At 67.4% G+C, this 57033-nt stretch carries 46 protein-coding genes (2 of these 46 only partly in view); 19 read left to right on the top strand and 27 right to left on the bottom strand.

Annotated elements, in window-relative coordinates; translation table 11 throughout:
* On the top strand, positions 1-2252 hold the 3' portion of the coding sequence (locus tag ASD87_RS07650; RefSeq protein WP_056319461.1) for an autotransporter outer membrane beta-barrel domain-containing protein. It extends 727 nt beyond the left edge of the window; the window shows 2252 of its 2979 coding nt (coding positions 728-2979); the start codon falls outside the window, past its left edge; the stop codon is at positions 2250-2252.
* Positions 2253-2352: 100 nt separating this feature from the next.
* On the opposite strand, the gene ASD87_RS07645 is transcribed toward ASD87_RS07650, so the two are convergent.
* Entirely contained in the window at positions 2353-3333 is a 981-nt protein-coding gene (locus tag ASD87_RS07645; protein ID WP_056319459.1) for a MerR family transcriptional regulator, read from the bottom strand.
* A gap of 172 nt (positions 3334-3505) precedes the next feature.
* On the opposite strand from ASD87_RS07645, the gene ASD87_RS07640 reads away from it, so the two are divergent.
* Entirely contained in the window at positions 3506-3961 is a 456-nt protein-coding gene (locus ASD87_RS07640) for a fasciclin domain-containing protein (protein ID WP_056319456.1), read from the top strand.
* Positions 3962-4119: 158 nt separating this feature from the next.
* Here ASD87_RS07640 and ASD87_RS07635 read toward each other — a convergent pair whose 3' ends face one another.
* Together ASD87_RS07635 and ASD87_RS07630 are read right to left on the bottom strand one after the other, a co-directional pair.
* Positions 4120-4944, bottom strand: coding sequence for an alkaline phytoceramidase (locus ASD87_RS07635; RefSeq protein WP_155721849.1), 825 nt, complete (start codon positions 4942-4944; stop codon positions 4120-4122).
* Between the two features lie 136 nt (positions 4945-5080).
* Complete coding sequence (locus ASD87_RS07630) at positions 5081-5878, bottom strand: alpha/beta fold hydrolase (RefSeq protein WP_056319451.1); 798 nt, start codon at positions 5876-5878, stop codon at positions 5081-5083.
* A gap of 286 nt (positions 5879-6164) precedes the next feature.
* Here ASD87_RS07630 and ASD87_RS07625 point away from each other — a divergent pair, with 286 nt between their 5' ends.
* Positions 6165-6665: a DUF2501 domain-containing protein gene (locus ASD87_RS07625; RefSeq protein ID WP_056319449.1), complete on the top strand. Its 501-nt coding sequence runs from the start codon at positions 6165-6167 to the stop codon at positions 6663-6665.
* Between the two features lie 13 nt (positions 6666-6678).
* On the opposite strand, the gene nhaR is transcribed toward ASD87_RS07625, so the two are convergent.
* Positions 6679-7587 carry a transcriptional activator NhaR gene (gene nhaR / locus ASD87_RS07620; RefSeq protein WP_056319446.1) on the bottom strand — a complete coding sequence of 303 codons (909 nt, stop codon included), beginning with the start codon at positions 7585-7587 and terminating at the stop codon, positions 6679-6681.
* Positions 7588-7735: 148 nt separating this feature from the next.
* Here nhaR and ASD87_RS07615 point away from each other — a divergent pair, with 148 nt between their 5' ends.
* The 3 genes from ASD87_RS07615 (at position 7736) to ASD87_RS07605 (ending at position 10018) form a co-directional block, all read left to right on the top strand.
* The gene (locus ASD87_RS07615; RefSeq protein ID WP_056319444.1) at positions 7736-8728 is read left to right on the top strand and encodes a TerC family protein; all 993 of its coding nucleotides are present in this window, start codon (positions 7736-7738) and stop codon (positions 8726-8728) included.
* Positions 8729-8742: 14 nt separating this feature from the next.
* A complete protein-coding gene (locus tag ASD87_RS07610) occupies positions 8743-9162 on the top strand; it encodes a universal stress protein (protein WP_056319443.1) in 420 nt (139 codons plus the stop codon).
* A gap of 79 nt (positions 9163-9241) precedes the next feature.
* Entirely contained in the window at positions 9242-10018 is a 777-nt protein-coding gene (locus ASD87_RS07605; RefSeq protein ID WP_056319492.1) for a fused MFS/spermidine synthase, read from the top strand.
* 12 nt (positions 10019-10030) lie between these two features.
* Here the strand turns inward: ASD87_RS07605 and ASD87_RS07600 are convergent, their stop codons facing one another.
* The 7 genes from ASD87_RS07600 to ASD87_RS07570 form a co-directional block, all read right to left on the bottom strand.
* Entirely contained in the window at positions 10031-11362 is a 1332-nt protein-coding gene (locus ASD87_RS07600; protein ID WP_056319440.1) for a hypothetical protein, read from the bottom strand.
* 40 nt (positions 11363-11402) lie between these two features.
* Positions 11403-13067 carry a CHAT domain-containing protein gene (locus ASD87_RS07595; RefSeq protein WP_056319436.1) on the bottom strand — a complete coding sequence of 555 codons (1665 nt, stop codon included), beginning with the start codon at positions 13065-13067 and terminating at the stop codon, positions 11403-11405.
* Between the two features lie 26 nt (positions 13068-13093).
* Entirely contained in the window at positions 13094-15928 is a 2835-nt protein-coding gene (locus ASD87_RS07590; protein WP_056319434.1) for a PAS domain-containing protein, read from the bottom strand.
* Positions 15929-15950: 22 nt separating this feature from the next.
* Entirely contained in the window at positions 15951-17975 is a 2025-nt protein-coding gene (locus ASD87_RS07585) for a C1 family peptidase (RefSeq protein WP_056319432.1), read from the bottom strand.
* Positions 17976-18001: 26 nt separating this feature from the next.
* Positions 18002-19453, bottom strand: a complete 1452-nt coding sequence (locus tag ASD87_RS27190; protein WP_056319430.1) for a peptidoglycan recognition family protein — start codon at positions 19451-19453, stop codon at positions 18002-18004.
* Between the two features lie 198 nt (positions 19454-19651).
* Positions 19652-21919: an FdhF/YdeP family oxidoreductase gene (locus tag ASD87_RS07575; protein WP_056319428.1), complete on the bottom strand. Its 2268-nt coding sequence runs from the start codon at positions 21917-21919 to the stop codon at positions 19652-19654.
* Between the two features lie 15 nt (positions 21920-21934).
* Positions 21935-23242, bottom strand: coding sequence for a chloride channel protein (locus ASD87_RS07570; protein ID WP_056319425.1), 1308 nt, complete (start codon positions 23240-23242; stop codon positions 21935-21937).
* A 368-nt stretch (positions 23243-23610) separates the two neighbouring features.
* On the opposite strand from ASD87_RS07570, the gene ASD87_RS07565 reads away from it, so the two are divergent.
* The 3 genes from ASD87_RS07565 to ASD87_RS07555 are packed head-to-tail and all read left to right on the top strand — an operon-like array spanning position 23611 to position 25492.
* Positions 23611-24288 carry a CsgG/HfaB family protein gene (locus ASD87_RS07565; RefSeq protein WP_056319423.1) on the top strand — a complete coding sequence of 226 codons (678 nt, stop codon included), beginning with the start codon at positions 23611-23613 and terminating at the stop codon, positions 24286-24288.
* Between the two features lie 11 nt (positions 24289-24299).
* Positions 24300-24836 carry a DUF4810 domain-containing protein gene (locus ASD87_RS07560; RefSeq protein WP_056319421.1) on the top strand — a complete coding sequence of 179 codons (537 nt, stop codon included), beginning with the start codon at positions 24300-24302 and terminating at the stop codon, positions 24834-24836.
* Complete coding sequence (locus ASD87_RS07555) at positions 24836-25492, top strand: DUF799 domain-containing protein (protein ID WP_056319418.1); 657 nt, start codon at positions 24836-24838, stop codon at positions 25490-25492. Before ASD87_RS07560 ends, ASD87_RS07555 begins: the two co-directional genes overlap by 1 nt.
* A gap of 73 nt (positions 25493-25565) precedes the next feature.
* On the opposite strand, the gene ASD87_RS07550 is transcribed toward ASD87_RS07555, so the two are convergent.
* Positions 25566-26762: an amidase gene (locus ASD87_RS07550; RefSeq protein WP_235512648.1), complete on the bottom strand. Its 1197-nt coding sequence runs from the start codon at positions 26760-26762 to the stop codon at positions 25566-25568.
* Complete coding sequence (locus ASD87_RS07545; protein ID WP_056319416.1) at positions 26759-27751, bottom strand: tripartite tricarboxylate transporter substrate binding protein; 993 nt, start codon at positions 27749-27751, stop codon at positions 26759-26761. The genes ASD87_RS07550 and ASD87_RS07545 overlap by 4 nt, the downstream gene beginning before the upstream one ends.
* A 120-nt stretch (positions 27752-27871) precedes the next feature.
* On the opposite strand from ASD87_RS07545, the gene ASD87_RS07540 reads away from it, so the two are divergent.
* Positions 27872-28780 (top strand): LysR family transcriptional regulator, encoded by a 909-nt coding sequence (locus tag ASD87_RS07540; protein ID WP_056319414.1) that lies wholly within the window; start codon positions 27872-27874, stop codon positions 28778-28780.
* Between the two features lie 51 nt (positions 28781-28831).
* Here ASD87_RS07540 and dkgB read toward each other — a convergent pair whose 3' ends face one another.
* Positions 28832-29635, bottom strand: coding sequence for a 2,5-didehydrogluconate reductase DkgB (gene dkgB / locus ASD87_RS07535; RefSeq protein ID WP_056319412.1), 804 nt, complete (start codon positions 29633-29635; stop codon positions 28832-28834).
* Between the two features lie 124 nt (positions 29636-29759).
* On the opposite strand from dkgB, the gene ASD87_RS07530 reads away from it, so the two are divergent.
* On the top strand, positions 29760-30662 hold the full coding sequence (locus ASD87_RS07530) for a LysR substrate-binding domain-containing protein (protein ID WP_056319409.1): 903 nt from the start codon (positions 29760-29762) through the stop codon (positions 30660-30662).
* A 96-nt stretch (positions 30663-30758) separates the two neighbouring features.
* Entirely contained in the window at positions 30759-31652 is an 894-nt protein-coding gene (locus ASD87_RS07525; RefSeq protein ID WP_056319407.1) for a DUF4261 domain-containing protein, read from the top strand.
* Between the two features lie 30 nt (positions 31653-31682).
* Here ASD87_RS07525 and ASD87_RS07520 read toward each other — a convergent pair whose 3' ends face one another.
* Positions 31683-32903, bottom strand: a complete 1221-nt coding sequence (locus ASD87_RS07520; protein ID WP_056319488.1) for an MFS transporter — start codon at positions 32901-32903, stop codon at positions 31683-31685.
* A 96-nt stretch (positions 32904-32999) separates the two neighbouring features.
* Here ASD87_RS07520 and ASD87_RS07515 point away from each other — a divergent pair, with 96 nt between their 5' ends.
* Positions 33000-33935, top strand: coding sequence for a LysR family transcriptional regulator (locus ASD87_RS07515; protein WP_056319404.1), 936 nt, complete (start codon positions 33000-33002; stop codon positions 33933-33935).
* 20 nt (positions 33936-33955) lie between these two features.
* Here the strand turns inward: ASD87_RS07515 and ASD87_RS07510 are convergent, their stop codons facing one another.
* The 3 genes from ASD87_RS07510 to ASD87_RS07500 form a co-directional block, all read right to left on the bottom strand.
* Positions 33956-34936 carry a quinone oxidoreductase gene (locus tag ASD87_RS07510; RefSeq protein ID WP_056319402.1) on the bottom strand — a complete coding sequence of 327 codons (981 nt, stop codon included), beginning with the start codon at positions 34934-34936 and terminating at the stop codon, positions 33956-33958.
* Between the two features lie 47 nt (positions 34937-34983).
* A complete protein-coding gene (locus tag ASD87_RS07505) occupies positions 34984-35919 on the bottom strand; it encodes an ornithine cyclodeaminase family protein (protein ID WP_056319400.1) in 936 nt (311 codons plus the stop codon).
* Positions 35920-36050: 131 nt separating this feature from the next.
* Positions 36051-36983, bottom strand: a complete 933-nt coding sequence (locus ASD87_RS07500; RefSeq protein ID WP_056319397.1) for an N-carbamoyl-D-amino-acid hydrolase — start codon at positions 36981-36983, stop codon at positions 36051-36053.
* 436 nt (positions 36984-37419) lie between these two features.
* On the opposite strand from ASD87_RS07500, the gene ASD87_RS07495 reads away from it, so the two are divergent.
* Together ASD87_RS07495 and ASD87_RS07490 are read left to right on the top strand one after the other, a co-directional pair.
* The gene (locus ASD87_RS07495; protein ID WP_235512646.1) at positions 37420-38946 is read left to right on the top strand and encodes an EAL domain-containing protein; all 1527 of its coding nucleotides are present in this window, start codon (positions 37420-37422) and stop codon (positions 38944-38946) included.
* Positions 38947-39119: 173 nt separating this feature from the next.
* Positions 39120-40172, top strand: a complete 1053-nt coding sequence (locus ASD87_RS07490; RefSeq protein ID WP_056319395.1) for a YafY family protein — start codon at positions 39120-39122, stop codon at positions 40170-40172.
* An 11-nt stretch (positions 40173-40183) separates the two neighbouring features.
* Here ASD87_RS07490 and ASD87_RS07485 read toward each other — a convergent pair whose 3' ends face one another.
* The gene (locus ASD87_RS07485) at positions 40184-40960 is read right to left on the bottom strand and encodes a Sir2 family NAD-dependent protein deacetylase (protein ID WP_056319393.1); all 777 of its coding nucleotides are present in this window, start codon (positions 40958-40960) and stop codon (positions 40184-40186) included.
* 261 nt (positions 40961-41221) lie between these two features.
* Here ASD87_RS07485 and ASD87_RS07480 point away from each other — a divergent pair, with 261 nt between their 5' ends.
* Entirely contained in the window at positions 41222-44623 is a 3402-nt protein-coding gene (locus ASD87_RS07480; protein ID WP_235512645.1) for a TM0106 family RecB-like putative nuclease, read from the top strand.
* A 93-nt stretch (positions 44624-44716) separates the two neighbouring features.
* Here the strand turns inward: ASD87_RS07480 and ASD87_RS07475 are convergent, their stop codons facing one another.
* The 3 genes from ASD87_RS07475 to ASD87_RS07465 form a co-directional block, all read right to left on the bottom strand.
* Positions 44717-44929, bottom strand: coding sequence for a DUF1059 domain-containing protein (locus ASD87_RS07475; RefSeq protein WP_056319388.1), 213 nt, complete (start codon positions 44927-44929; stop codon positions 44717-44719).
* 105 nt (positions 44930-45034) lie between these two features.
* Positions 45035-47131, bottom strand: coding sequence for a bifunctional diguanylate cyclase/phosphodiesterase (locus ASD87_RS07470; RefSeq protein ID WP_056319386.1), 2097 nt, complete (start codon positions 47129-47131; stop codon positions 45035-45037).
* Between the two features lie 187 nt (positions 47132-47318).
* Positions 47319-48428 (bottom strand): YcjF family protein, encoded by a 1110-nt coding sequence (locus ASD87_RS07465; RefSeq protein ID WP_056319383.1) that lies wholly within the window; start codon positions 48426-48428, stop codon positions 47319-47321.
* A 338-nt stretch (positions 48429-48766) separates the two neighbouring features.
* On the opposite strand from ASD87_RS07465, the gene ASD87_RS07460 reads away from it, so the two are divergent.
* Both ASD87_RS07460 and ASD87_RS07455 read left to right on the top strand, forming a co-directional pair.
* Positions 48767-49765 (top strand): hypothetical protein, encoded by a 999-nt coding sequence (locus ASD87_RS07460; protein WP_056319380.1) that lies wholly within the window; start codon positions 48767-48769, stop codon positions 49763-49765.
* Positions 49762-50937, top strand: coding sequence for a glycosyltransferase family 4 protein (locus ASD87_RS07455; RefSeq protein WP_082586225.1), 1176 nt, complete (start codon positions 49762-49764; stop codon positions 50935-50937). The genes ASD87_RS07460 and ASD87_RS07455 overlap by 4 nt, the downstream gene beginning before the upstream one ends.
* Here the strand turns inward: ASD87_RS07455 and ASD87_RS07450 are convergent.
* Both ASD87_RS07450 and ASD87_RS07445 read right to left on the bottom strand, forming a co-directional pair.
* On the bottom strand, positions 50876-51985 hold the full coding sequence (locus ASD87_RS07450) for an S-(hydroxymethyl)glutathione dehydrogenase/class III alcohol dehydrogenase (RefSeq protein ID WP_056319378.1): 1110 nt from the start codon (positions 51983-51985) through the stop codon (positions 50876-50878). The two genes, ASD87_RS07455 and ASD87_RS07450, sit on opposite strands and share 62 nt — an antisense overlap.
* Before the next feature lie 23 nt (positions 51986-52008).
* Positions 52009-52299, bottom strand: a complete 291-nt coding sequence (locus ASD87_RS07445) for a metal-sensing transcriptional repressor (protein WP_056319375.1) — start codon at positions 52297-52299, stop codon at positions 52009-52011.
* A gap of 162 nt (positions 52300-52461) precedes the next feature.
* Between ASD87_RS07445 and ASD87_RS07440 the strand changes: the two genes are divergently transcribed.
* Entirely contained in the window at positions 52462-53070 is a 609-nt protein-coding gene (locus ASD87_RS07440) for a HutD family protein (RefSeq protein ID WP_056319373.1), read from the top strand.
* Positions 53071-53165: 95 nt separating this feature from the next.
* Here ASD87_RS07440 and ASD87_RS07435 read toward each other — a convergent pair whose 3' ends face one another.
* The 3 genes from ASD87_RS07435 to ASD87_RS07425 form a co-directional block, all read right to left on the bottom strand.
* On the bottom strand, positions 53166-54788 hold the full coding sequence (locus ASD87_RS07435; RefSeq protein ID WP_056319370.1) for a methyl-accepting chemotaxis protein: 1623 nt from the start codon (positions 54786-54788) through the stop codon (positions 53166-53168).
* 181 nt (positions 54789-54969) lie between these two features.
* Positions 54970-56379 (bottom strand): MFS transporter, encoded by a 1410-nt coding sequence (locus tag ASD87_RS07430; RefSeq protein ID WP_056319365.1) that lies wholly within the window; start codon positions 56377-56379, stop codon positions 54970-54972.
* Positions 56380-56485: 106 nt separating this feature from the next.
* Positions 56486-57033: the 3' end of a site-specific recombinase gene (locus ASD87_RS07425; RefSeq protein ID WP_056319363.1), read on the bottom strand. 1531 nt of this gene lie beyond the right edge of the window; the window shows 548 of its 2079 coding nt (coding positions 1532-2079); the start codon falls outside the window, past its right edge; the stop codon is at positions 56486-56488.

The raw sequence follows: 57033 nt of genomic DNA, 5'->3' as shown, positions 1-57033 counted from the left end.
GGAGCGCCGCAAGCACGAACTGGAACAGCCCGACCAACGCCACCGGCGCGCTGCCCAGCGGCGGCTATGCGATCTTCACGGGCGCGGCGGGCACGGTCACCGTCGATGGCGGCGCGGGCCCGGTGCGCGTGTCGGGACTGCAATTCGCGACGGACCGGTATCGCCTGCAGGGCGCGCCGATCACGCTGGCCGGCACCGGCGGCAACCCGCCCGTCATCGTCGTCGGCGACGGCACGTATGCGGCGGGCAGGTTCGTGGACATCATCGACAACCCGCTGCAAGGCACCGAAGGCTTTGTGAAAACCGGCGTCGGCTCGATCATCCTGAACGGCGACAGCAGCAACCTGACCGGTCCGATCTTCATCGCCGACGGCGCGCTGGAGATCAACGGCAAGCTGAATGGCCCCATGGACATCGGCCGCGAAGTGGTGCTGGCCGGTGTCGGCCAAGTGGGCAGCACGACGCTGTACCCCACGGCCGTCATCTCGCCGGGCAACGACGGCACGCCGATGGGCACGCTGACGGTCAACGGCAACCTGAATTTCGGCCAGGACACGGTTTACCGCGTGCATGCCGATCCGGCCAGCACCCTGAGCGACCGCATCCATGTGACTGGCGTCGCCACGCTGGACGGCACCGTGGCGCATGTGGGCCCGAACGGCAACTACGCGCCGCGCGCGACGTACAACATCCTGACGGCCGACGGCGGCATTCAGGGCCGCTTCACGGGCGTGTCTAGCGCATACGCGTTCCTTACGCCGTCGCTCAGCTATGACGCGAAGAATGCGTTCATGACGCTCGCGCGCAACGACGTGCCGATCGGCAGCGTCGGCGGTTCGGAAAACGAAACCAACGTGGGCGGTGCGCTGGACCAGCAGGCGCCGCCTTCGAGCGGCAATGGCTCGGCGCCGGCAGGCAACGGCGCCGCGCCGTCGGGTAGCGGTTCCAGCCAGGCTGGCAGCGGCTCGGCCTCGGCGGAAAATGGCGCGCCTTCGACCGGCAATGGTTCTGCGCCCACGGGCAATGGGTCCGCGCCGACGGGCACCGGCTCGGCCACCACCGGCACGGGTACGGCCTCGGCCGGCGGCGACGCTGCACCGGTCGTCACTCAACCCGTTGCGCCCGGCGCCGATTCGTCGCTGATTGCCAGCGCCAATGGCGCGGGCAAGGCGACGGGCGCCAGCCAGGTCACGGATGCCGTGCTGGCCATGACGCCGGGGCAGGCGCGCGCGGCGTTGAAGCAGTTGTCCGGCGAAGCGTACGCGAGCACGGGCAGCGTGCTGCAAACCCAGGGCGACGCGGTCACCACCTTGCCGCTGTCGCATCTGCGCGGCAATCTGGACGCGCCGATGCGCGCCGGCCGGCCGACGGCGCAGTTGGGCGCGGCGTCCTCCGACGCCCTGCCGCAAAGCGGCGCATCGCCGATCTGGGCGCAGGCGTTCGGCAACTGGAGCACCTTCAACGGCGACGGCAATGCATCCACCGTGCGTCAGTCCTCGGGCGGCCTGTTCGTGGGCGGCGATGGCGACGTGGGCGGCGGCTGGCGTCTGGGTGGCGCGGTCGGTTATACCGGCAGCCACAACTCGATCTCCGACGTGTCCTCGCGCATGAGCGTGGACAGCTACACGGCGACGGTCTTCGGCGGCAAGAACTTCGAAGCCGGTCCGGGACATGTGCGCTTCATGGCGGGCGCGGCCTACACCTGGCACGAGATCGACGCCAAGCGCAACGTCGCGGCCGGCAGCCTGAACCAGCGTCTGGAAACGTCCTACAACGCGTCGTCGACGCAACTGTTCACGGAGCTTGGCTACAAGCTGCCGCTTTCGGACGCCTATGCGATCGAGCCCTTCGCCGGCGTGGCCTGGAACCAGATCCGCACGCGCGGCTTCCAGGAGACAGGCGGCTCTGCGGCCCTGCGCGGCCAGAGCAACACGGACGATGTGACGAGCACCACGCTGGGCCTGCGCGGCGCCATGCTGATCGGCACGGACAGCGCGCCTGGCCGCTTGACGGCGACGTTGGGCTGGCGCCACGCGATGGGCGATGTGAAGCCCACGCAGAAACTGGCGTTTGAAGGCGGCAGCACCTTCACGGTGTCGGGTGTGCCCATCGCGAAGAACGCGGCGGTGCTGGGCCTGGGCGCCGAAGTGGCGATCACGCGCAGCACGACCGCGGGCGTGGCCTACGACGCGCAGTTCGGCAGCGGCAACCGCCAGCAGTCGGGCATGTTCAAGCTGATGACGCGCTTCTGAGGCGCATGGGTGTGGCCGCATGACTGCCCGTGACGGCAGGATTGCGCGCCGGCCCTGCACGCCTGCAACGCGCTGAGTGCGGGGCCCACGGGCCCGGCCCTCAGCGCGTTTTATTTTCGGGGTCTGCTTTGGAAATGGGAGGCGGCAGGGGCAGGCCCTCTGCCCGGGCCAGTCTTTCCATCGCGACTTCCAGAATGGCGCGCGCCTGCCCCGCGGCGCGGCCCAGGTCGCTGTGCAGCTGCGCGTCGTCATCGTTGCGGGACGCGCACTGCACGCTGTAGCGTTCGAAGCTGCCCACCATCAGTAGCAGGTCAGCCAGGTGCTTCGGGCATTCGCAGGCCAGGCCGCTGCCGGACGCCATGATGGTCAATAGCGCATGCTCGTCAAAGCGCAGATCCAGCGTGGGCTGGGCAGGCGCGGTCGGCAGCCGTTCGCCGGCTAGCGCAGAGCGGCACAGCAGCAGCAATTCGCCGATGTCCGCCGGAACGCGGGCCGCCAGAAAACCGTGGGCGCGCAAGGCGCGGATGGTCGCGCTGGCGCAGAACCGGTAAAGCACCAGCACGGCGACGTCGCCGCACGCTTTTGCGGCCGCCACGATCAGCGGCAGCGCGCTTTCATGCAGCTCGGACAGTTCGATCACCAGAACTTCGAGGTCTGCCTCTTGCGGCGTGAGGGCGACCTGCTCAAGGTGCGGCCAGCTCTGTTGAACGATCACGTCCAGGCCGTCGCGTCCGCTGCCGGCGATGCGCCGTGCCAGGTTGGCGCCGGCCACGCCCAAGCGCAGCGGCCCCTGCGCCGCGGGTTGGCGCGCGGCGGCGCCAGCCAGTTCATGCAGCTGTTCGATGGACATGGGCGCAAGCACGCCGATGGCATGCCCCTGATCGACCAGTTGCTTGAGCAGGCTGAGACGGCGCACCTGTTCGGCGGAATACAAGCGCTGGCCGCGCGCCGAGCGTTCGACATCGGACAGGTTGTAGCGGCGCTCCCAGACGCGCAGCGTCTCGGGCGAGAGCCCCGCCAGGCGCGCCGCCACGCCGCTGCGGTACGTGATGCGGCCGTCGTCGGATTGCTTGGGTTCCATTGTTTTCCTTGACCCGGTATTGAACCGATATGTTTGCATAATAGCGGTTCAAAGCGTGGACGAGAAGACGGCAGACGCGTAAATTCCTTCTTCAAGCGGTTCAACTTCCCCCCTATTCGAGGCCGCTTTCGGAACCCGCGCTCGCGGGAGGTCACTGGACAAGGAGTCAATCATGAAACGTCTTTTGGCAGGAATTTCGCTCACCCTGGCGCTGGGCACCGCGCACGCCGCCGACATCGTGGACACCGCCAAGTCGGCCGGTTCGTTCAATACGCTGGTCACCGCCGTGCAAGCGGCTGGTCTGGTCGACACGCTGAAGGGTCCGGGCCCGTACACCGTGTTCGCGCCGACCGATGAAGCCTTCGCCAAGGTGCCGAAGGACAAGCTGGACGCGCTGCTCAAAGACAAGGCCGCGCTGACCAAGGTGCTCACCTATCACGTCGTGCCGGGCAAGGTCATGGCCAAGGACGTCAAGCCGGGCAAGGTGAAGACGGTTGAAGGCAGCTCGTTGACCATCGCGGTGGATGGCGGCAACGTCACCGTGGACAACGCCAAGGTCGTGAAGACCGATGTCGCGGCCGACAACGGCGTCATCCACGTCATCGACACGGTGCTGATGCCGAAGTAGGGATTTGTGCAGGTAGCAGGCCGTACCGATGTCCGGCCTTGATAGGCCACCGTGACGGTGCGTGGCCTATCTTTTTTGTTCCATGACCGGCGAGCCGCCTCACCGGCTTGCCGGTCCCGGCCGCGCTCAATCCGAGGTGATATTCGGTGCCGCCGCGCCTATGCTGCCCGTCTAGCGGAAACGCGCGGGCCAGGCGATGCTTCCGCCTCGCGCTTGCGATGCGCGAAGTTCAGCGTCACCATCAGCCCCGCCGCCATCGAGAACAGGTGCTTAAGCGTGTGGCCGCTCATGAACGCGAACGTCTGGTAGATCTGATAGTCCAGCAGTTCGGCGGCCTTGGCCAGCACGTAGAACCCGATGGCCGCGCCGAAGTACAGCCGTTCGCGCAGCGGGGTGCCGTTTCTCCATTGCAGCAGCGGCACCAGCACCAGCGGCATGAACTGCACGAAGAGGTAGGGACGCAGATCGCCCGTGGACGTGTGGTCGGTGTACCACCACCACGCCACGCTGCCCACGGCCAGCGCGGTCCACAGCACATCGACCCAGCGGCCGTCGCCGACGGTTTCGCGCCAGACGGCCGACAGGATGCCGGCGCACAGCAGCGCGATGGGCAGGCGGTCCCAGATCAGGCGCGCGTTGTCGGGCAAGAGGTGATACCACCCGGAGCCGAATGCGGTCAGCATGAGCGCAAGAAAGAACACCGTGTAGCCGGGCCGGATGGCGTCCAGCGCACGCAGGCGGCGCGAGTGCATGACCAGCGCCAAGCCATACCACCCGACCACCGCGAAGCCCAGGTTGGAGAGCACATCGCCCGCGTTGGGAATGCCCAGCCACGCGCGCTTGTCGGCAAAGTCGTGATAGTGCTCGAGCTGGGCGATCGGCCCGTGCAGCGCGAGGCCCACGGCGACCAGGATCACCACTGTCCACGGAAGCAAGCGGCGCGTATTCAGGCCGGGGGGCGTTGCAGCAGGTAGTGTGCTCATGCGGTTCTTCCCCGGCAGGCGGGTGTGCCGGCTAATGCTGATAGTAAAGGCGGCGCCCGCCCGTCTCCAGCCCCGGCGCTGCGGGTTTCGCAGGATTTTTATGTCGTTGTGTATCGGCGCGCCGGCAGCGCCGGGATCAGCCGGCGCGCGGCAGCCAATCCGAGACGGCCGCAAGGACCTGCTCGGGCATCTCGCGGTGCGGCACGTGGCCGCAGTTCTCGAAGATGACGGGCTGCGCGCCTGCCAGTTGCGCAATGCGCTCGGCGTGCACCGTGGAGCCGTATTCGTCGTTGTCGCCGTGCAGCGCCAGCGCGGGGCATTTCACCTGCGCCAGCTGCGGGTCCAGCGTCCAGTCCGCAAAGTCCGGCGACAGCCAGGTGTCGATCCAGGCGCTCAGCACCCAGGCCGCCTTGTCGCCGTGATACTTCTTCAGGCGGTCAAGCTGTCCGGGCTGCGCGAAAGACTCGCGCGCCTGGCGGATGCCTTCCAGGGTGCGTTCCTCTGCGTAGACCTGCGCGGATTCGGTGATGAGCGCGCGGCACGACTGCGGATATGCCGCGGCGCTGGCAATGGCCATGCCGCCGCCGACGCTGTGGCCAAACGCCGCGAACTGGTCCAGCTCCAGCGCTTCGCGCACGGCGCGAAATCCCTCGATGGCTTCGCGCACCACGAAGTCCACACCCAGCGCGCCCTTGTACGGGTCGGACCGGCCAAATCCCAGGCGGTCGTAGGCGATGACCTCGCGCCTCGTCGCGCCGGCCAGCCGTTCCGGAAAGTCTCGCCACAGCTCCACGCAGCCCAGCGAATCGTGCATTAGCACGATGGGCGCGCCGCTGCCGGCAGAGGTGGCGGATGCGGCGGGCGTCCAGCGCCGCACGAAAAGCTGGCCGCTGGCGGCGGGGACGAATACATCTTGGAATTCGACGGACGACATCACGGGTTCTCACGGATCAGATGGCAAGGGACGCCTCTGGGGCGCGGCAGCACGCCAGCCGGCTCCCGGGGACAGTTCGAAATAGTAGCGTAGGCGCGCGCAGGCGCTTGCTGGCGTGGCGCGCCGGTATCAAAGGCGTGACGTTACGAATGCAATTGCTACTGCACCACGGCGGACCGTGTCAGCACGCACATCATTTGTCGCATTACATGCCCTGCCCGCGCGCCTAATTTCCCCAGCGCGCCACTACGATGGCCGCAGTTATTTACCGCACCAGGAGCAAGTCATGAAGATCCCTTTCCGCCACCTCGCCGGCGCCGCCGCGCTCATCGCGGCGCAGTGCTACGCAGGCACCGCCAGTGCGCAGTGGCTCGATGCCGTAAAGGGACAGATGGAAGGCGCGGGCCAAGGCAGTGCAACCCAAGGCGGCGGCGCCCCAAGCAATGCCGGGCAAGGCGGCATCCTGCAGGGCCTGGGCAATAGCCTGCCGCTGTCTTCGCTTACCCCGGCCTCGGCCGGCAACGCGGCCGGCGTGCTGGAGTTCTGCATGAAGAACAACTACCTGGCCGGTGGCGATGCGCAGGCCTTGAAAGACAAGCTGATGGGCAAGATCGGTGGCGGCTCGACGCAGAAGGCCAAAACGGATTCCGGCTATCTCGCCGGACTGCAGGGCCTGCTCAACGGCAGCGACGGCAAATCGGTGGACCTGAGCGGCGGCGGGCTGAAAGAGGAACTGACCCGCAAGGCGTGCGATCAGGTCCTCAAGCACGCGAAGTCTTTCCTGTAGCGGCACGTCACCGCTACTTCGCCGCCCCGAAAATATCCTCCCGCGCCGCGCGGCTCAGCGCCACCACCGCCGGGTGCTCCAGCCGCTGGTCGGTGGTGATGGCGTAGAACTGTTCCTTCACCGCCGGCGCGTGTCCGATGGCGCGCACACGGTACTGCTTGCACAGGTACGCGGCAGTCGCTGTGGGCGCGACGAAGAGGCCTGTCCCGGTCTGCCCAAAGGAGTTCATCAGCGCGCTGTCGTCGAACTCGCCCACGATGCGTGGGCGGATATCCCGTTCGTCGAACCAGCGCAGCAGCCGCGGCCGGATGGCGGCGTCTTCACCCGGCAGCAGGAACGGCGCCTGGTCCAGCAGCGCCGGAAACGTGCCCGGCAGGGTGTCCAGCAGTTGCGGCGATCCAAAGAAGGTCAGTCCGCACTCGCCCAGCAGATGGCTGAAGCCGCGCACGTTCAGGTTGCCGGGCATCGGGCGGTCGGCGATCACCATGTCGAAGCGATGCACCGCCAGATCAGCTAGAAGGAAGGGAAGACGCCCTTCGCGGCAGATAAGCCGCACGTCCTCGGCCAGCTGCAATGCGGGTTCGATCATCCGGTACACCATCGCCTTGGGCATGCCTTCGGCCACCCCCACCTTGAACTCCAGCGCGCGCCGTGCGGGACGCTCACGCAGGTCATCCAGCAATTCGTCGCCTAAGGTGAAGATGCGGTCCGCGTAAAGCAGCGCATGGCGCCCCACGTCGGTCAGTTCAAGGCCGCGGCCGGCGCGCCGGAAAAGCTCGGTGCCCAGCGCGGATTCCAGATCCTGGATCTGGCCGCTGATGGATTGGGGCGTGCGCTGCAATTGCTGCGCCGCGCGGGCGATGCTGCCCGCCTTGGCCACCGTCCAGAAATAGCGCAGATGCTTGTAGTTGAGCGTGACCATGGCTGATCGCTCCAAAAAATCTGACTATCGGGTCATCTTAATGCGAATTGTTGGAGCAATCGCGCCGCACTAGACTGGCCTCGTGCGAATGCAGTCCCTGTGCGCCCCTTGCGCGGCTCGCGTGGCGCGAGGGAAGGAGGCGCCTTTCATGAACCGGGTCGAAACCTTTGCGACGCTGCCGATGTGGGCGGGATTCGTGGGTTTTGTGCTGCTCGTGTTGGCGCTGGACCTGTATGCGTTCGGCGGGCGCCGCGCGCACCGAGTGTCCTCGCGCGAAGCGCTGTGCTGGGTGCTGGCGTGGATGACGCTTGCCACGCTGTTTGGCGGCCTGATGTGGTGGTATCTGGACGTTGCGCTGGGGCGGGCGGTGGCACATCAGAAGACGCTGGAGTTCTTTACCGGCTACCTCATTGAACTGTCCCTGTCCGTGGACAACATGTTCGTCTTCTCGCTGATCTTCACGTACTTCGCGGTGCCGCTGGAGCTGCAGCGGCGAGTGCTGCTGTACGGAGTGCTGGGCGCCATCGTCATGCGGGTCAGCATGATCCTGGCCGGCGTGTGGCTGCTGTCGCAATTTACGTGGCTGTTTTACGTGCTGGGCGCGTTCCTGGTCTTCACGGGGCTCAAGATGCTGTTTACCGCAGGTCGACAGCCGGATATCTCGCGCAATCCGCTGGTGCGCTTCCTGCGATCGGCGATGCGGATCACCAAGGACTATCACGGGCAGTCATTCTTTGTGCGCATCGACGGGTTGCGCTATGCGACGCCGATGTTCGTGGTGCTGGTGATGATCGAGGCGACCGACGTCGTGTTTGCCGTGGATAGCATCCCCGCCATCTTTGCCGTGACGACCGATCCGTTCATCGTCTTCACGTCCAACATTTTCGCCATCATGGGGCTGCGGGCGCTGTACTTCCTGCTGGCGGACATGGTGGCGCGGTTTCACTATCTCAAGTATGGCCTGGCAACGGTGCTGGTCATCATCGGCGGCAAGATGCTTGCCGAACAATGGGTCCACGTGCCGGTGCACTGGTCGCTTGGGGTGGTTGGCGTGATCCTGCTGGCGTCGGTGGGCGCAAGCTGGGTGATGCCGCGAAGGGACGCGCAAAAGCCCGCGCGCTCCGAAACCAGGAAGTCATGACCCGGAGGTCTGCAATGAACACGATCATTCTTGCTACCGATGGGTCGCTGCACAGCGACGCGGCGGCCCGATTTCTGGTGGATAGTCCCTTGCTGAACCGGGATTTCGTCGTGCATGTGGTGCACTGCGAACCCGACGTGGGCGGGGACGTGAAGTCCTTCATCGGCAAGGCGGACATCGAAGCCTGGCACCACGAGGAAAGCGGCAAGGCGATGCAATCGGTGGTTGGCATTCTGACCGCCGCCAATGTCAGCCACGAATGCCACGAGCTCGTGGGTTTCACGCCAGAGAAGATCGTCGAGTATGCGAAGCAGGTCGACGCGGCGGCCATCGTGCTGGGGTCGCACCATCACAGCCCGCTGCTCAACGCCATTCGCGGCTCGGTGTGCGGGCGGATTCTGGCGCATTCGCCCTGTCCGGTGATGCTCGTCTGACGTGGCGGCGGCGCCGTTCGGGCCGCGTGGGCGCGGGCAGTGGTATCTTCTGCGGATCTTTCGCCCCAAACCCGCGCCCATGTCCGACGTTCCCGCTCCCGCCGATTCGCCCGTTACCGATGCGCCGGCGGCGCCGCACCGGCCTTTCATCCAGAATGCCGGCACCCGGCGCACCCTGCATTTCACGCAGCAGGAGATCCAGAGCAGCATGTCGCTGCTCAACCCGGACGCGCTGGAGATCGAGTACACGCGGATGATGATGGGCTTCGTGCTGTTCAAGCCGGAACCGGCGGACATCCTGATGGTGGGCTTGGGGGGCGGATCGCTGCCCAAGTTCTGCCACCGCTATCTGACGGGGGCGCGCATCACGGTGGTGGAGATCGATCCGGCCGTCATCGCGCTGCGCGACGCGTTCATGGTGCCGCCGGACGGCGAGCGCTTTCAGGTGATCGAGGCCGACGCGGCCCGGCACCTCGCGGGTCTGACCGAACAGGCCGATGTGATCTTCCTGGATGGATTCGTGGCCGGGGGTATCCCCGACCCGCTGTGCAGCGCCGGCTTCTACGCGGACTGCCACCGCGCCTTGCGCGACGACGGCATCCTGGTGATCAATTTCCACGTCAACCACCCGATGCACCACGAATACCTGGACCGCGTGCGCGCGTCGTTCGGCTCGTCGATGTTCGAAGTGGTCGACGACGACATGACCAACAGCATCGTGTTCGCCTGCAAGGGCGATCTGCTGAACGACCCCGCCGCGGCGCAGGTGAAGCGCCCGGCCACGATGCCCAAGGACGCGTGGCGCCAGCTCATGCCGACGATGCGCGTGATTGGGGCGACGTTGGAATTGCGGTAGGCGGGGCGGCGGCTACGCCGGATCGCTCAGCATGATCGACAGCAGTTCGCGGGTCGCGCGCGACAGGTCGCGGGGCGCCGGTGCCTCGCCCTTTTCTCCCAGCGTTGTCGTCAGGCTGGACACCGTCTGCGCGACGGCTTCGTCGTCCAGCATCGTGGGCGCAGGTCCGGCGCCTGCGGCTGGCACGGGCGGCGGCGTGATGTGTTTTCTGGCCGCCTTGAGCAGGTCCGCCACCGGATCGGTCTTGCCGCGCGCGTTGACGCGGTCGGTCATGGCGGTGGCCAGGCTCTTGCCGCCGCCGCGGGTCCGCAGGCCGGACCGCTCGCTGGCGGCCTCCCATGCGCCGCGCTGCGCGGCGTAGGCGGTAAGCAGCGCGAATCGATCCGCGTCGATGAGCAGCGGCGTTTCGGCCACCGCGATCAGGAGAGACTGGTAGGCGGCGCTTGCGGCCGTGGCGTCGTTGCCGATCAGGGCCTTGGATACGTCTTTCCACAGATGATGAAACGGCAGCGTGGTGGCCGCGGCGAACATGTCCGTGCCCAGCGTGGCGCGCTGCTCGAAGGCCAGGACCAGATAATCGACGTCGTTCACGGGCTCGGGCTTGCCCGCGCCTTGCTGGCGGTGCAGCACGCCGTCCACCAGTTGCAACCCCGCCAGCTTGTCCTGCGAGTCCGCGCCTGCCAGGACGCGATAGCCGCTGCGCCGCAGCGCATCGCCGTCGTAGACGCCGAAGCGCACGCTGACGCCATCGGTGCCGAACAGCTTGGCAAGCGGGGTGAGCAGGCTTTCGCCCGTCTTGACGATGGCGCCGCCCACAGGGCCGCCCAGCATCGTGACCGCCGTGGAGACGAAATCCAGGATGCCGCGGGAAAGGCTGCTGTCGGCGAAACGGCACAGCGCCGCATACATCTCCAGCCCGTCGCTGGCGTAAGGAACGTTGCGCGCCACATAGACGTCGCGAAACGCCACGCGGCGGGCGCCGGCGTCCGGCGCGGCCGCGCCCAGCGCCTGCTGGATGAGGTCGTAGCCGACGATGTACGGAATCTCGCGCCGGACGCCGTCCGCGCCGTATCGCAGGAAGAACGTGCAGAGCGGCAGGAACTGGCTGAGGTAATTGCCCGCCTCGCACAGGCGCATTTCGACCAGCCGGACGCTGAAGTAGCACTGGCCGGGCACGAAGGCGGCGCCGTCCAGTCCCTCGGCCAGCGCGGTGTTGCCGGCAGGCGGCTCGATCTGCGCATAGAAGTTGCGTCCCGCGGGGACGGTGGGCAGGAGGGCGCCCGCGCCGTCGCCGCCTGCCGCCTTGCCGCCGATGCCGCGCAGCATGCCGAATAACCCATCCATGTCAGCTCCTTGTTCTGGGCCGCGCGCAGCGGCTTTGCGCTCAGTCGCGCACGATGGCCACGGCCGACGCCCAGGTCGGCAGGTCGCCCGCGTCGCCCTGCGCGGCCTTGCACGCGTAGCGGTAGGCTTCCGCCAGGTCCTTGGGCTGCGCCGCGTCCAGGTACACGTCGTAGAAACGCTGGATGTAGCGCGCGCAGGATTCTTCTTCGACCTGCCAGCGAAACGCCAGCACGCCGGCCGCGCCCGCGCGCATGACTTCCAGCGCCGTGCGCACCGACGCGCCGCTGCACGAGGACAGCACCAGCAGCTTGCATTTGCCCGCTTCCATCCACTGGCCGATCAGCCGGATCGACAGCTGCCACGCTTCGCCGTCCTCGCCGGGCAGCACCAGCATCGTGGTTTCGCCCTCGGACACCGAATGGCCGGCGAAATGGAAGATGTCGTAGTTGCCCGTGCGCAACCGTTCCTCGATGCGGCGTTGCAGGTCCGCGCCCACCAGGCCCGTTTCGTCGGCGGCGCGAACGTGATCGATGATGAGGTGACCGGGTGCGCGCGCCGCCAGCTCGGCCAGGTGCTCGCGCTCCTTCGCGACGGACTGCAGCGGTCCGAACTCCATGGCGGGCAGCGGCGGGCCGCCGTCCTCGCGCCGGAAGGTGACGGTGCCGAATACCGAACTGGCGTCCATGAACAGCATCCGCACCGGCTGGCCGGGCGCGCGGGCGTTCGGCTCCCAGCGCGGCGCGGGCGCCGTGCCTTCCAGATGCAGGCGCCGCGCCATCGGCAGCTCCAGGCACAGGTAGCGGCCGCTGTCGGCGCCGAACTCGCGTCCCATCTCGAAGGGCAGGTTGAACAGGCGCGAGACCTCCTGGCTGGCCAGGTTGAATTCAAAGCGCAGGTCCAGCCCCGCGAAGGCGCCGGCGCCTGGCGATACTTCCTCGTCGCGCGCCCGCTGGATCAGCTTGGCGACGGGCGCGCCCAGGCTGTGCGTGACCATGGCGCTGAAGACGTCTTCGCCCACCCCGCTCAGGTCCTTGAGCCATTGCGGCGCCTTGGTCTCGCCCAGATACGGGCTGAAGGTCTCGATGCGGCCCACCAGCGCGGAGATCCGGTCGCGCTCCTTGTACGGCATGTCTTGCGAGGAATATTCGTGCCGCCCCATCTGGATGCGGTAGGTGATCGAATGCTCGCCCACGCGGATGATGAGCCGCCGCCGGCGCTTGGGCGCCAGCGGCGTCAGGCACGTGAGCACGGTGGCGACCTCCGCGCCGCTGTTGACGGCGGTCTTCGCGTCGTTGGTCCACATGAAGACTTCCGGGCGCTCCAGCACGTAGCGCTGCACGAGCTCGGGCGGGTCCACCGCCAGGACCAGCAAGGGCACCGAAGACCGCCGCGCTATCCATTCCAGCAGTTCCACCGCCGCCGCGCCGGGCTTGCCGCGCTTGCTGGCGGTCGAGCCCAGCCGGGCGTCGATGATGACGAGCCGCGGTTCGATGCGGGGCGTCGACAGATCCCAGGATTCGATCTGCGTCTTGGCGCTTTCCAGCGAGGTGCGGCGGCGCAGTTCCGCGCCCACGAACGGCGCGATCGCCGGGTACTGCTGGACGTGGCGGTGCAGCTGGGCGATGTTGTTGGCCCAATCGTCCTCGTGCTCGTCGTTCATGCTGGCCAGCAGGATGAAGTTGGGTCCGGCAGGGTCGTGTTCCATGATGGCTGTCCCAGGTTCCGGATGGCCTAGCCCGACCGCAGCGGCAGGATCAGCGTGAACGCGCGCCACGGCGGCGTGACGGTCGCGTAGGCGTCGGCCGGATGCAGCGGCGCGGCCGACAGCGGCGGATCGGTGATCAGCGCGCCGCCGTGGTCGATCACGGTTTCCTGGATCTGGGTAATGGCGATGCTGGCGCCGTCGTGCGCGGCGCGTTCGGCGCTGAGCAAGGCGTCGTCGGGCACGGCGTGGGCGGGCGGGTCGGCCTCCCACAGTTGCTCCTCGCTCAGGCCGAAGCGGATCGTGCAGCCGTCCGGGCCCGCGTCCAGGTCGATTGTCACGCGGGCGTCGTCCGCATTGCGGCAGCGCAGGAGGTAATCGGTCATCGACCGGAACGCCGCCGAGAGCGCCTGTGCATCGCCGGACACGGTCGGGCCGTCGCGCGAGGCCGTGCAATTCGTCAGCGCAATCCGGCGCTGGTCGCGCGCGGGCAAGGCGGCCACCACGTCCTGCAGGCGCGCGCCCAGTTCGACATCGCTGTGCATGGCGCGGGCGCGCCGCCGCGATTCGCTGGCGCCCGCCAGGCGCTCGAAGGTGATGTCGGCCTTGCCGATCTCGGCCACGATGCGCTGGCTCAGGTCCTGCGCCTGGGCCGCGACCTCCTCGGCAGGCATGCCCTGGCGGGCGTCCTCGTGCAGCAGCACGGTCTGCGATGTCAGGCTGCACGCCAGCGACAACGAGGTGCGCGTCTGCCGCGCCACCTCGGCCACGGTCTCGCGCAGGTAGCGCAGGTCCCGCGCCCACCCCAGGTCCGCGATGTCGGTGAAGAACCAGATCGACATGTCCAGGCTGGGATCCAGGTCGGTGCGCGTGGCCAGCACGGAGCGGGGCTGGCCGGTGCTGTCCAGCAGTTCGATGCGTTCGCGCTTGACGGTGAAGGGAGCGGTCAGGATGCCCTGCGTGGCTTCGTCGCCCGCAATCGCGTAGTCCGTGATGGCCGGGGCCTCGTCCAGGCTGCGCCCGCGCCGGGGTTCAGCGCCCAGCATGTCGGTTGCCACGCGGTTCATCTCGATGACGGCGCCCTCGCGGCCCACGAACACCACGGCCTGTTCGGTTTCCGCCATCAGGCTTTGCTTGGTCTGATTGAGCAGATGCTGCGCCAGGCCCTCTTCCAGCGACGCGATGATCTGAAGCAGGTCGTCGATGTCCGGCCCCTTGAAGGCGTGCGAGACCGACGATTCCACGTCAAGCAGCCACCGTATCCGGCCGTTCAGGTGTATGGGCACGGTCATGGCCGAGCGAAGCGGCCGCTTCGGGCCCCCGTAGCCGTGTTGCGCGTAGGCCGGGTTGCCGATGTCGTCCACCGCCAGAAGGCAGCCCTGCGCCAGTGTGGCGCCCAGCATGCCTTGCGAGGTGGGCTGCTGGTAACCGTCCGGCAGCGCGTACGCCGGCGCCAGACTGTGCTGGGTGACGACTTCGAAGCGGTTTTCCTGGCGGTTGACGCGATACAGCGCCACGTGGTCCCACGAAAAATGCTGCGCAAGCTGGACGATGATCTCCTCGGCGGCCTGGCGCAACGACGCGGCGGCCATCACCTTGCGCCGCAACGAATCGGCAAATTCGGCGCGCTCGTCGTCGCGCTCTTTTTCAAAGCGCATCAGCACGGGTTCCAGGTCCAGGGCGCGCAGCATCTCCAGGTGCCGCTCGCCGTAAGCGCCCGGCTGGCGCGAGCACAGGCTGAGTGCCGAGCTGTAGCCATCCGGGCGGGTGACGGGCAGCGTGACGGACGCTTCGATGCCCAGGTCCTGATAACACCGCACGACCTCGTTGCCGGGCTGCGGCATGTTCTTCTGGACGAAGGCGCCGATCTCGTCGACCCAGGTTTGGCCGGAATCCAGGAATGCGCGGATCGTGGGCGGCAGATCCATCCAGCGCGCGGGCCACAGCTCCACGCCCTCGGGGCGCACGGCGATCGCGCGAAACAGCGACACGTCGTTGCCATAGATGCCGAAGACCGCGTGCTCGAACGGAATGAGGCGCCGTATCTGCTCCAGGATGCGGTCCAGCTTCAGCCGCCAGCCGGCGATCGCGGGATCCAGGGCAATGCGCCGGATCTCATCGCGGGCGGACTCCAGCGTGCGCGACTGGATGACGGCAATGACGCCCAGCAGTTCGCCATTGGGGGCGGGATCGGGCGTCATGACCAGCTCGAACTGCCGGTCGGCGTCATCTGGAACCGGGATGGCGATAGTCACCGCGACCATCGCATCGCCTTCCGTGTCTTGCACGCAGCGCAGGATGGCGCGCTGCACGGGGCCGCCGTCGGACGGCCGGAAGCGCGCCGCGAGCCGGGTGCCGCACAGGGCCTCGCGCGGCAGGCCCAGCGTGCGCGCCGCCTCGGGGTTTGCAAAGCGGATCACGCCCTGCATGTCCAGCCGGAACACGGCGTACGGAGTGCGCTCGAAACGATGCGATTCGGCCTCACGAAACGGCGCGCCGTCGTTGACCAGCACGATGAGTTCGCCGCTGTCCAGCGTGCACAGCGGGATGAGCTGCGCGGGCACGCGTGCACCGCCGGGGCTCCGGTACACGACGTCGACGGCGCCATCGCCCATGCGCAGCGGCTTTCCAAGCCCGTAGACCTGGCTCACGTGCCGGTTAACGAGCGACTCGCGCGCCAGCGGCAGGACGGCGCTGGCCGCGACGATCTCGCCCGATCGGGCCAGCACCAGACAGGGCACGCCGACCTGGGACAGCACGCGCGCCACCTCGGCAGGCTCGCCAAAAAGGGAAAATTCGGGCAGCGCCGCGCCCTGGGCAAGCGCCGGCGCGTCGCGATAGGGTTTCGGCTCCATCTCTGTCATGACAAGCCCTCTTCACCCGCGGTCACCGCTTGATGAACGCGATGACCTGCTGTTGCGTGCCCTTGTCGTTGTCGAATCCGCCGTGCGTGCTGGACGCCACGGGCAGGACACGGGCGTTGGCCGGCGCGCTGCCCTCGGGCGATACGTGAAGCGCGTCGCAGGCAATGCCGGCATCCCGGAAATAGCGCTCCATGCCCAGCAGCGGTGTCGTCGTGCCGCCCTCGAAGGATTCGCTGACCAGATACAGCAGCGAGCGCCGGTACGGGCCGCAGGTGGGATCGTCCTCTTCGGCGCGGTCCGACAGGTGGAACTGCTGGTAGCGCTTCACGCGGCTGCCCAGGTGCGGCACGACCAGGTCCTTGAAGGTCCGCAGCCTGACGGCGGGCGCCATCAGGCTCAGCGACTCCAGCTCTCCGCCGTCGGCGGTCAGGCGCTTGACGAAGTGGCTGGCGACGATCGCGCCGGCCGAATGCCCCACGATGTGCAGGCGCACGCGGCCGCGCGCGACGTGCGCCTTGAAGTGCTTGTACAGCAGGATCATCGCGGCTTCTTCCCCGCCGTCGCGGACCGGTTCGCTCATGGCTTCGGCGTTCTGCTTCATCTCGCCCCAGATCACCGTGCCGGGCCGCGCCAGCCAGCGTTCAAGCCGCTGGTTCCACCAGCGTTCCAGCCGCTCGCCGATGCCGCCGGTGGTGCGCGGCACGTTGCTCGCGGCGTCCCGGATGATGTTCCTGACGGTGGTGATGAAATCCGTTTCCCACATCAGGAAGACGGGAAAGATCTGGCTGTCGTAGAGCAGCGGGATCCATTCGGCGGCGGCTTCGGCCGCATCGTTCTCGCCGACCAGCCCGCCGTGCGCGTACACGCACACGTCCATTGGCTTGTCCTTCAGGTTCCAACGCTCGCGCGCTGCGCTCATGTGCACGTCCACGATGGCGCGCAGGTCGTCGGGCGTGGTGCGAAACGCGCCGCTGTTGCTGAGCTTGCCGTTGTTGCCCACGTTGACGATGAACGGCGTGAGTTCCCGGTCGCGCAGCACCTTGCCGGCGGCCAGCGTCACCTTCCGCCCTTCGGTGCGCAGGCTGATGCTGTTCGAGATCCGCTCGTGTTCGTGCGTGACCACGCCCAGTTGCACGACCCAGCAGTCCATCGCGTTGCGCAGCCAATCGTCGTAGGTCAGCACGGCCATGCCGTGCGTGCCCCATTCCTCGCCCCAGGAGTTCTGGATCAGGAAACCGTCCTGCGTGTAGCCCACGATGACGAAGGCGTGGCCCTGCATCGCCGTTTCCTGGCCGGTGGCCGGAATCACCCAGAACGGCCGCGTGACGGGCGTGGGTTCATCGTCGTGCGGGGTGACGCCGTGGCCGTCGTCCCAGCCGTCGTGGCAGCCCGCGCTGGCGTACAGGATGCCGACCTCGTTCAGCGCGGCGTGCATCTCGACGATGCTGCGCGTGTCGATGCGGTAGTAGGCCCCGAGCGGGCGCTTGACCGCGTCCAGCCACCAGTCGTCTTCGGGGCGTTTGGCCGCCGGCGGCATGTCGAGCGTGGGAAATAGCGCCTGCGCGCAGGCGCCGTGCCGGAACCAGCCCTTCAAGGCGCCGCGCAGGCTGGAGCCGCTGTCGTCGACCGATCCCGGAAACTCGTCATAGCGCCGGGCCATGGAATACAGCATGAATGGCGAGATCGCGGGGCGCGTGTCGCGCTCGGATTTGCGCAGCAGGTATTCGACCACCGTGGACAGCGCAAATCCCGTGCAGGCCGACGTTTCGCCTTGGTGCTTCACGGTCAGCCCCATTACGGGGATCATCTCTGCCTTGGGCGTGACGGAAATGTTGGGCCGGAACAGGATGTCGCGCGCGTCGAAGGCATCGGGCTTGGCGGACCGCTCGAAGAGCCGCGCGGCCGGGGCGTCATCCTGCTTGCGGCGCTTGCGGGCCTTCGGGGCCGGATCTTCCGGCGCCGCGGCGGACGCTTGCGCCACGCGCGTGCCCTTCTTCTTGGCCGCGGGCTTGGCCGTCGTGCGCGCTGCCGCCTTTCGGGTCGCCATGTCGTTCTCCCAATGCCGGCCGCCGGCTAGGACGCCAGCTTCAAGCTGGCGATGTAGCGCGGCGCGTCGGCGGCCAGCTTGGCCTGCACGTCGTCGCGCAGCTGTTCATACAGGGCGGCGTTCAGCGTCAGGCGCTGCGCGCAGGCCCAAAAGTTCACCTGCCGCGCGCCCCACTGCGCAAACAGGAAACGCTTGCGGTTGTCCACGGCGCGAAAGTAGTAGGCGCCCAGCGCCATCGACAGCCCCCCGCCGCGATCGCGCTGCACGGCGCCCAGCTGGAAGTTGCCTCCTGACTGCGACGACGCGTGAAAGTCGAAGAGCTTTACGGTGTCGTCGTCTTCGGCCAGCTGGCCCAGCGCGGACACCGCCTGGTCCAGCACCGCCAGCTGATCGCGCCGCGCGACGGCCAGCAGCAGGTCGACGGCCACCTGGTCCATGCGGAACTCACGCTCGTCTTCCTCGTGATGGGTAAAGTGCATCTGCCCGCTGGTCCACCCCAGGTTCTCCAGCACTTCCACGTAGGTCTGATACCAGGCCTGCGATTGGGTGAATCGGTCGTGGGCGGCGCTGGCGGCGCGTTGCGCCAGCTGCAGCGAATACAGCACGTCGCCGCGGTCCTGTTCCTGCAGGCCCGCTGCAAACGACAGCACGCTGCCGGCGTTGATGCTGGCCTGCGGCGCCTGCCGCGCGTTCTTGCCCCCGGCGCCGGCACGCAGCACGGCGCCCGAACGTTTGGCGGGCGTGCGCCGCCGCGCGACGGGCATGCCGGGCGGCTCCAGCATCTGCACTGGCAGGTCATTCAGATAGCCGTGGATACCAACCGCGTTGACGCCGTGGTCCGGCATGGTCGAGGTAGGCGCGGCGCGTTTGGATGCGCGGCCCGCGGGGCGCGGCGGCGGGGCCGACGATACCAGCGCGCCGTCCTCCGAGAACGTGGCGGCCAGGATGAAGTCGGCTTCCGCGGCGGAATAGGCCGGGTCCCAGTGCGTGTTTTCGGGGACATGGCAATGGCCGTAGTGCCCGCTCTGCGAGTCCCAGATGGCGGCATTGCGGTTATGGCCGCCGGGGTCCTTGCCGTTCTTGGCCGGCAACGGGCGGCCCGAGGGCCACTTGCGGGGGATGCCGTGCTGCGCTTCGATCCAGCGGCACAGACGCGCCAGGTTGGTCAGCGCCCGGCTGTCCTTGGGCAGATGCGCAAAGCCCACCAGCTCGATCTGCACGGCCGAATCGCGGTTGGTCTGGACGCCGCCCGCATCGTTGCGCAGCGCCCGCGCGCCTTCGGCGGTGTCGACGTGCTGGAAGATCGTGGTGGCATCGACCGTGAAGTGGGGGTCGGATCGGTTGCGGCGGAACGCGTCCATCGCGCCCTGCGCGGTGCTGCCTTCCGTGGTGTGATGGACGATCTTAAAAGGGCCGCCAAGGTGCGGCCCGGACGATCCCGATATGGGCCGCCACGTCGCGAATGGACATCGTGCCATCGATGGTCTCCTCGGAACGGGCGCGGGTGTTCTTGGCAAGACGACATGACGACGATGATGCGGCGCCCATTGCAGGGATATATATGCGGACCTCATCCGCCTTGCTAGTAGCCGAAAGTACTAATCCTTGAATTTGGAATGGTGCTTATGCATCATCTGGCCCCGGTTGTGCTCATCCAGACGGATGAGGCGCGGCGTTCACGCTGCCTTGCGGATGCGTACCGGAATCGATTTGTAGCTGGGCGTGCCGCTCGCCGTGTCCTGGTAATCCAGCGGGCAGAGGTTGTTCGCCTCCGGGTAATAGGCGCCCACCGAGCCGGCCGCAATGTCGTGCTTGATGGCTGTCAGCCGCAGGCGCCGGTGCGTCTGCCCCGGCAGGCTGGTGACGATTTCAACCTCGTCGCCGTGCGCGATGCCGTGGCGCGCCAGATCGGCCGCGTTCATGAACAGCACGTCGCGCCGGCCAAACACACCGCGATAGCGGTCGTCCAGGCCGTAGATGGTGGTGTTGTATTGATCGTGGCTGCGTAGCGTGGTGAGCCTGAGGATGTTGCCTTCCACGATGTCGGGATCTTCCCGCAGGCCGGCGAACGGAATGAATTCGGCCTTGCCCGAGGCCGTCTTCCAGATGCGCTCGGTGGGGGGCAGCGGCAGGCGAAAGCCGCCGGGGATCCGGATGCGCGCGTTGTAGTCGCGGAAGTCCGGGTAGATTTTTTCGATCAGGTCGCGGATGCGGTCGTAGTCCTCGATCAGATGCGCCCAGTTGACGCGGCTGCGCGGCAGTGTAGCCTGCGCCATGCCGGCAATGATGGCCGGTTCCGACCGCAGGTGCGTCGATGCCGGCAGCAGCTTGCCGCGCGAGGCATGCACCATCGACATCGAATCCTCCACCGTGACCGATTGCGCGCCGCCCGCCTGCACGTCGCTTTCCGTGCGGCCCAGCACCGGCAGGATGATCGACTGCTTGCCGATCAACAGGTGCGAGCGGTTCAGCTTGGTGTTCAGATGCACCGCCAGGTCCAGCTGCCGCATGCCGCGCTCGCAGGCGTCGGTGTCGGGCAGCGCGATCGCGAAATTGCCGCCCAGGCAGATCAGCGCCTTGGCGCGGCCCGCGGCCATGGCCTTCATGGCCTCCACGGCATCGTGGCCATGCCGCTCCGGCGGCCGGAAGCCAAAGGTCTGTTCGACGTGGTCGAACATGGTGTGGTCGATTTTTTCGGTGATGCCGACCGTGCGGTTGCCCTGCACGTTCGAGTGCCCGCGCAAGGGGCAGATGCCCGCGCCCGGCTTGCCGAAGTTGCCGCGCATCAAGAGCAGCGCGGCAATCTGCTGCACGTTGCTCGTGCCCTTTTCGTGCTGCGTGATGCCCATGCCATACGTGACGATGGTGGCGTTGGATCGCGCATAGGCGTCGGCCACCTGCTCCAGGTCGCGCTGACGCAGGCCGCTTGCCTGTTCGATGTCGGCCCAGCTCGTGGCGTCCAGGTCCTCGGCGAAGGCTTCGTAGCCGTTGGTGTGCCGGGAAATGAATTCGTGGTCCAGCGTGTTGCGCCCGTCGCGGTCCGCGTTCATCAGCGCTTTCATGATGCCTTTGAGCGCGGCGGCGTCGCCGCCGACCTTGACCTGGAAGTACGTGGATGCGATGGGCGTGGAGCCCAGCGTGCCCATCTCGATCGGATCCTGCGGATCGGCAAAGCGCTCCAGCGAGCGTTCGCGCAGCGGGTTGAACACGATGATGGGCACGCCGCGGCGCGCGCATTCGTGCAGCGTTCCCATCATGCGCGGATGGTTCGTGCCGGGGTTGTGTCCCATCGAGATGATGAGGTCGCACACATCGAAGTCGTCCAGCGACACCGTGCCCTTGCCGATGCCGATGGCCTGGGGCAGCCCGACGCTGGTGGCCTCGTGGCACATGTTGGAGCAGTCGGGAAAATTGTTGGTGCCGAATTCGCGGGCGTACAGGCTGAACAGGAACGCCGCTTCGTTGGAGGCGCGGCCCGAGGTATAGAACTCGGCCATGTCCGGGTCGGGCAGGCTGGCCAGCGTCTGGCCGATGCGCGCGAACGCGTCGTCCCATTCGATGGGCTGGTAGGTGTCGCTGGCCGCGTCGTAGGCCAGCGGATGCGTCAGGCGGCCCGCGTTCTCCAGGTCGTGGTCGCTCCAGGTCAGCAGCTCGGCCACCGGATGCGCGGCAAAGAACTCGGGCGTCACGCGCTTGCGGGTGGCTTCCCACGTCACGGCCTTCGCGCCGTTTTCACAGAACTGGAACGTCGACGTATGCGCCTTGTCGGGCCAGGCGCAGCCGGGGCAATCGAAGCCGTCCGGCTTATTGGTGCGCAACAGCAGCGCGGGCGCCTCGGCGATGCGCATCTGGTTGGCCACCGCCTGCGCGGTCGCCTTCAGGGCGCCCCAACCGCCTGCGGGGGCGTCGTAGGGGCGGATGCCAGCGGGTTTGCCTTGGGTCATGCGAATCTCCGGAACTCAGGGTGCGTTGCGCGCGGCGGCGTCGGGGGCGGGAGCAAGCCGCGCGCCGCGAGCGTCGCAGTAACGGCTTGCCAGCACCGAGCCGGCCACGGCCACGATGACGGGAACGAGAAAGGCCTGGTCGACCCGGGTGAACTCCAGGATCAGCACCACCGCGGTGAGCGGCATGCGCATCGACGAGGCCAGAAAGGCGGCGGCGCCCACGACGGCAAACGCGCCGGGCGGCGAGTCGGGCCAGGCCATGCTCCACAGGCCGCCCAGCACGACCGCCATCGACGCGCCGACGGCAACGGCGGGGGTGAGCAGACCGCCCGCCGCGCCGGCGCGCAGCGTGCAGACGACGACGGCCACTTTCATCAGCGCCAGCGTGGCCGCCAGGGCGAGGGTCAGGTCATTGTCAAAGCTCAGTTGCGCCGGCCCTTTGCCGTTGCCCAGCAGCGCGGGCAGGTAGATCGCAAGCAGTCCGAGCAGGGTGAAATTGATCAGGCACGCCACGGGCAGCCGCCAGCCCCGGGCCGCATTGCGGCGCGCGGCGTCGGTCAGCCGCTGCCAGACGTGGGCCGCGCAGCCGAAGACAGGCCCGGCGACGATGGCCCAGACGACCAGGCTGGTACTGATCTGCATGGTAGGAACGGCGTACTGGATCACATTGCCCAAGCCCGCCCAGGCCACCACCGCGCCGATGCAGCAAGCCGCCAGCGCCGCGGCCACGGCGGGCCAGGCGAAGGACCCCACCAGCACTTCCAGGACAAAGAGCGTCGCGCCGAGCGGCACGTTGTACACGGCGGCCAGCCCCGCGCCCGCGCCGCAGGCAATGACGAGACTGTGCTGCGCGGGCGGCAGGCGCAGCAGCGCGGCCAATCGGCCGCCTGCCAACGCGCCGACCTCGCGCGGCGCCACCTCGCGCCCCAGCGGCGAGCCCAGCCCCACCGTCACGATCTGCAGGATGGCATGCGCCATCGTCGTCAACGCAGGCATCCCGCGCGTGGCGTCGGACACTGCCGCTTTCACGCTGACCAGAGGACGGCCATAGCGATGGATCAGCCACCATCCGCCACCGGCCGCCACGCCGCACAGCACCAGCGCCATCACGCGGCGCTGGCCGCTGGCGGCTTGCACGCCTTCAAGGAAGGTCTCGTGGCTGATCACCTGGCCCTCGGCGTAGCCATATGCCAGATGCTGCACGGCATGGAGCAGCATCCCGAGCAACATGCCGCCCAGCCCCGCGAACAGGCCGGTCAGGATCACCGCGAGCAGGAAACGCGGGCGCAGCCAGGACGGATCATCGGGCTTCAGGTCGTTCATACCAGGATGGGCTCCTGTCGTTTGGCGCGCCCACGCATCGAGGCGCGCATTGCGATGAGGCAGTGTAGGGGCCGTTCCTTTCAAAGCGGCCATTACCAGCCGGAAACCCATACCTATTGGTTAGGCATTAATCCCGAATTCTCTTGCTTGACGTCAAATACCGCCCAAACTTCGGCTTTATTTCAAATGGTATCCAAGTAATTCAGTACTTATACTTTCCGTTCCATTCGATGGACGGGGCGCCACGCAGAGCAACGCGGAGCATTTAATCCCAGTCCGATTTCAACCGATTCGAGGCATTGCTACCGTCGCGTCCTCGATGACCCACGCGTAACGGGAGTGAAGAAGTGGCGCTTTACCAGAGAACGATGTTGAACAAGGTGGTGAAGATCAGCGCGCTGGCGTTGTTGTCGGGGGTGATGGCCGGCTGCGCAACCGAGCGTTCGCAAGCTTTGGCCGTGCCGGCCGTCGCGGCCGCCAGCAAGCCCTACGCGGGTGTGCGCAGCCCCATTTCGGTCGGCAAGTTCGACAACCGCACCAACTACCTGCGCGGCGTGTTCTCGGATGGCGTGGACCGGCTGGGCGGCCAAGCCAAGACGATCCTGGTCAGCCACCTGCAGCGCAGCGGCCGATTCCAGGTGATGGACCGCGACAACCTGTCCGAAATCGCACAGGAAGCCGCGTTCAACAAGAAGGCCGCGCAGATCAAGGGCGCGCGCTACGTCGTCACGGGCGATGTGACGGCCTTCGGCCGCAAGGTCACCGGCGACCAGCAACTGTTCGGCATCCTGGGCCGCGGCAAGGAGCAGGTGGCTTACGCCAAAGTCGACCTGAACGTGGTGGATGCGACGACCTCGGAAGTGGTCTATTCCGCCTCGGGCGCCGGCGAATACAGCCTGTCCAACCGCGAAGTCGTCGGTTTTGGCGGCACGGCCGGCTATGACTCCACCCTGAACGGCAAGGTGCTGGACCTGGCCATCCGTGAAGCCGTGGACCGTCTGGTCGACGGCATCGAGCAGGGCGCCTGGCAGCCCGCACGCAACTGACGGAGGCGCGCATGGCAAACCATTTCAATCCCCGCGGCGGCGCAACATGCGCGCGGGTCGTCCGCGCACTGGCGATCGTGGGCCTGGCCGGCGTGCTGTCGGCCTGCGTGCAGCAGCCCAAGTCCATGTATAGCTGGCAGTCCTACGAGGGCTCGGTCTACGCGTACCTGAAGGACGACGGCGGCGATTACGCGACGCAGACGCTCGCCATGGAGAAGAACATCGAGACGGCGCGCGCGGCCAACGCCGAGCTGCCGCCCGGCTTTCGCGCGCATCTGGGCATGCTCTACCTGAAGATGGGCGAAGGCGACAAGGGCGTCGAGCAAATGCAGGGCGAGAAGGCCGCCTTCCCGGAAGCCGCGCCGTTCATGGACTTCCTGCTGCGCAACGCGGGCAAGCCGCAGACCGTCGCCGCAACGGGCGAAGGCTTGCCAGCGGGGGCGCCCGCCGCGGGATCGCCCGCCGCCGGGTCGCCCACTACCGGCAGCCCCGCCGCCGCCAGCCCCGCCGCGCCCGCCGAAGCTGGCACGTTGAAGAAAGGATCGTGATGATGCACACACTCATGCGCGCCGGCCTCGTGGCCCTCGCGGCGCTGTTGACGGGTTGCGTGGCGCCGCCGCAGAAGCATGTCGACTACACCGCGTTTCGCGAAAGCAAGCCGGCGTCGATCCTGGTGTTGCCGCCGCTGAACACGTCGGTGGATGTGGCGGCCACCTCGGCCGTGCTCTCGCAGGCCACGCGCCCGCTCGCTGAATCCGGCTATTACGTGATTCCGGTCGGCGTCATGGAAGAGACGTTCAAACAGAATGGCCTGACCTCGCCCGACGACATCCATGAACTGCCGGCCATCAAGCTGCGCGAGATCTTCGGCGCCGATGCGGCGCTGTACATGACCGTCAAGCAGTACGGGTCCAGCTACGCGGTCCTGTCCAGCACGGTCACGGTCTCGATCGACGCGGAACTGCTCGACCTGCGCAACGGCGCCAAGCTGTGGAGCGGCACGAAGCAGGTGGTGCACGCCAACAACAACAGCAACGGCGGCCTGATCGGCATGCTGGTGCAGGCCGTGGTGGATCAGGTGATCAACAATCTGACGGACCGCAGCTACAGCGTGGCCGGCATGACGAACAACCTGCTGCTCAGCGCCGGCACCCCCGGCGGCATCCTGTACGGACCGCGCTCGCCGCGTTACGAAGCACAGTAAACCCGCCGGATGACGGCTTACGCCCGCGCGCCAGTTTCGGCGCGCGGGCGATTTTGTTTCGACGCCTGCGCGATCAAGCGCGCTGCACGAGCGGGTGCAGTTTCCGGGCCCAGCCAAGCAGGGCCTGATCCTCGTCGGTTCGCGCCACCCACTGCACGCCCACCGGCAAACCGTTGTCCGCATGCGCGGTGGGCAGGTGCAACGCCGGCCAGCCCAACAGCGACCATACGCGGTTGAACAGCGACGAGCCTGTCGATCGCGTGCCTTCGGGCGCCTCGGACGGGGCGCTGGGGGTGACGATGAAGTCCACGGCGCCAAAGCGCTCGAGCCACTCGCCGCCCAGCCGCGCGCGGCGTCGCTGCAGCGCTGCGTACTCGGCATGGGTAATGGCCAATCCCCGGTCTATCGCCGTGCGCAGCGCCGGCGACAGCAGATGGCCGTGCGGCCCGCGAACCACCGGCAGCAGGCCGCGCGCCAGTTCAGCGAGCATGGTTTGCGCGTGGATATCCAGGAGCGCCTGCAGGTCCGCGTCAACGTCCGGCGCGTCGATATGGGCGCCGTGCTCGCGCAGCGTGGCCGCGCAGTCGTTTAGCGCTCGCCGCGCGGCGCCGCTCAGGTCGCCGATGGCGCTGCAGGTCAGCAACGCAACACGTGGCGGGCGGTCCGGGCGATGCGCGGCCAACCCGGGAAGCAGCACGGACGCCACCGCTTGCGACTGTTTCACGTCGCGCGTAAACCAGCCGATGGTGTCCAGCGAATCGCATAGCACGTGCATGCCCTGCCGATGCACCCTCCCGAAGGTTGGCTTGAACCCCACCACGCCGCAGAACGCGGCGGGACGGATCATGGACCCGCCCGTTTGCGTGCCCAGCGCCAGGTCGACCATGCCCGCCGCGACGGCCGCCGCCGAGCCGCTTGATGAGCCGCCCGGGGTATGCGCCAGGTGGCGCGGATTGCGGGTCGGGCCCGGCGTGACGTAGGCGTATTCGGCGGTGACCGTCTTGCCGATGGGCACCCCGCCGGCATCGCGCAACTGCGAGACGCAGCTTGCGTCGCGCCGCGCCGGTTCCGCCGATTCCGCAGCGGAGCCCGAGCGCGTCGGCAGGCCGGCGACGTCGATCACATCCTTGACCCCGAAGGCAGCGCCGGCCAGCGGACCCTGGCAGGCTGGCGCCGCGACCGAGGCCTCGTCGGCCAGGCAGACCCAGGCCTGGACCTGCGCATCCCCCGCCTTGCTGCGCGCAAGGGCTTCCTGCGCTGCCTGCATCATTGAACCTTGATCTGCTTTTGCTGGATCAACTGCGTCCACCGCGCGTTTTCGCTGGCAATGAAGTCGCGGAACTGCTCCGGCGTGCCGCCGGCAACCTCGCCACCCTGCGACTCCACCACGGCGCGGTACTGCTTGTCCTGCAGGGCGCCGTTGATGTGCTCGTTTAGCGTGTTGATTACCTCGGGCGGCGTGCCGGCGGGCGCGATCACGCCGAACCAGTTCGAGACCACCATGTCCGGCATTCCCAGTTCCTTGAAGGTGGGAACGTCCGGCAGCCCGGGCGCGCGCTTGTCCGCGGCGACGGCCAGCATCCTGATGCGGGCGTCGGCGCCCGCCGCGTGCGGCAGGAACAGGCTAGGCAGTTCGATGTAGAAATCCACGTTGCCTGCGATCAGGTCGTTCACGGCCGGCGCGCCGCCGCGGTACGGCACGTGGGTCGCGTTGGCGCCCGCCTGCTCCTTGAACAGCTCCGTGCTCAAGTGCGATGCGCTGCCCGCGCCGGTGGAGGCGTAGTTGAGCTTTTCCGGATTGGCCTTGGCATCGCGGATGAGCGCGGCGGGGTCGGCATAAGGCGATTTGCTGCTGACGCCCAGCGCCATCGGGCCCCGCTCGATCAGGGCCACGGGCGCGATGTCCTTGGCCGGATCGAAAGGCATCGTGTAGAGCGCTTTGTTCACTGACATGGGCGCGAAGTTGCCCAGGCCGATCGTGTAGCCGTCCGGCTTGGCCGACGCGATCTGCGCGGTGCCGATGTTGCCGCTGGCGCCGGGCTTGTTGTCGACCACAACGGGCACGCCCAGCGAATCGCTGAGCTTCTGCGCCAACTGGCGCGAGCGCGTGTCGGAACTGCCGCCGGCCGCGTACGGCACGATGAACTTGATTGCCTGCGCCGGATAGGCGGCTTGCGCCAGCGCGCCGGGCGAGGCAAGGCAGAGACCGGCCGCGAAGGCGCCGGCCAGAAGCTTGAGGGTGAAGGACGCAGCAGGCATGGCATTTCCCTTGTCATGAGGGCCGCAGTACGGGCCCGTGGATTGTGCCTGCATGGTAGGAAGCTGCCATTAGGATGTCTAATACCTTATTCTCCGGTTATTGATTCGCCAGGAAAATAAATGCTGATCGACAGCCGTCTGCTTCAGGTGTTTGCCGTGGTGGCCGAAGAGCTGCATTTCGGCCGCGCGGCGCAGCGTCTGCATCTGAGCCAGCCTCCGCTGAGCCAAAGCGTGCGCAAGCTTGAAGAGGAATTGGGCGTGCAGCTTCTGGAACGCACCACGCGCACGGTCAAACTTACGGCGGCCGGCGCCGAGCTGCAACGCCGCGTGCGGCAGATGGCCGCCGAACACGAGGCCACGGTGCGGCACGTGCGGCAGGCGGCCAGCGGCGAAGCCGGACAACTCACGATTGGGCTCACGCCCAGCGCCGCCTATTCGAACGTGCCGCAGGCGCTGTTCGCGTTCCGACAGCGCTATCCGGGCGTGGTGCTGGACCTGCAGGAAATGAATTCGAGCGAGATGCCGGAGGCGCTGCATCAGCGGCGGCTGGATCTGGCTCTCTTGCGTCCGCCTTTTGCGGATGCGGACCTGTCGCCCGTGCCCCTGTACTCCGAGCCCATGGTGCTGGCGCTGCGCCGCGGCCATCCGCTAGCGGCGAAACGCTGGGTGACCATGGAGCAGGTGCTGGATCTGCCGATCGTGGGGTATGCGCGCGACCGGTCGCGTTACTTCAGCCAGGTGCTGCGGCAGATGATCGAAGCCGCCGGCAAGCCCGCGAACATCGTGCAGGAAAGCATGATCCCGACGATCCTGACGCTGGTGGAAGCGGGATTTGGCGCGGCCGTGGTGCCGGCGTCGCTGGCGCGGATGCGCATGGACATCCTTGCCTACGTCGGCATCCGGGGGCGCGGCGCGTTCCGCGCCGAGCTGGCGGCCGCGCGCCACCCGGATCATCGCAATCCCGCGGTGGATGCCTTCGTGGCGATCATGCGGGACACCAAGCAGCAGCCACGCCAGAAGGCGCCGTGATGACGCCTGTGCATGGTGCGCGCTGCGCGCGCCGTTACCGGTGCTGAGAGTTCAGTCCCAGTCCGCCGCCAGACCTTCCGGGCTGACTTCGCGGCCGTTGCGTTCCAGCGCGGCGATCTGCGCCATGTCTTCGTCCGTCAGGCGCAGGTCCTGGGCGAGCAGGTTGCTGGCCAGGTTTTCGCGCTTGGTGGACGACGGGATCACGGCATAACCCAGTTGCAAGGCCCAGGCCAGCGCGACCTGCGCGGGCGTGGCCGCGTGGCGCTGCGCGATCTGGCCGATGACCGGATCCTTGAGCACCTTGCCGTAGGCCAGCGTCATGTACGAGGTCACGGGGATGCCCGCTTCCTGCAGGAACGCGGTGAGCTTGCGGTTCTGCAGGTAGGGGCTGAGCTCGATCTGGTTGGTGGCGATCTGGTCGCGGCCCACGGCGGCGATGGCTGCCCGCGTCTCGGCGATGGGAAAGTTGGAAATCCCGATCTGTCGCGTCAGGCCCTGCGCCTTGGCCTCGGCCAGCGCCGTCATGAATTCGTCGACGGACACACCGTTGTCCGGTGCGGGCCAATGGATCAGCGTCAGGTCCACATAGTCAGTCCGCAGCTTGGCCAGGCTGTCCTTCAGGCTGGGGACGAGCTTGTCCTTGGCGTAGTTGGGCACCCAGATCTTGGTGGTGATGTAGAGGTCCGCGCGGGCCACGTTCGATTCCGCGATGGCCTGGCCGACGTCGGCCTCGTTCTCGTAGATCTGGGCCGTGTCGATCGCGCGATAGCCGACGTCCAGCGCGTTGCGCACGGAATCGATGACGGTCTGGCCTTGCAGGCGGAAGGTGCCGACGCCAAAGGCGGGAATGGGCATGGAAAACTCCTGGGGGATGTACTGGGGCCGGACCGGCGAGGTCCGGGGATGGCGGTAGTGTGCCTGCCGTACCCTTGCAAAAAAATACCGGTATCGGCGAAAGACTTTTGATAAAACGTCAACTATGAAAACCACCCTCGACGAAATGCAGGTCTTCATCGCCATCGTGGACAGCGGCTCGATCACCGCTGCCGCCGAGGTGCTGGGCCAGACCGTCTCGGCCACCAGCCGCACCATGAGCCGGCTTGAAGAAAAGCTGCAGACCACGCTGATGCGGCGCACGACCCGGCGTCTGGCGCTGACCGAAGAAGGCAAGGCCTACCTGGAGCAGGCGCGCCGCATCATTGCGTCGGTCGAGGAAGCCGAAGAGCTGATGAACCTGCGGCGCAACCAGCCCGCCGGCCTCTTGCGCGTGGATGCGGCCTCGCCCTTCATGCTGCATGTCATCGCGCCGCTGGCGCCGGCCTATCGCACGCGCTATCCGCAGGTGGAGCTGGAACTGACCAGCAACGAAGGCAACATCGACCTCTTGGAGCGGCGCACCGACCTGGCCTTTCGGATCGGGCGATTGAAGGACTCGTCGCTGCACGCGGTGGCCTTGGGCACGAGCCGGGTGCGTGTGCTGGCCAGTCCGGGTTATCTGGCGCGGCACGGCACGCCCCGCCGCGCGGCGGACCTGGCCTCGCACGTGTTGCTGGGCTTTGCGCAACTGGAAGCGCTGAACGAATGGCCGCTGCTCGATGCCGACGGGCAGCCGGTGCACGTCAAGCCGCAGGTGCGCGCCTATAGCGGCGAGACGCTGCGCCAGCTGGCGCTGAACGACGGCGGCATCGTGTGCCTGTCCGACTTCATGACGCGCGCGGACCGCAAAAGCGGCGCGCTGCAGCCGCTCTTCGTGAAGCAGCTGCTTGAAGTCAGGCAGCCGATCAACGCGGTGTACTACCGGAACACGGCGATCTCCTCGCGCATCAAGTCCTTCATCGACTTCGTGGTCGAAACGGTGGGTACGCGCGGCTTCGAGGAATAGCGGACCAACGAAGATGTATCCAATGGCGACCCCGGCGGCAGGCGCGCGGGGCGCGTCCTTATACTGTCCCCGTTTTGTGTTGAACCCTGGATACGTATGAGCATCTTCTCCCGCTTCTTCGGCCGCAACGAGGAGTCCGCCGATTCCGCCGCCCTGTTGGCCAACCCGGATATTGCGCAGCCGTTGAGCCTGCAGGTCCTGTTCGCCGAACCGCTCGCGATCACCGAGGCGGCGCTGGCCGATGCGCTGCGCGCCTACCATCCGACGATGGCCAAGGCGCGCGCGGAAATCGCGCCCGACATGCCGGAATTCCTGGGCATGGCCGGCTGGGACAAGCACGTCGTGCGGCTGGTGGGCTTCAATGCGCCCTATCCCAAGGATGCGCTCGAGGCCTGCGTCGCGCCATCGCACTATCCCGCCGCGATGAAGGACGAGGTCCGCGCCCACGCCAGCCACATCATCCTGTACTACGCGGGATTCGAAACCGATCCCTTGGAGCAGTACGTGGCGCTGGCGGCGGTGGCGGGTGCATTGACCGGTTTCAAGGCGCTGGCCGTCCTGAACGAGCATTCGCACACGTCGCTTCCAGCCGGCGTGTTCGCCGCCGAGTCGCTGGGCGAGGAAACCATGGACCTCTTGCGCACGCTGCCGCTGAACATGCTGTATTGCGGTTTCGTGAAGTATGAAGTCGAAGGCGTGCAGGGCGTATGGATGCGCACGTATGGCGGCGATGCCTTCGGCCTGCCGGACTTCGCCGCGCTGGCGGCAGGGCACGACGAAGGCGAGGTCTACTCGACGACGTTCAACAACATCATGAGCTACATGCTGGAAAGCGGCGCCGAACTGGCCGCCGGCCACACCATGCAGATCGGCGAGGACGCCTACATGAAGCTGCGCGAGCCGGCCAAGGAAGAGTATTTCCTGGACGGCCCGGGGCAGGTGCTGGTGGCCGAGATCATCTCGGCCGACCAGATCAATACGCCAGGTTAAGCACCGCGAAGCGGCGCCAGCCTGGGATCCTTACGCCGCGTAGCGGCTGGCCTCGCCGTTGCGGTTATTGGCGGGCCACAGGCGCAAGGCCAGGGCGGCGGCGGCGGCGCCGGCGGCGGTCAGCGTCACGCCGGTCCAGCCCCAGTGGGCCAGCGCCAGGCTGCCCAGTGCGCCGCCGGCGGCCATGCCGATGAAGACGCCCGTCATCAGGATGGCATTCAGGCGGCTGCGGGCGGCCGGGTCGATGCCGTAGACGATGCTCTGATGCGCGATCAGCGAGGTCTGGATGCCCAGGTCGAAGCCGACGGCGGCGCCGCCGATCAGCCACAGCGCGGCGTGCGGGGGCAGGAAGGGCAGAAAGATCATGGCGGCAAACGACACCATCGTCAGGCCGGCGCCCAGGCTGGCCACGGCCAGCGGGCCCCGCGTGTCGGCCACGCGGCCCGCCAGCGGCGCGGCCAGGGCGCCCGCGGCGCCAGCCAGGCCGAACGCGCCGGCGGCGCCCGCGCCCAGGTGGAACGGCGCGTCATGCAGCATCACGGCCAGCGTCGACCAGAAGGCGCTGAACCCCAGCGACAAGAGGCCCTGCGCGGTTGCGGCGCGGCGCAGGCCGGGATGCTGGCGCCACAGCGTCAGCAGCGAGCCCAGCAACGCGCTGTAGGCCAGCCGCGTCGACGGTTCGAAACGCGGCAGGCCGCGCCACAGGGCTGCGCCCAGCGCCACGATGCTGACGGCGGCGGCCGCGAACATCATGCGCCAGCCGAATTGCTCGGCCACGAATCCGCTGACCACCCGCGAGAGCAGGATGCCCAGCAAGAGGCCGGTCATGACGGTGCCGACGATCTTGCCGCGCTGCTCGGCCGGCGCCAGGTGGGCGGCGGCCGGCACGATGTCCTGGGCCAGCGTGGCCGACAGGCCGATGGCGAAGCTGGAGGCCAGCAGCAGTCCGATCGTGGGCGACGCGCCGGCCAGAAGCAGCGCCAGGCTCAGCACGGCGGCCTTGATCAGGATGATGCGCTTGCGGTCATACCGGTCGCCCAACGGCGCCAGCATCAGGATGCCGAACGCGTAGCCCAGCTGCGTCAGCGTCGGAATCCAGCCCAGCGTCTCGGCGCTGGCGTGGATGTCCGCGCCCAGCACGCCGAGCATCGGCTGGCTGTAGTAAAGGGAAGCGACGCCCAGGCCGGCGCCCACGGCCAGCAGGAAAACCAGGCCGCGCGATAGGGAGGGGTGGGAAATGGGGGATGACATGGTGGTGTCCGGTGGCATTGGTACGGGGCAAATTCTGGGCTTTCACCCCTGGTTTTGGTAGCCGACCTTCGGGTACATCCGTTATACGATAGGCGTATGACCACCCCCGCTCTCCCCGTTGCCGCCGGCACCGACCGCATGCTGCTCATCGAAACCTTCGTGCGCATCGTCGAGGCCGGCAGCTTGTCGGCGGCCGCCGCCCAGATGGGCGGCACGCAACCTACCGTCAGCCGCCGCCTGCAATTGCTGGAACGCACGATGGGCGTGCGGCTGCTCAAGCGCTCCACCCACGCCATCCGCCTGACCGAAGACGGGCAGCGCTGCTATGAACGCGGCAAGGAGCTGCTCGCCACCTTTCAATCATTCGAAAGCGAGGTGCGCGGCGCGGGCGACGAGCCCGCCGGCATGCTGCGCGTGGTGGCGCCGCACGTGTTCGGCCAGGACCAGTTCATCGAACCGCTGGCCAAGTACCTGAAGCGCTACCCGAACATGCGGGTGGAATGGCTGCTGCACGACCGCATGCCGGACCTGATCGCCGAAAACGTTGATTGCGCGATCCGGGTCGGGGCCGTGACGGATCCGTCGGTGATCGCCGTGAAGCTGGGCGAGGTGCCGCGCATCGTCGTGGCCTCGCCGGACCTGCTTGCCGGCGGGCCCGTGCCGCAGGATCCGCCGGAACTGGCGCGACTGCCGTGGCTGGCGCTGCGCACCTTCTATCGCACCGAGGTGACCCTGACGCATTGCGGCAGCGGCGACAGGCAAAGCTTCGATATCCAGCCGCGCCTGTCCACCGACGGCCTGCACGCGCTGCGTAATTCGGCCATCCAGGGGCTGGGCGTGGCGTTGGGATCCGCGTGGGCCATGCAGGACGATCTGGCCGCCGGCCGCCTCGTGCACCTGGCGCCGCAATGGCGCGCCGACGCCCTGCCCGTGTTTCTGGTCTATGCGCCGTCGCGCTTTCAGCCGGCGCGGCTGCGGCGCTTCATCGAGATCATGCGCGAGCATCTGCCGATGGAGCTGGCCGGACACTGACGCCGGTCCGCGCCTGCCGGTCAGGGCGTGATGACGATGGCGCCGGTGACGGCGCGGCGCTCGGCGGCGCGATGCGCGTCCTGGATCTGCGTCAGGTCGTAGCGCGCACCGATGGCCGCGCGGACCGCGCCGCTTCGCATTGCGTCAAAGACGTCCGCCGCATTGGCGCGGAACGTCTGCGTATCCGCGTTGTGCGGAAACACGGATGGACGCGTCAGGAACAGGCACCCTTTCTTGTTCAGCAGTTCGGGGTCGATGGCCGGCGCCGGGCCGGAGGCCGCGCCGAACAGCACGACCATGCCGAACGGCGCCGCGCAGTCCAGCGATCCCATGAACGTGTGGCGGGCCACCGAGTCATAGACGACGCGCGCCTTCCTGCCGCCTGTGGCCGCGATCACCTGCTGGACCCAGTCGTCCTGCGAGTAGTCGATGGCGGCATCGCAGCCGGCCGCGCGGGCCACGTCGCATTTGGCGGCGGAGCCGGCCGTGCCGATGACGGTGGCGCCCAGCGCATGCGCCCAGCCGCTCAGGATCTGACCCACCCCGCCGGCGGCGGCATGCACCAGCACGATGTCGCCGGGCTGGACCGCGTAGGTCTTCTTGACCAGGTATTGCGCCGTCATGGCCTTGAAGAAGACGGCCGCGGCGTCCTCGTCGGAGATGCCCGCGGGAATCTTCACCAGTTTCGCGGCCGGCACGTTGCGCCGGTCGGCGTACGCGCCCACGCCGGCGTTCATGTAGACCACATGGTCGCCCACGCGCAGGTCGGTCACGCCTTCGCCCACCGCCTCGATCACGCCGGCCGCTTCATGGCCCAGCCCCGTGGGCGTGGGCAGCGGATACTTGCCCGCGCGCTGGTAGATGTCGATGTAATTGAAGCCGATGGCCGTCTGCCGCAACTGCGCCTCGCCGGACCCGGGGGCCGGCAGCGCGGTGTCGGCGAACCGCATGACTTCCGGGCCGCCAAATTCGGTCAACTGGATGGAACGTGCCTGCGTCATGCGTTGTCTCCTTCAGGGGTTTTTTGGCGGGCCGGCGGGCCCGGCTTTCAGTCCTTCACGGATTCGTACACCAGCGTCGCCAGCGTCAGGTCTTCCAGCGCGCTGCCCACGGCCTTGAACACCGTGATTTCCTGATCGTTGGTTCGGCCCGGACGTTCGCCGGCCGCCAGCTGGTGCAGATTGCCGGCGATGCCCTCGCGCGTCAGCACGCCGGCCTCGAACGCCGACAGCAGGTCGCCGGACTTGGTGGGCGCTTCGTCGGTGTCCACGTAGACCGTGGTGCCGTCAAAGCAGGCCGGGTCGGTCTCACGCATCTCGGGCTTGAAGCTGCCGATCAGGTCCAGGTGCGTGCCGGGCCGCAGCCACGCGCCGCGGATGAGCGGTTCGGTGGACAGCGTGGCGCAGCTGACGATGTCGGCCTGGCCAGTGGCGGCCTGAAGGTCGGTCACGGCTTGCGCATCGAAGCCCTCGCCGCGCAGGCGGGCCGCCAGCGCCTCGGCGCCCGCCGGCCGCACGTTCCAGACCAGCACACGCTCGATCGGGCGTACCGTGCGCATGGCCTGCGCCACCAGTCCCGCGATGCGTCCGGAACCCACGATGAGCAGCGTGCGGGCATTGGCGCGGGCAAGGTAGTCCGCGCCCAGCGCGGCGGCGCCGGCGGTGCGGTACACGGTGACGATGTCGCCGTCCACGTGCGCGACCGGCACGCCCGTCCTGGCGCTGTACAGGTTGTAGGTGGCGTGCAGGCCGGGCAGCCCCTGATGCGTGTTGTCAGGGAAGATGTTGATGATCTTCACGCCGAAATACCCGCGTTCGCTCCACGCGGGCATGATGAGCGAGGTGCCGTGCGCATTGCCGGACTGGATGGCGTGGACGTGGCGGGCGGGCACCGTGGCGCCTTCGCGGAAGGCGTCCCGCAGGGCGGGAATGACGGTGTCGAAGGACAGGGCGTTGCGGGTCTGCTCGGTGTCGATTAAGCGCATCGGATCGTTGCCTGCATGGTCGGTCAATCAAGGGGCCACCGGGCAGTCTAGCAGCGCGAAGGCGGCGGCACCCAAAAGAAATTGCCCGCGGTGGCGCGGGCAATCTCGGGTAGGGCAAGCCGCTCTCGGCCTCAGTCGGCGTCGGGACGCGGCAGCGGGTCGCCCGCGCCGGTGCGCTCGACGATGAGCTTGTAGTGATGCGGGCTGCGATGCTTGGCGAAATTGAAGACGTGGTCGCGGAACGTCTGGCCCAGCGCGAGGTCGATGCGGGCGGAGATCACCTCGTCTTCCTCGCCGCTTGCGCGGGCCACGATCTCGCCGGACGGCGCCACGATCATCGAGCTGCCGATCATGTGATGACCGTCTTCGAAGCCGCACTTGGCGGCCGCGCCGATCCACACCGCGTTCTGGTAGGCGCTGGCCTGCAGCACGATCTCGTGCGTGGTGGTGCGCAGGTGCGCGGGCTCGTTCCAGTGAATGTTCAACGACGGCGTGTTGTAGCCCAGCACGATCAGCTCGGCGCTTTGCAGCGACATGACGCGGTAGGTCTCGGGCCAGCGCCGGTCATTGCACAGGCACATGCCGATCTTCACGTCGTTGGTTTCCCAAACGCCAAAGCCCAGGTCGCCGACCTCGAAGAACTTCTTTTCCAGATGCTGGAAGGGGGCGTCGGGCTTGTGGTCCGAGTGGCCCGGCAGGTGGATCTTGCGGTACTTGCCGATGATTTTGGCGCTGCGGTCCACGAGGATCGCGGTGTTGAACTGGCGGCCTTGCGGCGTCAGCTCGGCATAGCCCAGGTAAAAGCCTATGCCCAGCTCGCGCGCCGTGTCGAACAGCGGCTGCACGTCGGCGTTGGGCATGCTCTTCTCGAAGTAGCGCTCCACCGCCTCGGCGTCGTCCATCCAGTAGCGGGGAAAGAACGTCGTCAGCGCCAGCTCGGGAAACACGACGAATTCCGCCTGGCGGGCGGCAGCTTCGCGCATCATCTCGACGAGACGGCGCACGACCGCCGCGCGGGAATCGGCAAGATTGACGGCGCCCATCTGAGCGACGGCCAGGCCCATTTTGCGGGACGGGGAAGAGGGGGTCACAGGAATCTCCAGAAGAATGGCCGAAGGCCGCAAGCATGCCCGGGTCCGAGCCGATCCGATACCGCGCCCAATCGCGCGCGGGGCGCGCGCAGCGGGCGGCGGGCGTCGATGCAACCCGTTGATCTGCCTGGAAAATTTCGGCATGGCCTCGGGCCGGTCCGTACCTGTGCATAACGCGGGATCATGGGCGTCGCGCAAATTCTGATATCGGGTTTCCCCGTAGAACGGGCGGCCAGGCTACGCAGACCGGGATTCTGGCGAGGGCGGCGTGTGGGGCGGGGCCCCGTTTCGAAAGCCACAATTGACGGGTCCGCAGGGGTGAATTTCCCGTTTAAGGATGTGAATCTTCGGTTACATTGCCTTACGCGCAGAATGACTTACCACGCGCCGCCCATGGTCACCGGTCCCCATGTCACGTCCCAGAATTGCGGCTTTCGTGTTGTTGTTGTCGGCGCTTGGATTCCTCGCGGGGGTGCTGGCTGGACGCCAGATCGAGCTGAATCAGGCCGACGACAGGCTTGCCGGGCATAACGCCCGGCTGCTGGCGCACGCCCTGCGCGTGGCGCAGGAGGGCCACCGTCTCATGGCCGCGGCCACGCAGGGCGGCGCCCTGTGCTCTGAGGCGGACGTCGCGACGCTGCGCGTGCTGCTCTTCAATTCCACCTACATCCGCGACATCGGCCGCACGCTGGGCGGCATGCTGCGTTGCTCGGCCGCCTGGGGCAAGCTGCCCGAGCCGCTGGCCCTGCCGCCGCCGGCGTTCACGGTGTCCAGCGGACTGCAGCTCTGGGTGGGCGCGGCCAATATCGTCGACCGCCGCATCATCGGCGACATGGCTTCACTGCGCGACGTCATCGTGTTCACGGCGCCGGGCGCGTTCGACGGCTTTCCCGAACCGGGCTCGGGCATCGACGCCAAGATCGTGACGCGAGACGGCAGCCACGTGTACCGGCGCTTCGGCCGCGCGCACGATCTGGACGTGCCCGCCGATGGCGATGCCGGCCACGGTCTTGGCTTCGCGCCCGAGCGCCGCGCCTGGCTGTGCGCGCCGGATGGCGGCCCGGATATCTGCGTCGTGTCCCGGCTGCGGTCCGACGCCTGGTTCCAGCTTCCCGCGATGGTGATGTCGGTCGTCGGCGCCCTGGCGCTTGCCTTCCTGGCCGGCCTTTGCGTCATGTGGCGCCTGCACGCGGGCAGCGCCCGGACCGAGCTGCGCAAGGCCATCCTGGCCGGCGACATCCAGGTCCACTACCAGCCGCTGCGCCAGCTCGCCACGCGGCAACTGGCCGGCTTCGAGGCGCTTGCCCGTTGGCGCGCCCGCGGCCGCGACGTCTCGCCGATCCTGTTCGTGCCGCTGGCCGAGGCGATGGGACTGGGCCGCGCGTTGTCGCGGCTGGTGACGTCGCAGGCGCTGCGCGATCTGCACGAACGCCTTCGGAGCAACCCGGCGCTCTACGTCAGCATCAACGTGTCGGCGGCGGACCTGAAGGACGCGGGCTACCGGAACTTCCTAATGGACGCGGTCAGCGAGCGCGGCCTGATGCCCGCCAATGTGGCGCTGGAAATTACCGAGGGCACGCCGTTATCCGACGGCCATGTGCTGGCGATGGTCAAGGCATTGCGCGGCAAGGGCTTCAAGGTATTCATCGACGATTTCGGCACCGGCCATTCGAACCTGAACTACCTGGCCGAACTGCAGGCCGACGCGATCAAGCTGGACCGCAGCTTCACCAGCGCCATCGGCGCCGAGGACGCAGGCACCCTGATCGTGGACCATGTGATTGCGATCTCGCGCGAGCTGGGCATCAACCTCATCATCGAAGGCATCGAAACCGAGGAACAGGCCAGTTATCTGCTTGCGCGCCAGCCCGCCGCGGTGGGCCAGGGCTGGCTATTCGGCCGGCCGGTTCCGTTGAGCGAGATCGTCGCCGACTGATTTGCAGTGTGCAGGTTGTCGTATGTCTAATTTATTTTCGGCACAACCGACATAATCCAAAGGCTCAGTCCGGGCGCGCTGGCCGCATTATCTTTCCCGCCCGAAATTATTATTGGCCGGTTTTGCAGATAGAATGCCTGCGTTGTTTAACGGGTTAATTTGTTGTATCTGCCATGGGACTGGACCATACGCTTGTCGATAACCTGCTGCGCATCCTGCCGTATGTCGAGGATGAAGAGGCCGAAGCGATGGAGAGGGGCATGGGCATGGCGGAAATCCGCAACCGGCTCGCGACGCTGCTGAACCCCGCGCCGGGCGACAAGCAGATCCGCCGCACGCTGCTCAAGCTCGATTGCGTCCGCAGTGTGGGCGCCACCCGCGGCAAGCTCTGGTACCGCACCCTGCGGCGCACCGATTTCCACATCCAGAACATGAACGCCAACATGGCGATGGCCATGTGCGCGCTCAAGCAGGTGGCCGACCGCCACTTGCCGGCCGTTGTGCTGGACGACCTGGAAGCCACCTTCGACAGCGCGTGGCGATATCTGCAGACGCATCGCTCCCAGCCTGCGATCGGACCGGCGCATGAGTGGGCGCGCAAGATCCTGCGTATCGACGGCACGCATCCCATCGTGCTGCCCACGGTGTCCGCCGAGGTCTACCGCCAGGTCAGCGGCGCGCTGTACTACAACCGCAAACTGTCATTTCGCAACACGCCCTTTGGCGAGAAGACGCCTGCCGAGCGCCTTTACGTGATGACGCCGTTGGCGATGGTCGACCGCGCGGGCGTGCTGTACATGGTGGCGTGGGGGCCGAGTCAGCCGGGCAGGCGATTCCTGTTCCGCATGGACAGGCTGTCCGAGGTGCGGCTGCTGGACGAGCCGGCCGATCCGGACCCCACGTTCGACCTGCAGGACTTCGTGCGCCGCGAGGAAGCCTTGAACTTCGATCCGGGCGAGGAAACCCGGATCCGGCTGCACGCCGCCGAACCCATGATGGACGACGGCCGCCGGCGCCGCCATCCGCTGCGCGAGTTCTGGCTGTCGGGCGATCAGCAGATCGAAGAGGACGAGCACGGTTTCATGCTGACGGCCACCGTGCGCCCATCCGTCATGCTGTGGCAATTGCTGCACGGCCACGCGTCGTCGATCGAGGTGCTGGAACCCGAGGCCATTCGCAACCGCTTTGCCCACGAGGCGCGCGAACTGGCGCGCCGCTACCTCTAGCCCGCCCCGCATCATCCGGGCCACGCGCGCGCCAGCAGCAGCGGCAGCACCTTTTCGGCCGGACCCCTGATGCTGTGGCTGGCCACGCGATCGAGCATCGTGGGGTTGGGATTGACCTGCACAAGCTGCGCGCCGTATCCCATCGCCTCGTAGCAGAGTTCGGCCGCCGCGGACGTCTGGCACGACGTGCCAGCCGTCAGGACCAGATCGGCGTTGGCCGCCAGTCCCTTGGCCACCCGCCACACCGCGGGCGCGGGGGCCTCGCCGTGCCACAGCCGGCCCGGGCGCACCAGGCCGCCGCAGATGCGGCAGGCGGGCGCGGGGGGATACGGGCCATGCCGCGCGGGCGCATCCGGCGGCGCCGTCAGCGTATGGGGCATGGCGCAGGCCGAACATCGCGGCTGGTCGAACCGGCCTTGCAGGTGCAGGATGCGCGGGCTGCCCGCGCGTTCGTGCAACGTGTCGCCGTTCTGCGACACCACGAATGTGCCGGGCACGCGCTCGGCCAGTGCGGCAATCGCGCGGTGCGCCGCGTTGGGCGTGGCGGCGAGCGCCCGGCGCCGCCGTTCCTCGTGCCAGGCCCACACCAGCGCCGGATCCCTGCGGAATCCCTCGTCGGTGGCGAGCGCCGCAGCGTCGTAGCGGGCCCACAGCCCGCGCATGCCATCCCGGCTTTGCGGCAGGCGGCTGGCGGGGTTCAGTCCCGATCCCGTCAGCACGACGACAAGGCGCGCGTCGCGCAGCAGTTGCACGAGCGAATCGGGAATATCGAGTGTGCGAAGTTTCATGCGAGCCGCCCGTTATATACCGCGCGATCAAGGCTGAAGATAATCGTATCGAACAAACCAGGCATGTCGCTTCCATTCTCTGAAACACAACGGATTATGAGAGCGTATTTGGACAAAAAGGGGTTGAATCACTCGGGACGGTATTTCAGCCGATTACTTGATTATCCGGCTGCATAATGGCCGCAGCTTCATTTGCTATTCTTGGCCCCCGCCATCGCACCGGCTCCTTCCCGCACCATGCAAAAAAACGGCGACCGCCTTTTGTTTTCCGCTTCCGATCTGGTGGCGATTCTGGAATGCGAGCACCTCACCACGCTGGATCTGATCAATCTGGACGACCCGTTGCCGCAAGCAGAAGAGGACGAACAGCTCGAACTGATCCAGCAAAAAGGGTTGGACCACGAACGCGCGTATCTGGAACGCCTGCGCGCCAGCGGACGGCGGATCGTCGATGTGAGCGAGGCGGGCGACGGACTGGCCGCGCGTCTGGCCCGCACGCGCGAGGCGATGGCGGACGGCGCCGACGTGATCTACCAAGCGGCGTTTCGTCACGACCGGTATATCGGCCATGCCGATTTCTTGCTCAAGACCGCGCGCCCGTCGCGGCTGGGCGCCTACAGCTACGAGGCCAGCGACACCAAGCTGGCACGTTCGGCGCGCGCCAAATTCGCCATTCAGCTCTCGTTCTATTCGTGGCTGCTGGGCCTGGAGCAGGGCGCGGCGCCGCTGTACATGCACGTGGTGCTGGGCAGCGGCCGCGAGGTATCCCTGCGCGTGGCCGACTACGCGCATTATTTTCGCCAGGTCATGCGCCGCTTCGAGGCGCACGTGGACAATCGCGGCGATGCGGCCACCTATCCCGACCCTTGCGAGAAATGCGCCCAGTGCCGCTGGGACCCGCTGTGCAAGGCGCGCCGCGTGCAAGACGATCATCTGTCGCTGGTCGCCAACATCACGCGGCAGCAGATCCGCAAGCTGAACGCCCAGGGCATCCGCACGCTGGCGCAACTGGGCAGGCTGGCGCCGGACGCCGCCGTGGCGCGCATGGAGCCCGCCATCCTGCACAAGCTGCGGGCGCAGGCGGCGCTGCAGTTGCGCGCCCGGACCGACGGGGGGCGTCACTGGGACCGCATCGCCAAGGACCCGGACGATGCCGCGCCGCGCGGTTTCGAACGCATGCCGCAGCCGGACCCGGGAGACATGTTCTTCGACATGGAAGGCGATCCGCTCGAGGAAGGCGGGCTGGAATATCTGTTTGGCCTGTACGTCATCGACGACGGGCAGGAGCGCTTCGTGCCGTTCTGGGCGCACAACCGCAGCGAAGAAAAGCAGGCGTTCGAAGCCTTCATCGACTTCGTGGTGGCGCGCCTGCACCGCCATCCCGAGGCGCACATCTACCACTACGCGCCCTACGAGGCGACGGCAATCAAGCGGCTGATGTCGGTTCACGCCACCCGCGAGGCCGAAGTCGACAACCTGCTGCGCATGAACAAGCTGGTGGACCTGTACCAGGTCGTGCGCGAAGGCGTGCGTGTGTCCGAGCCGGGCTATTCGATCAAGAACATCGAACACTTCTACCTGCCGCAGCGCGAGGGCGGCGTGACCAATGCCGGCGCCAGCATCGTCTATTACGAACGCTGGAAGCGCACGGGCGAGGCGCAATTGCTGCAGGACATTGCGGACTACAACCGTGACGATGTGCTGTCCACGTACAAGCTGCGCGACTGGCTGTGCGCGCTGCGTCCTGACGGCATGCCCTGGGCGAACCGCCGCGACGCGCAGGAAGCGATCGACGCCGCCCGGTTCCAGGTCGGCGAGAAGACCCAGGCCGAACTGCGTCTGGAGCCGTATCGCGCCGCGCTGCTCGGGCCCTTGCCGGCCGACGAAGCGGACTGGTCCGGCCGCGACCGCTATCGCGCGCTGGTCTACCAGTTGCTGGACTTTCACCGCCGCGAGCAGAAGCCCGAGTGGTGGGCGATGTTCGCCCGGATGGAGGCGACCGAGGCCGAGCTGGTGGAAGACAACGAATGCCTGGGCGGGCTGGTGCGCGACGACAGCGTGGCCCCCGAGCCCGTGGCGCAATCGCTGCGCTACACCTACCGCTTCCCGGCGCAGCAGACCAAGCTGCGCACCGGATCGGCCTGTACGGACGTGCGCGGCGGACCGGCCATCAGCCGGCTGACGGTCGACATGGGGGCCGGCCGTCCGGGGGCCGGCGTGGCCACCTTCACCCTGTCGCGCAAGGCCGCGCCGCCGCAGCGTCTGTCGCTCGGGCCGGGCAGGCCGGTCAGCATCGACGAACTGGCCAATGCCATGTTCCGCTATGGCGATGCGCTGCTGGCGTCGGCCGATGGCGCCAGCACGCCGTTCCGGGCGGTGGACGCGCTGCTGCGGCATGAACCGCCGCGCATCGCCGGAGTGGCGCCCGGCGCCCCGCTGGCCGATCCGGGCGCGAATCTGCTTGACCAGGTCGTGGACATCGTCGGCCGCATGGACGAGACCACGCTGTTCCTGCAGGGGCCGCCGGGGGCGGGCAAGACCTACACCGGGTCGCGCGTGCTGGTGCACCTGCTGCGCCAGGGCAAGCGCATCGCCGTCACGTCCAACAGCCACCATGCCATCAACAACCTGCTCGCCGGCCTGGAAAAGGCGGCGCGCGAGGCGGGCCTGGCGTTCGCAGGCGCCAAGAAGTCGGGCAAGGAAGGCGACGATTCCTGTTTCAACGGCGAATTCATCGAAGACGTCTTTGCCAACGACAAGATCGACCTGTCGCGCCACCAGCTGGTGGCAGGCACGGCGTGGCTCTTTAGCCGGGCCGATTTTCAGCAGCAGTTCGATTACCTGTTCGTGGACGAGGCAGGCCAGGTCAGTCTGGCGAACCTGGTGGCGCTGGGCCAATGCGCGCGCAACATCGTGCTGCTGGGCGACCAGATGCAGCTGGGCCAGCCGACCAAGGGCACGCATCCCGGCCGCTCGGGCGAATCCACGCTGGAATATCTGCTGAACGGCCATGCCACCATCGCGGCCGATCGCGGCATCTTCCTGGACACCTCGTACCGCATGCACCCGGCGATCTGCGGTTTCATTTCGGACGCCATCTACGACGGCCGGCTGCGCGCCGCGGAATCGGCGGCCGGGCAGGGCCTGGTGCTGGGCGCGGACGCCGCGGACGCACTGGCCGCCAGCGGCATCCGGTACGTGCCGGTCGTGCACGAGGGCAATGCGCAGTCCAGCGACGAGGAAGCGCGCGAAGTCGCCGCGCTGTATGGCAGCCTGATGCGCCAGCGCTATCTGGACAAGACGGGCCGCGCGGTGCCCATCACGTCCGACGACGTGCTGGTGGTGGCGCCGTACAACGTGCAGGTCAATACGTTGCGGCAGGCGCTGCCCGAGGGCGCGCGTGTGGGCACCGTGGACAAGTTCCAGGGCCAGGAGGCGCAGGTGGTGATCATCTCCATGGCCACCTCCAGCGGCGAGACCATGCCGCGCGACATGGAATTCCTGTTCAGCAGGAACCGGCTGAATGTGGCGGTATCGCGGGCCAAGTCGCTGGCGATCCTGGTCGCCAGCCCCGCCCTGCTGTCCGTGCGATGCCAGACGCCCGAGCAGATGGCCCTGGTCAACACGCTGTGCAGGGTCGCCGAGGCCGGTCAGGCGGGGTAACGCGCCGGTCCAAGTGTCGGGGCTTGCCTGGGAAGGGCGGGCCTTGACGGCAAGGCTGACTGCCCGCCGGCAAGGCCCGAACAGCGCGCGAAGTCAGCCCCGGCGGGGCGCTTCGACAGGCGGCGTGCCGTGGTGGAAAAGAGACTTGAGCTGCGTGCGCAGTTCAGGCGAGTCAGCGTGCTTGTGCACCGTGGTGGCGTGCTGCACCGCGGCTTCGAGCAGTTCCTCGTCCGAGTCCGCGGACAAGGCCACCGAGCAGTTCATCTCGCTCGGATACTCGCGGCAATCGATGTACTTGCGTGTCATGAGGCTCTCCTTCTCGCATGTCCCGCAAAGGGGGTGCGTGTTGGAACAGCAGACGCGCCAGGCGCACTGCGCCGGCGCGATGGCGCGTCGCATCGCGGCCGGTGTCTAGGAAGTATAGGTCTGTGCCGGGCCGGTGTGCGTGTCGCCGTGCGACACGGGACGGCCCAGCAGATATCCCTGAAAGTGCGAGCAGCCTTCCGCCGTCAGCCGTTGCAGCTGCTCCGGTGTTTCCACACCCTCGGCCGTCGTGGGGATGTCCAGGCTGCGGCCGATGCCATTGATGGCGCGGATGATGGCCAGCGCCTCGCGGCTGGACCCGACGTCCTGCGTGAACGACTTGTCGATCTTGATCTTGTCGAACTCGAAGGTGCGCAGGTAGCCCAGCGACGAATAGCCGGTTCCAAAGTCGTCCAGCGCCACCTTGACGCCCAGCTCCTTCAGGCGGTGCAGCGTATCCAGGTTGCCGGAGGAATTGGTGAGCAGCACCGATTCGGTGATCTCCAGTTCCAGGCGGCGGGCGGGCAAGCCGGATTTGGCGAGCGCCGATTCCACCAGCGACACCAGCGCGCCGTTGGTGAACTGGCTGGCAGACAAATTGACCGCCACGGTTTCGTGGTCGTCCCAGCGCGTGGCCTCCAGACACGCCTCGTGCAACGTGAACGCGCCCAGTTCGTGGATGAGCCCGGTTTCTTCCGCGATGGGAATGAAGTCCTGCGGCATGATGAGGCCCTTTTTCGGGTGCTGCCAGCGCATCAGCGCCTCGCGGCCCACGATGCGCACGTGGCTCACGTCCATGATGGGCTGGTAATACAGCTGCAGCTGTTGCGAGATGATCGCCTGGCGCAGGTCCATCTCGACCTCGTGGCGCCGCAGCGCGGCCGCTTCCATGTCGGGCTCGAAGAACGCAAGGCAGTTGCGGCCATTGCGCTTGGCCTCGTACAGCGCCATGTCCGCATAGCGCAGCAGGTGGTCGGCCGACAGCGACTGCGACTCCGAGATCGCGATGCCGATGCTGACGCTGACGGGAACGGTGTGGCCGGCAATCTCGAAGGGTTGGCGCACGGCTTCGATCAGACGCTCGGCCAGCTTGCGCACGTCGTCCTGTTCCGCGATGTTGGGCAGCACGATGGCGAATTCGTCGCCGCCCAGGCGCGCCAGCGTGTCCTGTTCGCGCAGGTGCCGGGGCAGGCGCTTGGCCAGCAGGCGCAGCAGTTCGTCGCCGGATTGATGGCCCAGCGTGTCGTTCACGCTCTTGAAGTTGTCCAGGTCCAGGCACAGCACGGCGGTCGACCGGTCGCGGCTCGACCCCAGCGCGCTCAGCAGCCGGTCGCGGAACAGCCGGCGGTTGGGCATGCCCGTCAGCGTGTCGTGGTGCGCCATGTAGCGCACCTGCGCGTGGGCGGCGTTCTCGTCGGTGACGTCGTCCGCGATGAGCAGGACGTAGCGGGAACGCGGGTCCGTGCTGTGAAAGGCCAGGGTCTTGGTGTGCAACGTGCGCGGCCCGCGCGCCGTGGCCAGTTCCTCTTCCTCTTCGCGCATGGCGCCGTCCGAACGCAGCGCGTCGTTGGTCAGGCGGTCGAAGAATGCGCACACCAGCTCGGGCAGGCATTGCTGCGCGGTTTTGCCTTTCAGGCCGCCCGGGCTGCCGCCAAAGGTCTCTTCGGCCTGCCGGTTCGCCAGCAGGAACTGGCGCGACACCGCATCCAGCACCAGCACGCAGGAGGGGATGTGCGACACCACCGCCTGCAGGAACGTCGACATGGACGTGAGCTCGCTGTTGTAGTGCTCGGCCAGCTGCTTGGCTTTGAGCAGCTGCTGTTCGCGTTCGCGCCGCTCGGTGTTGTCGCGCGTGACCTTCGCAAAGCCGATCAGCGTGCCCGTATCGTCATGGATGGCGTCGATGACGACGTGCGCCCAGAACAGCGTGCCGTCCTTGCGCACGCGCCAGCCCTCGGCTTCGAACTTGCCGGATTCCCGCGCGGTGGCCAGGCCGCCCTGCGGCACGCCACGCGCCCGGTCTTCCTCGGTATAGAAGCAGGAGAAATGCCGGCCGACGATTTCGTCGGCGGTGTAGCCCTTGGCGCGTTGCGCGCCAGCGTTCCAGTTGGCGACCGTGCCATCAGGGTTGAGCATGTAGATGGCGTAGTCGACGACGCCTTGCACCAGGTGGCGGTACAGGACGTCGGAATTGGCGAGGATCATGGGAGGCGGCGGGCTTTGCGCACACGGGCCGCGTTGCGGCAACGCGCGTGGGCGGATCTGCCCTGAAAGAATGGGAGTGGTGACTAGATTTACGTCGTGAGTGCGCCAGTATTAACCGCGCTGTCACCAAAAAGAACAATCTATCGAATCTTGGCGCTCAATCTCATTTCATTGCATCGCCGCGCGATCAGAATTTGACGCGTTGCTTGAGCGCCTGCGCGATCATCGGGACGTCGATGTCCTTGCCCGGATGCTTCAGGCAAAAGTCGTGCAGCACCGCGATGTAGGCATTGCCCAGCAGCTTGGTGATGGCGCCGGCCGTGGTGGCCGCGATGGTGCCGCCCACCGCGCTGCCTGCACCCGGGATGAACTTCAGCATGCCCGAGACGACGGAGCGCCCGATAAGCGTGGCGGCCGACGCGCCCAGCGTGGACGTGACCAGCGTGGTGATCGCGGTGGTGTTCAGTTCCATGCCGAAGGTGATGCCGATCTTGGCGATCATGCCGACCTGGATAGGCACCAGGGCAAAGGCGTCCGAGAACGGAATGGGCGCGGCGGCGGCCGATGCGGCCAGGCCCGCGGCCACGTTCACCTCGATCTCAGCCCGCTTTTTTTTTACTTCCAGGGCCTTCTTGTTGCGCGTGGATAGCGCGTTGGCATAGGCGCGCTGCTGGGCCTCGGGCACGTGCTCGGCCGTCACCTCGATCAGCCGGTCCAGCCCCATGGGCGGCAATTCGGCGTCCAGTTCCTCGATCCATTCGGGCAGCGCGCGCACCGCCACAACCTGCCGGGCGCGCGGCAGCAGCTTGCGGGCCTCTTCCAGGAAGGGACTGTTCTTGCGCGCCTTGGTCAGCACCGCCACGACGGGGATGCCTGCCTTGTCCAGCATGTCGCACAGTTCGATTTCCGCGTCCTCGACGCGGTGGCTGCTGTCCTGGATGCAGAGCCAGGCGACATGCAGGTGCCGGTCCTGGTCGTCCGACGCCGACCGCTCTTCGATCAGTTCGGCAAGCTGTTCGCGCGAGCGCGCGTAGTCGGCGACTTCCAGCCCGCGGGTATCGATGATGGTGAGCGGATGCCCCGGCCGGGTGAATTCCTGAATGGTCTGGGTGACCGGCTTGCCCGCGCCCGTCCTGGCCAGATCGCCGCGGAACACGGCGTTGATCAGCGTGCTCTTGCCGACGCCCGTCTTGCCGGCGACCAGGATGTTGACGCGCCCGGCGCCGCGCGTGGCGGTGCTGATGGCATCGGCGATGGCGTCTTGCAGGTCGGGGTGGTCGGGGCGGATGGCGCTCATCAAGGGGGCGTGGCGGGCAAGGGAAGATGCCGGAACGATATCAGAGGATGACTTCTTTGGCGCAAAACGTAATTGGGTGAAAACGCCTCGTCCGTCTGGGGGACACCGTTGGCACGACGCCGCGAGAGGTGCCGGAGGGCGTGTCCTCACGGACGGACGCGCGGTTTTCCATATGATGAAAGTCAGGAACCGGCCCCCGAAGGATCACGCAAATTCGGGGGCAGATTGTTCGCCTCTTCAAAGGGTTACATCTCACATAATCCCCTCGCGATTTCGGACGAGGGGCTTCGTAGAATCAGGCCGTTGTCAGGCTACGCCGCGGTACCCGCGCAATCCACATGCCCCGTCTTGCGCTCGTTCCCCGCTTGCTGCGCTCTCGACCCCTCACCAAGGGCCTGCGCTACCTGTATCGCGTCACGCGGTCCAAGGCGCATCGCCACAACGAGACGCTCTGGCCGTTTGTCACGGTGCGGCGCGATGGCCCCGACCGCCTGACCGGCTGCAACCTGCATGGGGTGCGCGGGCCGGCAACCGTTTCACTGGATCAATTGCCACGCGGCATCGGCGGCGATGCCCACCTGATTCTCAGCGGCCCATCGGTCGCGCAGATCGATTACGCGCAATGCCGCATGCGCACCGTGATGGGCGTGAACGGCTCGATCGCCCTGCGCGCCCGGCATCCGGCGCTGCGCTTTCATTACTACGCCATGCTGGACGCCGGATTTGTGAAGAAGCGCCGCGACCTCGTGGCGCAGGTGCTGGACCAGGATCTGGTGCTTTTCGTGACGCCGGAGGTGTACCGCTGGATCGCATTGCTGTTCGACCATCGGGCCGTTCGCTGCCGCATCGCGCTTTTCGAGGAAGTGCATCAGCGCGCCCAGCAGCCGCGCGCCGAGCCGCAGGCGCTGCAGGCGCAGTTGGCCGGCGACCCGGAATTGGTGCTGTTCGATGCGCATCATCCGATGCACGCCCATGGCTTCAGCCTGAACGCGGCACGCGGCTTGTTTGGTGGCGGCACGGTGGCCTACACGTCCCTGCAATTGCTGGCGTGGCTGGGCGCCCGGACGGTGTTTCTGCATGGGTTGGACCTGACGGCCACCGCAGGCCCGCGCTTCTACGAACAAGCCGGCGCGCAACTGCCCACCGCGCTGGACCGCCAGTTTGCCGGCCACATCGAGCCGGCGTTCCGGCAGGCCGCCAAGCTGCTGCGCGCGCGCGGCATCCAGGTCTACAACCTGTCGCTGCTCAGCCGGCTGGGCGACGACATCTTTGAAAAGCGGCATTGGAGCTGTCTGCTCGACCCCGCCACGCAACCGCCGACGAGACCCGAATCATGAAGATCCTCTATACCAATTTCCACCAGGGCGATGGCGGCGGGCACACGACCTACGTCATGTCGCTGGCGCGCATCCTGTGCCAGAAATCGCAAGTCATGGTCGGTGCGCCGCGCAAGAGCCGCCTGCTGGCCGAGGCCGAGGCCCTGCCGGGCCTGCGCACCATCGATCTCGAATTCAAGGGCACGCTGGCCGAACAGCTGTCCGCGCTGCGCCGCCTGCGCAACCTGGTGCGCCAGGAACAGTTCGACGTCATCCACGTCAATGGCTCGGCCGATCACCGCTTGTGCATGCTGGCGACGTTGGGGATGGGAAGAAAACGCCCCTTCATCGTCTACACGCAGCACAATGACCGCAGCGCCAGCAGCCTGGGCGTGCGCCTGCGCGCCAAGTGGGCCACCAATCGCGTCATCTGCGTGTGCAGCCACACGTTCCGGCGCATGAAGCAGTCGGTGTTTCGCAATGAAGATCTGCGCGTGGTGCATAACGGGGTGGACACCGCGAAGTACCGCCCCGCCTGCCGCACCGAAAAGGCCGAGGCGCGCGCGCGCTTTCTGCCGCCCGCGCTGCGCAATCGGCTGGTCCTCGGCAGCAACGCCGGCACCGCGGACTACAAAGGCTGGATCGACATGGTGGCTGCCGTGTCCTTGCTGCCCGCTGCGCAGCGCGAGCAGGTCGCCATCCTGATTGCCGGCGCGATGCCGGGCGACGACATGCTCGGCCAGGTGGCCGCGCTGGGCATGCAGGATCAGGTGGTCTTCACCGGTCTGCTCGACAATGTGGAGCCGGTGCTGGCGGCGCTGGACGTGGGCTTTGTGCTGTCGTCCCGGCTGGAGACGATTTCGTTTGCCTGCCGCGAGATGATGGCCGCAGGCAAGCCGGTCATTGTGACCCGCGTGGGCGGCCTGCCGGAGAACGTGACCGAGGGCCGCAACGGCTGGGTGGTGCCGCCCGGGTCCCCGGAGTCGGTGGCCCGGACGCTGTCGGACATCATGGCCAACCGCGGCGTGCTGCACGCCATGGGCGTGGATGCGCGCAGCACGGCGCTCAAGGAGTTCTCGCTGGCGACCTTCGTCGGCAATACCGAACGCGTCTACCGCGAGAACGCCTACGTCAGTAGTGGATCACCGTCCGGATCGACTTTCCTTCGTGCATCAGATCGAACGCTTCGTTGATCCGGTCCAGGGGCAGCGTGTGGGTGACGAACGGGTCGAGATCGATCTTGCCGCTCATGGCGTCTTCCACCATGCCGGGCAGTTGCGTGCGGCCCTTGACGCCGCCGAACGCTGAACCGCGCCACACGCGGCCCGTCACCAGCTGGAACGGGCGGGTGCTGATTTCCTGGCCCGCGCCGGCCACGCCGATGATGATGCTTTCGCCCCAGCCCTTGTGGCAGCATTCCAGCGCGGCGCGCATCACGTGCACGTTGCCGATGCACTCGAACGAGAAGTCCACGCCGCCGTCGGTCAGTTCGACGATGACTTCCTGGATGGGCTTGTCGTAGTCCTTGGGGTTGATGCAGTCGGTGGCGCCCATGGCGCTGGCCAGCACGAACTTGTTCGGGTTGGTGTCCACCGCGATGATGCGGCCGGCCTTGGCCTGCACCGCGCCCTGAATGACCGCCAGGCCGATGCCGCCCAGTCCGAACACGGCGACCGTGTCGCCTTCCTTGACCTTGGCGGTGTTGTGCACCGCACCGATGCCGGTCGTCACGCCGCAGCCCAGCAGGCAGACCTTTTCATGCGGCGCGGCCGGGTTGATCTTGGCCAGCGAGATCTCATTGACGACGGTGTATTCGCTGAACGTCGAGCAGCCCATGTAGTGATAAAGCGGCTTGCCTTCGTAGCTGAAGCGCGAGGTGCCGTCCGGCATGACGCCCTTGCCCTGCGTGGCGCGCACCTTCTGGCACAGGTTGGTCTTGCCCGACAGGCAGAATTTGCATTCGCGGCATTCGGCCGTGTAGAGCGGAATGACGTGGTCGCCGGGTTTCAGCGAGGTCACGCCTTCGCCCACTTCCACCACCACGCCCGCGCCTTCATGGCCCAGCACGGCGGGGAACAGGCCTTCGGGATCGTCGCCGCTCAGCGTGAAGGCGTCGGTATGGCAGACGCCGGTGTGCGTGATCTGGACCAGCACCTCGCCGCGCTGCGGGGGCGCGACATCGATCTCAACGATTTCCAGCGGCTTGCCGGGGCCGAATGCGACTGCTGCGCGTGATTTCATAACGATGCTCCACGTAGAGGGGGTTATTTCAGATAGGAACGGACGATGCGCATAAGGTCATCGATCTGCGATTCGGTCTCGGGCCTGGGGTCCGTTGGACTTCCCTGAGCAGACTGCAGGAACGTTTCCCGCAGATGACTCTCCAGCACTTCGGCCATCAGGCCGTTCGTGGCGCCGCGCAGCGCCGCCAGCTGCTGCAGCAGCGCGCCGCATTCCGTGCCTTCGTTCACCGCGCGTTCCAATGCTAACGCCTGCCCCTGGATGCGGCGCAGGCGGGTGACAACGCGTTTCTTTTCTTCTGGGGAGTGCGGCACGGCAAGCTCCGATTCGATACAGGGGGGGAGTATACGTATTCCGGCTGGGCGCGTCCAGGCCCGCGCAGCCGGGCGGGCAGCCGGCAGGGGCGTGCGACCTATAATTTCGCGTGATTCATTTCGCGTGTTTCCACCGGACCCCTACAGGACTTATCCAAGGCCATGAATTTCCCTGATGTGCGGCTGTACCGGGCCGAGGACCATCCCCGCATGCCGTGGCGCAATGGCGGGGGCACGACCCAGGAGGTCGCCTGCAACCCCGGGGGCCATGCGGCGTCGTTCGACTGGCGGCTGTCGCTGGCCGACGTGGCGCAGGACGGCGGCTTTTCCGCCTTTGGCGGTTTCCAGCGCATCATCACCGTACTGGAAGGGCGCGGCATCGAACTGACGGTGGACGGCAATCGCCAGGCGCCGCTGGGCCCGCGCACGGCGTACGCGTTTTCGGGCGATGCGCAGGTGGACTGCCGCCTGCTGGACGGCCCGATCCGCGACTTCAACCTGATCTATGCGCCCGACCGGTGGCACGCCCGCCTGCAATGGGTGCGGGGCGCGGATCCCTGGGTATTTCACAGCAGCGCGCGCAGCGTGCTGATCCTGAATGCCGGCGGCGCGCTGGCGGTTGAACTGGACGGCGCGCAGCATCGGCTGGCGTCGCGTTATGACTGCCTGCACGTCGAAGGGCAGGAGGGGCTGGCACGGTATTGCCTGACCGCGCAGGCGGACCTTGACGCCTGCGTGATCGAACTGTCGCCGCGCGCGGGCGGACGTTGAGGCTTTCCGCGCGGGCCTCGCGAGGCCCCGCCCGCAGCAGGCGCCGTCTCCCTGCGATGTGAGGGATCAGGGCCTGCCGGCGGTCAGGCGGGACACTACGCCGGCAACAGCGCCGGCTGGCCGTAGGAATGGGCCGGGGCTTGGACGGCGTCCTGCCCCTGCGCGGGCAGGCGGAATGTGCTGACCGCCGCCTGCAACCGCTGCGCCTGCGTTTCCAGCGACGAGGCCGCCGCCGCGGCTTCTTCGACCAACGCGGCGTTCTGCTGCGTCACCTGGTCCATCTGCGTGACGGCGGTGTTGACCTGGTCGATGCCCGTCACCTGCTCGTTGGATGCGGTGGCGATGTCGTTGACCAGCATCGTCAACTGTTCGATGGTTTCCAGGATTTCCGTCATCGTCAGGCCCGCCGCCTCGACCTGCGCCGAGCCGGCCTGCACGGTCGCGCCCGAGGCGTCCAGCAGTTGCTTGATCTCCTTGGCGGCGCCGGCGCTGCGCTGCGCCAGCGACCGGACCTCGGCGGCCACCACGGCAAAGCCCTTGCCTTCCTCGCCGGCTCGCGCCGCTTCCACCGCCGCGTTCAGGGCCAGGATGTTGGTCTGGAACGCAATGCCGTCGATCACGCCGACGATGTCCTCGATGCGGCTCGAATCCTGCGCGATCTTGCGCATCGTGCTGACCGCGGCCTGCACGGCGTCGCCGCCGCGCTGCACCACGTCTGAGGCGGTGGCGGCCATCTCGTTGGCCATGCGGGCATTTTCGGCATTGCTGGTCACGGTGGACAGCAACTGCTCCATGCTGGCCGCCGTTTCCTCCAGCGACGCCGCCTGCTGCTCGGTGCGGCTGGACAGGTCCTGGTTGCCGGCCGCAATTTCGCTGGAGCCCGTGTTGATCTCGACCACGCCATCGCGCACGGCATGCACGGTGCGCACCAGGCTGGCCTGCATGTCCTGAAGGAAAGGAATGATCTGGCCCACGCAGTTCTTGCCGAACGACGGAATCGGCGTGGTCAGGTCGCCGCCCGCGATGCGCTGGAAATGACCCTTGAGCGAATCCAGCGGACGCTTCACGAAATGCACGACATAGCGGTCGCCCAGGATCAGCAGCAGCAGACAGATGCCAAGAACCACGCCCATGCCGATATAGGCCTGGCGGCGGTTGGCGTTGGCGTCTGCCCACAACTGGACTTCGCGGGCCTTGGCGTAGGCCTCGTAATCCTCCATGCCCTTGCCGAAGCTGCGGCTGGCGGTAACGACCGGTCCTGCCGCCTGCGCGCGCGCCTTGTCCACCGCGCCGGCGTCCAGCTGCTGGCGTTGCACGTCAATGCCGTTGACCAGGGCGTCAAAGCCCGAGCGCATCGCGTCCAGCAGCGCCGTGGGCGCGTCCCGGCGGGCCAGTTCAATGAACTGCGCCTGATGCTTTTTCGCTTCGGTCAGTGCCGTGTCGATGCTGCGGCCTTCCGCGGCCGCCAGGTCCTTCTGGCCGCCGGCAACGTACTCCAGCTGGCGCGACAGCCGCAGCCGGGCGCGCATGATCTGGTCGTTGACGCGGGAAAGCGCGGATACCTCATTCAGAAGATCGTTGCTGGCTGCGAGCGCTTCGCCGGCGCTGCGCAGCCCATTGACGCTGATGGCCGACAGGCCGGCGATGAAAAGGCTGATCACGAGCAAGGTGCCCAGGATCATGCGGCGGATGGTGATGTCTTTCAGAAACTGTGTCATGCGCGTCGTCCCAAAGGTGCAGCAAGCCTGCTTAAGGACAACGACGTAGCCCGGGCCTTATTTAGCCGGATGTTGCACATCTTACGAATATGTCGGCGCGATGGACGAATATATCGACACGAACGGCAACAGTGTTGCGTCTTGGAGCAGGCGCGTGCGCCGGACGGCCCGCGTGGGCCCGTCAGCGGGAAGCAGGCGTCTGCGCCGGTTCGCTTGCGTCGAACCGCAGCCGGGCAAAGCTGGCGATGCAGGCGAGCCCGGCGCACAGGGCGCCCAGCCACAGCGCCGCGATGGCGCCTTGCGTGGTGGACACGTTGAAACACGCGGCCACCATCGCCGCGCCTGATGCCTGGCCCAGCAGGCGCACGGTTCCGATCATGCCGCTGGCGCCGCCGGCGCGCGACGCGGGTGCGGAGGTCATGATGGCCCGCAGGTTGGGCGACTGGAAAAAGCCAAAGCCCGCGCCGCAGATTGCCATGCGCCACGAGATGTCCAGCACGGACGGGTCGGCCGGCATCAGCGCCAGCAGCGCCATGCCCAGCGCCAGCATCGCCAGTCCCACGCCACCCAGCATGCCGGCCGGGTAGCTATCCGAAAGCCGGCCCGCGATGGGCGCCATGAAAGCCACCACGACGGGCCACGGCGTGATCAGAAAGCCGGTCTGGACCTGGCTGTAGCCCAGCACCGTCTGGAACAGGAACGGCAACGACACGAAGGCCAGCGCCTGCGCGGCGAACGCGCACACGGCCGTGGCGGCGGACAGGGCAAAAAGGGGACGGCGCAGCAGGTCCACGGCCAGGATGGGCGCGGGATGGCCGGCCTGACGCCGCATCAGCAGCCACAGGCTGGCCGCCGCCACGGCGCCTTCAAGCGCCACGCGCGGCCACGGCGCGCCGTGGGCAAGTTCATTCGTCGCCAGGACAAGCAGGCCCAGCGTCATGGCGCACAGCACCGCGGCCATGCCATCGAACCCGTGATTGGATCGCGTGGTGTCCGGCAGCCCGCGCAGCGCCAGCGCACCGGCCAGGATGCCGATGGGGAAATTGACCAGGAACAGCCAGTGCCACGAGCCGAGCAGCAGGATGGCCGACGCCACGGTCGGCCCGCCCGCAAACGACAGACCGACAACCATGGCGTTCAGGCCCAGACCGCGGCCCAGCATGTGCGAGGGGTAGATAAAGCGCAGCAGCGCGCCGTTCACGCTCATCACCCCCGCCGCGCCCAGGCCTTGCAGGATGCGGGTGGCCACCAGCACGGGCAGCGATGGCGCCAGGCCGCTTGCCAGTGAGGCCAGCGTGAAGACCGCGAGGCCGACGATGTAGACGCGCCGGTGACCCAGGATCTCGCCCAGCGCGGCCGCCGGCAGCAGGCCGGCCACCATCGCAAGCTGGTAGCCGCTGATGACCCAGATGGAACCCGCCTCGCTGGCCTGCAGGTCTCGCGCGATGGTGGGCAAGGCGGTATTGGCGATGGCCGTGTCCAGACTGGCCATGCAGACCGCCAGCATGACGGCCACGAGGGCGCCCAGGCGTTCGGCGGCGGGCAGGCCGACGCCGGCCGGATAGACGGTGCTGCGGGAGAACGAGAGCATGGATGGGCTGCGCTGCGAGGGCGTCCGGGCGGAGCGCCTGGAGTCGTAGGGACAGATTCTAATGCGGGGTGCGTTCTGACCGGGCGGCATAACCGCCGCGCCGCCGTCAGGACTCCACCGGCGCCGGGCGCGGCTTGACCGGCCAGAACAGCGCCGCGGGCCGCCGCAGGATGCGGCGTCGCACGCCGGCCGTGAGGGAGGTCCGATCGTCGCGGCGCATGTCGCGCGAGGCCATCGCCACGTTGAAGGCCAGCGCAAAGCTGACGATGACGTTCAGGGCGCCGGTCGCCACCGTGCCGGCCACGGCCATCCAGAACACCTGCGTGTGCACCACATCCCAGCCCAGCGTGGCGAGCGCGGCGGCGATCTGGCCGGCGCTGAGCGACACGTGGCGCACCTCCAGTGTCGATCCCAGCGCACTGACGAAGACTGGCAGCAGGCCCAGCATCAGCCCCAGCGAGACGTTGGCGGCGATCAGGGACACGTTGCGCTGCCAGAAGCCGGCCCAGCGCACCGCGCCCCGCGCGCCCAGCAACTGCCGGGTGCGGCGGCCATACGCCATCACGTCGTGCACGCGGTGCAGCGCAAACCAGTTGTCGGCCCAGCCGGCGATCAGGCTGGACAGCCAGATCAGCGCGCCGGTCACTGCGGCGT

Source organism: Achromobacter sp. Root170, assembly GCF_001428165.1.
Taxonomy (GTDB): domain Bacteria; phylum Pseudomonadota; class Gammaproteobacteria; order Burkholderiales; family Burkholderiaceae_B; genus Achromobacter; species Achromobacter mucicolens.
This window is presented reverse-complemented; position numbering and strand designations above follow the sequence as displayed.

Bases quoted from the DNA above. Each gene is read 5' to 3' on its own strand.
- ASD87_RS07645 (WP_056319459.1), bottom strand. From the start codon at position 3,333: ATGGAACCCAAGCAATCCGACGACGGCCGCATCACGTACCGCAGCGGC.
- ASD87_RS07640 (WP_056319456.1), top strand. From the start codon at position 3,506: ATGAAACGTCTTTTGGCAGGAATTTCGCTCACCCTGGCGCTGGGCACC.
- ASD87_RS07635 (WP_155721849.1), bottom strand. From the start codon at position 4,944: ATGAGCACACTACCTGCTGCAACGCCCCCCGGCCTGAATACGCGCCGC.
- ASD87_RS07630 (WP_056319451.1), bottom strand. From the start codon at position 5,878: ATGTCGTCCGTCGAATTCCAAGATGTATTCGTCCCCGCCGCCAGCGGC.
- ASD87_RS07625 (WP_056319449.1), top strand. From the start codon at position 6,165: ATGAAGATCCCTTTCCGCCACCTCGCCGGCGCCGCCGCGCTCATCGCG.
- nhaR (WP_056319446.1), bottom strand. From the start codon at position 7,587: ATGGTCACGCTCAACTACAAGCATCTGCGCTATTTCTGGACGGTGGCC.
- ASD87_RS07615 (WP_056319444.1), top strand. From the start codon at position 7,736: ATGAACCGGGTCGAAACCTTTGCGACGCTGCCGATGTGGGCGGGATTC.
- ASD87_RS07610 (WP_056319443.1), top strand. From the start codon at position 8,743: ATGAACACGATCATTCTTGCTACCGATGGGTCGCTGCACAGCGACGCG.
- ASD87_RS07605 (WP_056319492.1), top strand. From the start codon at position 9,242: ATGTCCGACGTTCCCGCTCCCGCCGATTCGCCCGTTACCGATGCGCCG.
- ASD87_RS07600 (WP_056319440.1), bottom strand. From the start codon at position 11,362: ATGGATGGGTTATTCGGCATGCTGCGCGGCATCGGCGGCAAGGCGGCA.
- ASD87_RS07595 (WP_056319436.1), bottom strand. From the start codon at position 13,067: ATGGAACACGACCCTGCCGGACCCAACTTCATCCTGCTGGCCAGCATG.
- ASD87_RS07590 (WP_056319434.1), bottom strand. From the start codon at position 15,928: ATGACAGAGATGGAGCCGAAACCCTATCGCGACGCGCCGGCGCTTGCC.
- ASD87_RS07585 (WP_056319432.1), bottom strand. From the start codon at position 17,975: ATGGCGACCCGAAAGGCGGCAGCGCGCACGACGGCCAAGCCCGCGGCC.
- ASD87_RS27190 (WP_056319430.1), bottom strand. From the start codon at position 19,453: ATGGCACGATGTCCATTCGCGACGTGGCGGCCCATATCGGGATCGTCC.
- ASD87_RS07575 (WP_056319428.1), bottom strand. From the start codon at position 21,919: ATGACCCAAGGCAAACCCGCTGGCATCCGCCCCTACGACGCCCCCGCA.
- ASD87_RS07570 (WP_056319425.1), bottom strand. From the start codon at position 23,242: ATGAACGACCTGAAGCCCGATGATCCGTCCTGGCTGCGCCCGCGTTTC.
- ASD87_RS07565 (WP_056319423.1), top strand. From the start codon at position 23,611: ATGTTGAACAAGGTGGTGAAGATCAGCGCGCTGGCGTTGTTGTCGGGG.
- ASD87_RS07560 (WP_056319421.1), top strand. From the start codon at position 24,300: ATGGCAAACCATTTCAATCCCCGCGGCGGCGCAACATGCGCGCGGGTC.
- ASD87_RS07555 (WP_056319418.1), top strand. From the start codon at position 24,836: ATGATGCACACACTCATGCGCGCCGGCCTCGTGGCCCTCGCGGCGCTG.
- ASD87_RS07550 (WP_235512648.1), bottom strand. From the start codon at position 26,762: ATGATGCAGGCAGCGCAGGAAGCCCTTGCGCGCAGCAAGGCGGGGGAT.
- ASD87_RS07545 (WP_056319416.1), bottom strand. From the start codon at position 27,751: ATGCCTGCTGCGTCCTTCACCCTCAAGCTTCTGGCCGGCGCCTTCGCG.
- ASD87_RS07540 (WP_056319414.1), top strand. From the start codon at position 27,872: ATGCTGATCGACAGCCGTCTGCTTCAGGTGTTTGCCGTGGTGGCCGAA.
- dkgB (WP_056319412.1), bottom strand. From the start codon at position 29,635: ATGCCCATTCCCGCCTTTGGCGTCGGCACCTTCCGCCTGCAAGGCCAG.
- ASD87_RS07530 (WP_056319409.1), top strand. From the start codon at position 29,760: ATGAAAACCACCCTCGACGAAATGCAGGTCTTCATCGCCATCGTGGAC.
- ASD87_RS07525 (WP_056319407.1), top strand. From the start codon at position 30,759: ATGAGCATCTTCTCCCGCTTCTTCGGCCGCAACGAGGAGTCCGCCGAT.
- ASD87_RS07520 (WP_056319488.1), bottom strand. From the start codon at position 32,903: ATGTCATCCCCCATTTCCCACCCCTCCCTATCGCGCGGCCTGGTTTTC.
- ASD87_RS07515 (WP_056319404.1), top strand. From the start codon at position 33,000: ATGACCACCCCCGCTCTCCCCGTTGCCGCCGGCACCGACCGCATGCTG.
- ASD87_RS07510 (WP_056319402.1), bottom strand. From the start codon at position 34,936: ATGACGCAGGCACGTTCCATCCAGTTGACCGAATTTGGCGGCCCGGAA.
- ASD87_RS07505 (WP_056319400.1), bottom strand. From the start codon at position 35,919: ATGCGCTTAATCGACACCGAGCAGACCCGCAACGCCCTGTCCTTCGAC.
- ASD87_RS07500 (WP_056319397.1), bottom strand. From the start codon at position 36,983: ATGGGCCTGGCCGTCGCTCAGATGGGCGCCGTCAATCTTGCCGATTCC.
- ASD87_RS07495 (WP_235512646.1), top strand. From the start codon at position 37,420: ATGTCACGTCCCAGAATTGCGGCTTTCGTGTTGTTGTTGTCGGCGCTT.
- ASD87_RS07490 (WP_056319395.1), top strand. From the start codon at position 39,120: ATGGGACTGGACCATACGCTTGTCGATAACCTGCTGCGCATCCTGCCG.
- ASD87_RS07485 (WP_056319393.1), bottom strand. From the start codon at position 40,960: ATGAAACTTCGCACACTCGATATTCCCGATTCGCTCGTGCAACTGCTG.
- ASD87_RS07475 (WP_056319388.1), bottom strand. From the start codon at position 44,929: ATGACACGCAAGTACATCGATTGCCGCGAGTATCCGAGCGAGATGAAC.
- ASD87_RS07470 (WP_056319386.1), bottom strand. From the start codon at position 47,131: ATGATCCTCGCCAATTCCGACGTCCTGTACCGCCACCTGGTGCAAGGC.
- ASD87_RS07465 (WP_056319383.1), bottom strand. From the start codon at position 48,428: ATGAGCGCCATCCGCCCCGACCACCCCGACCTGCAAGACGCCATCGCC.
- ASD87_RS07460 (WP_056319380.1), top strand. From the start codon at position 48,767: ATGCCCCGTCTTGCGCTCGTTCCCCGCTTGCTGCGCTCTCGACCCCTC.
- ASD87_RS07455 (WP_082586225.1), top strand. From the start codon at position 49,762: ATGAAGATCCTCTATACCAATTTCCACCAGGGCGATGGCGGCGGGCAC.
- ASD87_RS07450 (WP_056319378.1), bottom strand. From the start codon at position 51,985: ATGAAATCACGCGCAGCAGTCGCATTCGGCCCCGGCAAGCCGCTGGAA.
- ASD87_RS07440 (WP_056319373.1), top strand. From the start codon at position 52,462: ATGAATTTCCCTGATGTGCGGCTGTACCGGGCCGAGGACCATCCCCGC.
- ASD87_RS07435 (WP_056319370.1), bottom strand. From the start codon at position 54,788: ATGACACAGTTTCTGAAAGACATCACCATCCGCCGCATGATCCTGGGC.
- ASD87_RS07430 (WP_056319365.1), bottom strand. From the start codon at position 56,379: ATGCTCTCGTTCTCCCGCAGCACCGTCTATCCGGCCGGCGTCGGCCTG.